Origin of the sequence: Pectobacterium carotovorum (assembly GCA_016415585.1) — a bacterium.
Classification (GTDB): Bacteria; Pseudomonadota; Gammaproteobacteria; order Enterobacterales; family Enterobacteriaceae; genus Pectobacterium; species Pectobacterium carotovorum_K.
In genome coordinates this window covers 692,058-749,728 of record CP066552.1, presented here as the reverse complement: position 1 = coordinate 749,728, position 57,671 = coordinate 692,058, and the positions used below count along the sequence as shown (strand labels likewise).

General features: G+C 47.9%; 50 protein-coding genes and 1 pseudogene (2 of these 51 cut by a window edge). 13 read left to right on the top strand and 38 right to left on the bottom strand.

The genetic code is table 11. From position 1 onward, the window contains the following. From fbaA to tkt, 4 genes are all read right to left on the bottom strand, one after another. Window positions 1–746: the 5' portion of a class II fructose-bisphosphate aldolase gene (fbaA, locus tag JFY74_03325; protein ID QQG29109.1), read on the bottom strand. Its footprint begins 331 nt before the window's first position; only the first 746 of its 1,077 coding nucleotides appear in the window; it begins with the start codon at window positions 744–746; the stop codon falls past the left edge of the window. A gap of 137 nt (window positions 747–883) precedes the next feature. Then, window positions 884–2,047 carry a phosphoglycerate kinase gene (gene pgk, locus JFY74_03320; protein QQG29108.1) on the bottom strand — a complete coding sequence of 388 codons (1,164 nt, stop codon included), beginning with the start codon at window positions 2,045–2,047 and terminating at the stop codon, window positions 884–886. A 72-nt stretch (window positions 2,048–2,119) separates the two neighbouring features. Next, entirely contained in the window at window positions 2,120–3,136 is a 1,017-nt protein-coding gene (gene epd / locus JFY74_03315) for an erythrose-4-phosphate dehydrogenase (GenBank protein ID QQG29107.1), read from the bottom strand. Window positions 3,137–3,450: 314 nt separating this feature from the next. After that, window positions 3,451–5,445 carry a transketolase gene (tkt, locus tag JFY74_03310; GenBank protein ID QQG29106.1) on the bottom strand — a complete coding sequence of 665 codons (1,995 nt, stop codon included), beginning with the start codon at window positions 5,443–5,445 and terminating at the stop codon, window positions 3,451–3,453. A 412-nt stretch (window positions 5,446–5,857) separates the two neighbouring features. Here tkt and JFY74_03305 point away from each other — a divergent pair, with 412 nt between their 5' ends. Both JFY74_03305 and JFY74_03300 read left to right on the top strand, forming a co-directional pair. Further along, the gene (locus JFY74_03305; GenBank protein ID QQG29105.1) at window positions 5,858–6,610 is read left to right on the top strand and encodes a M48 family metallopeptidase; all 753 of its coding nucleotides are present in this window, start codon (window positions 5,858–5,860) and stop codon (window positions 6,608–6,610) included. A gap of 679 nt (window positions 6,611–7,289) precedes the next feature. Continuing rightward, window positions 7,290–7,835 carry a LuxR family transcriptional regulator gene (locus tag JFY74_03300; protein QQG30435.1) on the top strand — a complete coding sequence of 182 codons (546 nt, stop codon included), beginning with the start codon at window positions 7,290–7,292 and terminating at the stop codon, window positions 7,833–7,835. Window positions 7,836–7,893: 58 nt separating this feature from the next. On the opposite strand, the gene speA is transcribed toward JFY74_03300, so the two are convergent. Then, entirely contained in the window at window positions 7,894–9,876 is a 1,983-nt protein-coding gene (gene speA, locus JFY74_03295; GenBank protein QQG29104.1) for a biosynthetic arginine decarboxylase, read from the bottom strand. Window positions 9,877–10,585: 709 nt separating this feature from the next. On the opposite strand from speA, the gene metK reads away from it, so the two are divergent. The 7 genes from metK to ruvX all read left to right on the top strand — a co-directional run bounded on the left by metK (window position 10,586) and on the right by ruvX (window position 16,056). Further along, entirely contained in the window at window positions 10,586–11,737 is a 1,152-nt protein-coding gene (gene metK / locus JFY74_03290; GenBank protein QQG29103.1) for a methionine adenosyltransferase, read from the top strand. Between the two features lie 122 nt (window positions 11,738–11,859). Then, window positions 11,860–12,372, top strand: a complete 513-nt coding sequence (locus tag JFY74_03285) for a SprT family zinc-dependent metalloprotease (GenBank protein QQG29102.1) — start codon at window positions 11,860–11,862, stop codon at window positions 12,370–12,372. 96 nt (window positions 12,373–12,468) lie between these two features. Then, window positions 12,469–13,167, top strand: coding sequence for a deoxyribonuclease I (endA, locus tag JFY74_03280; GenBank protein ID QQG29101.1), 699 nt, complete (start codon window positions 12,469–12,471; stop codon window positions 13,165–13,167). Window positions 13,168–13,284: 117 nt separating this feature from the next. Next, window positions 13,285–14,019 (top strand): 16S rRNA (uracil(1498)-N(3))-methyltransferase, encoded by a 735-nt coding sequence (gene rsmE, locus JFY74_03275; GenBank protein ID QQG29100.1) that lies wholly within the window; start codon window positions 13,285–13,287, stop codon window positions 14,017–14,019. Between the two features lie 11 nt (window positions 14,020–14,030). Further along, window positions 14,031–14,990: a glutathione synthase gene (gene gshB / locus JFY74_03270; GenBank protein QQG29099.1), complete on the top strand. Its 960-nt coding sequence runs from the start codon at window positions 14,031–14,033 to the stop codon at window positions 14,988–14,990. Between the two features lie 83 nt (window positions 14,991–15,073). Further along, window positions 15,074–15,637, top strand: coding sequence for a YqgE/AlgH family protein (locus tag JFY74_03265; GenBank protein ID QQG29098.1), 564 nt, complete (start codon window positions 15,074–15,076; stop codon window positions 15,635–15,637). Next, window positions 15,637–16,056 (top strand): Holliday junction resolvase RuvX, encoded by a 420-nt coding sequence (ruvX, locus tag JFY74_03260; protein ID QQG29097.1) that lies wholly within the window; start codon window positions 15,637–15,639, stop codon window positions 16,054–16,056. The genes JFY74_03265 and ruvX overlap by 1 nt, the downstream gene beginning before the upstream one ends. A 322-nt stretch (window positions 16,057–16,378) precedes the next feature. Here ruvX and fbp read toward each other — a convergent pair whose 3' ends face one another. Then, a complete protein-coding gene (fbp, locus tag JFY74_03255) occupies window positions 16,379–17,383 on the bottom strand; it encodes a class 1 fructose-bisphosphatase (GenBank protein QQG29096.1) in 1,005 nt (334 codons plus the stop codon). 169 nt (window positions 17,384–17,552) lie between these two features. Between fbp and mpl the strand changes: the two genes are divergently transcribed. Continuing rightward, window positions 17,553–18,938, top strand: a complete 1,386-nt coding sequence (gene mpl / locus JFY74_03250) for a UDP-N-acetylmuramate:L-alanyl-gamma-D-glutamyl-meso-diaminopimelate ligase (protein ID QQG29095.1) — start codon at window positions 17,553–17,555, stop codon at window positions 18,936–18,938. 110 nt (window positions 18,939–19,048) lie between these two features. On the opposite strand, the gene JFY74_03245 is transcribed toward mpl, so the two are convergent. The 11 genes and pseudogenes from JFY74_03245 to JFY74_03195 form a co-directional block, all read right to left on the bottom strand. Continuing rightward, on the bottom strand, window positions 19,049–20,347 hold the full coding sequence (locus tag JFY74_03245) for an adenylosuccinate synthase (GenBank protein ID QQG29094.1): 1,299 nt from the start codon (window positions 20,345–20,347) through the stop codon (window positions 19,049–19,051). Window positions 20,348–20,446: 99 nt separating this feature from the next. Beyond that, window positions 20,447–20,647 (bottom strand): DUF2065 domain-containing protein, encoded by a 201-nt coding sequence (locus JFY74_03240; protein ID QQG29093.1) that lies wholly within the window; start codon window positions 20,645–20,647, stop codon window positions 20,447–20,449. Between the two features lie 123 nt (window positions 20,648–20,770). Beyond that, entirely contained in the window at window positions 20,771–21,766 is a 996-nt protein-coding gene (gene hflC, locus JFY74_03235) for a protease modulator HflC (GenBank protein ID QQG29092.1), read from the bottom strand. 3 nt (window positions 21,767–21,769) lie between these two features. Next, window positions 21,770–23,029: an FtsH protease activity modulator HflK gene (gene hflK, locus JFY74_03230; GenBank protein ID QQG29091.1), complete on the bottom strand. Its 1,260-nt coding sequence runs from the start codon at window positions 23,027–23,029 to the stop codon at window positions 21,770–21,772. A 97-nt stretch (window positions 23,030–23,126) separates the two neighbouring features. Then, complete coding sequence (hflX, locus tag JFY74_03225; protein ID QQG29090.1) at window positions 23,127–24,407, bottom strand: GTPase HflX; 1,281 nt, start codon at window positions 24,405–24,407, stop codon at window positions 23,127–23,129. 94 nt (window positions 24,408–24,501) lie between these two features. Beyond that, window positions 24,502–24,801, bottom strand: a complete 300-nt coding sequence (gene hfq / locus JFY74_03220) for an RNA chaperone Hfq (GenBank protein ID QQG29089.1) — start codon at window positions 24,799–24,801, stop codon at window positions 24,502–24,504. 120 nt (window positions 24,802–24,921) lie between these two features. After that, on the bottom strand, window positions 24,922–25,872 hold the full coding sequence (gene miaA / locus JFY74_03215; GenBank protein QQG29088.1) for a tRNA (adenosine(37)-N6)-dimethylallyltransferase MiaA: 951 nt from the start codon (window positions 25,870–25,872) through the stop codon (window positions 24,922–24,924). Beyond that, complete coding sequence (mutL, locus tag JFY74_03210; protein QQG29087.1) at window positions 25,865–27,850, bottom strand: DNA mismatch repair endonuclease MutL; 1,986 nt, start codon at window positions 27,848–27,850, stop codon at window positions 25,865–25,867. The genes miaA and mutL overlap by 8 nt, the downstream gene beginning before the upstream one ends. A gap of 51 nt (window positions 27,851–27,901) precedes the next feature. Next, window positions 27,902–29,590 (bottom strand): N-acetylmuramoyl-L-alanine amidase AmiB, encoded by a 1,689-nt coding sequence (gene amiB / locus JFY74_03205; GenBank protein ID QQG29086.1) that lies wholly within the window; start codon window positions 29,588–29,590, stop codon window positions 27,902–27,904. Next, the gene (tsaE, locus tag JFY74_03200; protein ID QQG29085.1) at window positions 29,587–30,069 is read right to left on the bottom strand and encodes a tRNA (adenosine(37)-N6)-threonylcarbamoyltransferase complex ATPase subunit type 1 TsaE; all 483 of its coding nucleotides are present in this window, start codon (window positions 30,067–30,069) and stop codon (window positions 29,587–29,589) included. Before tsaE ends, amiB begins: the two co-directional genes overlap by 4 nt. A 5-nt stretch (window positions 30,070–30,074) precedes the next feature. Beyond that, window positions 30,075–30,551, bottom strand: a pseudogene (locus JFY74_03195) (hypothetical protein). Window positions 30,552–30,788: 237 nt separating this feature from the next. Between JFY74_03195 and ahpC the strand changes: the two are divergent. Then, window positions 30,789–31,352, top strand: coding sequence for an alkyl hydroperoxide reductase subunit C (gene ahpC, locus JFY74_03190; GenBank protein ID QQG29084.1), 564 nt, complete (start codon window positions 30,789–30,791; stop codon window positions 31,350–31,352). 143 nt (window positions 31,353–31,495) lie between these two features. Continuing rightward, a complete protein-coding gene (gene ahpF, locus JFY74_03185) occupies window positions 31,496–33,058 on the top strand; it encodes an alkyl hydroperoxide reductase subunit F (GenBank protein ID QQG29083.1) in 1,563 nt (520 codons plus the stop codon). A gap of 527 nt (window positions 33,059–33,585) precedes the next feature. On the opposite strand, the gene queG is transcribed toward ahpF, so the two are convergent. The 21 genes from queG to JFY74_03080 all read right to left on the bottom strand — a co-directional run bounded on the left by queG (window position 33,586) and on the right by JFY74_03080 (window position 55,978). Next, window positions 33,586–34,725 (bottom strand): tRNA epoxyqueuosine(34) reductase QueG, encoded by a 1,140-nt coding sequence (gene queG, locus JFY74_03180; GenBank protein ID QQG29082.1) that lies wholly within the window; start codon window positions 34,723–34,725, stop codon window positions 33,586–33,588. 125 nt (window positions 34,726–34,850) lie between these two features. Continuing rightward, complete coding sequence (locus tag JFY74_03175) at window positions 34,851–35,105, bottom strand: acyl carrier protein (protein ID QQG30607.1); 255 nt, start codon at window positions 35,103–35,105, stop codon at window positions 34,851–34,853. 80 nt (window positions 35,106–35,185) lie between these two features. Next, entirely contained in the window at window positions 35,186–37,516 is a 2,331-nt protein-coding gene (locus JFY74_03170; protein QQG29081.1) for a hypothetical protein, read from the bottom strand. A 10-nt stretch (window positions 37,517–37,526) separates the two neighbouring features. After that, a complete protein-coding gene (locus JFY74_03165; protein ID QQG29080.1) occupies window positions 37,527–38,051 on the bottom strand; it encodes a hypothetical protein in 525 nt (174 codons plus the stop codon). A gap of 31 nt (window positions 38,052–38,082) precedes the next feature. After that, window positions 38,083–39,063 (bottom strand): IpaD/SipD/SspD family type III secretion system needle tip protein, encoded by a 981-nt coding sequence (locus tag JFY74_03160; protein QQG30434.1) that lies wholly within the window; start codon window positions 39,061–39,063, stop codon window positions 38,083–38,085. 320 nt (window positions 39,064–39,383) lie between these two features. Next, window positions 39,384–40,661, bottom strand: a complete 1,278-nt coding sequence (locus JFY74_03155; protein QQG29079.1) for a hypothetical protein — start codon at window positions 40,659–40,661, stop codon at window positions 39,384–39,386. A 48-nt stretch (window positions 40,662–40,709) separates the two neighbouring features. Then, the gene (gene sctE, locus JFY74_03150) at window positions 40,710–42,611 is read right to left on the bottom strand and encodes a type III secretion system translocon subunit SctE (protein ID QQG29078.1); all 1,902 of its coding nucleotides are present in this window, start codon (window positions 42,609–42,611) and stop codon (window positions 40,710–40,712) included. Window positions 42,612–42,631: 20 nt separating this feature from the next. Then, a complete protein-coding gene (sicA, locus tag JFY74_03145) occupies window positions 42,632–43,150 on the bottom strand; it encodes a type III secretion system translocator chaperone SicA (GenBank protein QQG29077.1) in 519 nt (172 codons plus the stop codon). A 107-nt stretch (window positions 43,151–43,257) separates the two neighbouring features. Beyond that, complete coding sequence (locus JFY74_03140) at window positions 43,258–44,373, bottom strand: EscU/YscU/HrcU family type III secretion system export apparatus switch protein (GenBank protein ID QQG29076.1); 1,116 nt, start codon at window positions 44,371–44,373, stop codon at window positions 43,258–43,260. A gap of 15 nt (window positions 44,374–44,388) precedes the next feature. Then, the gene (sctT, locus tag JFY74_03135; GenBank protein QQG29075.1) at window positions 44,389–45,153 is read right to left on the bottom strand and encodes a type III secretion system export apparatus subunit SctT; all 765 of its coding nucleotides are present in this window, start codon (window positions 45,151–45,153) and stop codon (window positions 44,389–44,391) included. Window positions 45,154–45,165: 12 nt separating this feature from the next. Next, window positions 45,166–45,420, bottom strand: a complete 255-nt coding sequence (sctS, locus tag JFY74_03130; GenBank protein ID QQG29074.1) for a type III secretion system export apparatus subunit SctS — start codon at window positions 45,418–45,420, stop codon at window positions 45,166–45,168. After that, window positions 45,417–46,088 carry an EscR/YscR/HrcR family type III secretion system export apparatus protein gene (locus tag JFY74_03125; protein QQG29073.1) on the bottom strand — a complete coding sequence of 224 codons (672 nt, stop codon included), beginning with the start codon at window positions 46,086–46,088 and terminating at the stop codon, window positions 45,417–45,419. Before JFY74_03125 ends, sctS begins: the two co-directional genes overlap by 4 nt. Continuing rightward, complete coding sequence (locus tag JFY74_03120) at window positions 46,081–46,998, bottom strand: FliM/FliN family flagellar motor switch protein (protein QQG29072.1); 918 nt, start codon at window positions 46,996–46,998, stop codon at window positions 46,081–46,083. The genes JFY74_03125 and JFY74_03120 overlap by 8 nt, the downstream gene beginning before the upstream one ends. Next, a complete protein-coding gene (locus JFY74_03115; protein QQG29071.1) occupies window positions 46,995–47,954 on the bottom strand; it encodes a hypothetical protein in 960 nt (319 codons plus the stop codon). The genes JFY74_03120 and JFY74_03115 overlap by 4 nt, the downstream gene beginning before the upstream one ends. Continuing rightward, window positions 47,935–48,396, bottom strand: coding sequence for a type III secretion system protein (locus JFY74_03110; GenBank protein ID QQG29070.1), 462 nt, complete (start codon window positions 48,394–48,396; stop codon window positions 47,935–47,937). Before JFY74_03110 ends, JFY74_03115 begins: the two co-directional genes overlap by 20 nt. After that, window positions 48,380–49,675, bottom strand: coding sequence for a type III secretion system ATPase SctN (sctN, locus tag JFY74_03105; GenBank protein QQG29069.1), 1,296 nt, complete (start codon window positions 49,673–49,675; stop codon window positions 48,380–48,382). Before sctN ends, JFY74_03110 begins: the two co-directional genes overlap by 17 nt. A gap of 18 nt (window positions 49,676–49,693) precedes the next feature. Further along, window positions 49,694–50,101, bottom strand: a complete 408-nt coding sequence (locus JFY74_03100; protein QQG29068.1) for a hypothetical protein — start codon at window positions 50,099–50,101, stop codon at window positions 49,694–49,696. A 14-nt stretch (window positions 50,102–50,115) separates the two neighbouring features. Beyond that, window positions 50,116–52,167 (bottom strand): EscV/YscV/HrcV family type III secretion system export apparatus protein, encoded by a 2,052-nt coding sequence (locus JFY74_03095; protein ID QQG29067.1) that lies wholly within the window; start codon window positions 52,165–52,167, stop codon window positions 50,116–50,118. Window positions 52,168–52,214: 47 nt separating this feature from the next. Then, on the bottom strand, window positions 52,215–53,333 hold the full coding sequence (gene sctW, locus JFY74_03090; GenBank protein QQG29066.1) for a type III secretion system gatekeeper subunit SctW: 1,119 nt from the start codon (window positions 53,331–53,333) through the stop codon (window positions 52,215–52,217). Window positions 53,334–53,349: 16 nt separating this feature from the next. After that, a complete protein-coding gene (locus tag JFY74_03085; GenBank protein ID QQG30433.1) occupies window positions 53,350–55,077 on the bottom strand; it encodes an EscC/YscC/HrcC family type III secretion system outer membrane ring protein in 1,728 nt (575 codons plus the stop codon). Window positions 55,078–55,117: 40 nt separating this feature from the next. Next, window positions 55,118–55,978, bottom strand: a complete 861-nt coding sequence (locus JFY74_03080) for a helix-turn-helix domain-containing protein (protein ID QQG29065.1) — start codon at window positions 55,976–55,978, stop codon at window positions 55,118–55,120. 431 nt (window positions 55,979–56,409) lie between these two features. On the opposite strand from JFY74_03080, the gene JFY74_03075 reads away from it, so the two are divergent. Further along, window positions 56,410–57,671: the 5' portion of a PrgH/EprH family type III secretion apparatus protein gene (locus JFY74_03075; protein ID QQG29064.1), read on the top strand. 31 nt of this gene lie beyond the right edge of the window; the window shows 1,262 of its 1,293 coding nt (coding positions 1–1,262); the start codon lies at window positions 56,410–56,412; its stop codon lies off the right edge, out of view.

Below are 57,671 nucleotides of genomic sequence, written 5' to 3'. Positions count from 1 at the left end.
GAAACATATTCCTGAGAATCACGCAGGATAGTCGGGGTCAGCTTCACGTTACCTGGCTTGTAGACGCCATGCACGTTACCGAAAGAAGCAGCGATAGTGAAACGTGGGCTGATCGCGTTCAGTTTGGTGTACGCGTAGTCAACATCTTCTGGCTGGGTGTACAGCGCAGAAGCATCCATGTGGCTGTTATCCACACCGTCTTCTTCACCACCAGTACAACCCAGTTCGATTTCCAGGGTCATGTCGATTTTGGCCATACGCGCCAAATACTTAGAGCAGATCTCGATGTTCTCTTCCAGAGACTCTTCAGACAGGTCGATCATGTGAGAAGAGAACAGCGGTTTGCCGGTAGCAGCAAAGTGTTTTTCACCCGCATCCAGCAGGCCATCGATCCACGGCAGCAATTTCTTCGCGCAGTGGTCTGTATGCAGAATCACCGGCACGCCATAGTGTTCAGCCATTTGATGCACATGATGAGCGCCAGAAATCGCACCCAAAATTGCCGCCTGCTGACCTTCTGCTTTCAGGCCTTTACCGGCGATGAATGCTGCACCGCCGTTAGAGAACTGAACGATGACCGGCGCACGCACTTTGGCTGCGGCTTCCAGCACAGCATTGATTGAGTCGCTACCGACACAGTTCACTGCTGGCAAAGCGAATTTGTTTTCTTTTGCTACTGCGAAAACTTTCTGAACGTCATCACCAGTGATGACACCGGGTTTTACGAAATCAAAAATTTTAGACATGTTACGTGTCCCGTTTCGTTGGCCGTGGAGGGGTTAGAGAAATCGATGTTAAATCGACAGGTTGTCTCGACACGATATTGCGAACATCACATATCGAGACAACCACAGGAAAGAGGAAAAGCGCCCCTTACCTTAAATTATTGCTTGGCACGTTCTTCCAGCATAACCACTGCTGGCAGTTTTTTCCCTTCGACAAATTCGAGGAATGCGCCACCACCGGTAGAAATGTAGGAGATTTTATCTGCAATACCAAACAGATCGATCGCAGCCAGCGTATCGCCGCCACCTGCAATAGAGAACGCGTCGCTATCTGCGATAGCACGAGCGATGGTCTCGGTTCCTTTACGGAAATTAGGGAATTCAAAGACGCCAACCGGGCCATTCCACAGGATGGTCTTGGCATTCTTCAGAATTTCAGCCAGACGCTCGGCGGATACATCACCCAGATCCAGAATCTGCTCTTCGTCTTTGATTGCTGTAACAGACTTCAGCGTTGCAGCTGCAGTTTCAGAGAATTCTGACGCAACACGCACATCGCTCGGTACTGGAATATCACAGGTTTCCAGCAGCTTTTTCGCTTCAGGAATCAGGTCAGCTTCGTACAGGGATTTACCCACGTTGTGGCCTTGTGCGGCAACGAAGGTGTTGGCGATACCGCCACCGACGATCAGTTGATCGGCGATTTTAGACAGGGAATCCAGTACGGTCAGCTTGGTAGAAACTTTAGAACCACCAACGATAGCGACCATCGGACGGGCTGGTTCGCTCAAGGCTTTACCCAGCGCTTCCAGCTCACCAGACAGCAGCGGGCCCGCACAGGCGATAGTGGCAAATTTACCCACGCCGTGAGTTGAAGCCTGCGCACGGTGTGCCGTACCGAATGCGTCCATTACGAACACATCACACAGCGCCGCGTATTTTTTGGACAGGACTTCGTCGTCTTTTTTCTCGCCTTTGTTAAAGCGGACGTTTTCCAGTACAACCAGCTCGCCTTCGGCGACATCAACACCATCCAGGTAATCTTTCGCCAGACGTACAGGAGAAGACAGTTTCTCTTTCAGGTAGTCAACGACAGGCAGCAGAGAAAACTCTTCGTTGTACTCGCCTTCGGTCGGGCGTCCCAGATGGGAAGTGACCATAACGCGAGCGCCTTGTTTCAGCGCGATTTCGATGGTCGGCAGAGAGGCACGGATGCGCGCATCAGACGTCACTTTCCCTTCTTTTACTGGTACGTTCAGATCCGCACGAATAAGAACACGTTTACCAGCCAGATCCAGATCGGTCATCTTAATTACAGACATGGTGAATCCTCTTGTTGATTCTCTTTTAAAGTTGCTTGAGCGAGATAGCGACCCCAGATCGCCACCGTCGTACTAGAAACCGCTGGCCGCCATCGCCCGTGTTGTATCCAACATCCGGTTGGCAAAGCCCCATTCGTTATCGCACCAGACCAATGTTTTAATCAGATGCTGACCACTGACCCGTGTCTGCGTGCCGTCGACAATGGCACTGTGCGGATCGTGGTTAAAATCAGCCGACACTAACGGCAATTCAGTGTAATCAACTATACCACGAAACGACTCATGCGCTGATTTTTGCAATAGTGCGTTAATTTCATTCACATTTACGGCTTTCCTGACGCTAACGCTCAGGTCAATTGCCGTGACGTTAATCGTCGGTACTCGCACCGATATCGCCTCAAAGCGATCGACAAACTGCGGAAAAATACGAGTGATCCCCGCAGACAGTTTAGTATCTACCGGAATGATCGACTGGCTAGCGGCTCGTGTACGCCGCAGATCGTGATGATAAGCATCGATCACCGGTTGATCGTTCATCGACGAGTGAATCGTCGTCACCGTCCCATTCTCGATACCAAAGGCATCATCCAACAGTTTGATTACCGGGATAATGCAGTTGGTCGTGCAGGACGCATTGGAAACAATGCGATGCCCGCTTTCCAACTGATGGTGATTAACGCCAAACACCACCGTGGCATCCAAATCCGTCGTTCCCGGGTGAGAAAACAGCACCTTCTTCGCGCCTGCCGCCAGATGGGCTTCCCCATCTTCCCGGCTACCGTAGACGCCGCTGCAATCCAGCACAATGTCTACACCGAGTTCTCGCCAGGGCAATTGCTGAATCTCTACCTGATGCAACAGACGAATACAGTCATCACCGACATAAAGCTGGTCGCACTCTTGACGCACATCCCACGAAAAACGGCCGTGACTGGAGTCGTACTTGAGCAAATGCGCCATGCCTTCCGCGCTCGCCAGCTCGTTAATAGCCACAACGGTAATCTCGGCTCGGCGACCTGATTCATACAACGCACGTAAAACACTGCGGCCTATGCGGCCAAAACCGTTTATCGCAATACGGATCGTCATGGCGTTCCTTGTGATTCCTTATGTCATAGCAGGGTTACCCAGCACATAGGATATACCCTTCTTAGACACCAGAGAACCCCTAGAGAAACGCCGTCAGCACAACAACTGAAACGCTTCAGCTAGCATAAACGAATTAACGCATAAAAGAAATATTCTCGTCTGGCACACGTAAGAAGAGTGACCTGCGTCATAAAAATGAAAAAGCCGCGATCGAGGGGCAGACAAAACGCATTGAGAGGTGGGTTAAATTAAAGGTGAAAAAAAACCGCCAGCGCTCGCTGACGGCTTTTCATATCGAGATTAACGCGGCGTGATTACTTCAGCAGCGCCTGCGCTTTTTCGACGACGTTATCGACCGTGAAGCCGAATGCTTCGAACAACAGCTCAGCCGGTGCAGATTCGCCGAAGCTTGTCATGCCGACAATCGCGCCGTTCAGGCCGACGTACTTGAACCAGTAGTCTGCGATACCCGCTTCAATCGCTACGCGCGCCGCTACCGCTTTCGGCAGAACCGCTTCACGGTAGGCTGCATCCTGCTTGTCGAATGCATCCGTTGACGGCATGGACACCACGCGTACCTTGCGGCCTGCGGCGGTCAGTTTGTCATACGCGCCGACAGCCAGTTCAACTTCAGAACCGGTGGCAATCAGGATCAGCTCAGGTTGGCCATCGCTGTCTTTCAGCACGTAACCGCCTTTCGCCACGTTCGCCAGCTGTTCAGCGGTACGGGGCTGCTGTGCCAGGTTCTGACGAGACAGGATCAGCGACGTCGGGCCGTCCTGACGCTCAATGGCATATTTCCACGCCACCGCCGTTTCCACCTGATCCGCCGGACGCCAGTTGCTCATATTCGGCGTCACACGCAGGCTTGCCAGTTGTTCAACCGGCTGGTGTGTCGGGCCGTCTTCGCCCAGACCGATGGAGTCGTGGGTGTAAACGTAGATGCTGCGGATTTTCATCAGCGCGGCCATACGCACGGCATTACGCGCATATTCCACAAACATCAGGAAGGTTGCGGTGTACGGTACAAAGCCCCCGTGCAGCGCAATCCCGTTGGCAATTGCCGTCATGCCGAATTCACGCACGCCGTAGTGGAGGTAGTTACCCGCGTGGTCTTTATCCAGTGAAACCGAGCCGGACCAGATGGTCAGGTTGCTCGGTGCCAGGTCAGCAGAGCCGCCCAGGAATTCCGGCAGCAGTTTGCCGTAGGCTTCCAGCGCGTTCTGTGAGGCTTTACGACTGGCGATTTTCGCCGGATTCGCCTGCAAATCGTCGATAAATTTCTGTGCGTCTGCCTGCCAGTTGGTCGGCAATTCACCGCCGGTGCGGCGTGTGAATTCGGCAGCCAGCTCAGGGTACGCGCTGGCGTAGGCGGCAAACGCCTCATCCCAGGCCGCTTCCTTACGCTGACCGGCCGGTTTCGCGTCCCAGGCCGCATAAATGTCAGCTGGGATATCAAATGGCACGTGCGTCCAGCCCAGCTGTTCGCGGGAAGCAGCCACTTCCGCCTCACCCAGCGGTGCACCGTGGGAATCGTGCGTACCGGCCTTGTTCGGAGAACCGAAACCAATCACGGTTTTGCACATCAGCAGCGATGGCTTGTCAGTGACAAGCTGGGCTTCGCCGATGGCGCGTTTGATGGCGTCCGCATCGTGACCGTCTACGCCACGCACCACGTGCCAGCCGTAGGCTTCAAAACGGGCAGCGGTATCGTCGGTAAACCAGCCTTCAACGTGACCGTCGATAGAGATGCCGTTGTCATCATAAAACGCAGTCAGTTTGCCGAGCTTCATGGTGCCTGCCAGCGAGCAGACTTCGTGAGAAATCCCTTCCATCATGCAGCCGTCACCGAGGAAGGTATAGGTGTGATGGTTAACAATCTCGTGGCCCGGACGGTTGAACTGCGCCGCCAGCGTGCGCTCGGCAATCGCCATACCCACGGCGTTGGCAACACCCTGACCCAGCGGGCCGGTGGTGGTTTCAACGCCGGCGGTGTAGCCGTATTCAGGGTGACCCGGAGTTTTGGAATGCAGCTGACGGAAGTTTTTCAGTTCTTCAATCGGCAGGTCGTAGCCGGAGAGATGCAGCAGGCTGTAAATCAGCATGGACGCGTGGCCGTTGGACAGCACGAAGCGGTCACGGTTGGCCCAGTTAGGGTTGGCCGGATTATGGTTAAGATAATCGCGCCACAGCACTTCGGCGATATCGGCCATGCCCATCGGTGCGCCCGGGTGACCGGATTTGGCTTTCTGCACCCCATCCATGCTCAGCGCGCGGATAGCATTGGCAAGTTCTTTACGAGAGGACATGCTTGACTCCAGATCGGATTGAACGACTGCCTTCCTCATATAACTGATTAAAATCAATAAGTTAAACAAGAATGACAAAGTAAATATGATTACAAATGTACATGAAAAGCAGCGGGAATGCACATGGAACCGTGAGCAAAAAACAGGGATTTATCGGCTGACGAATCAATGGCGGTTCTTTTGCCAATTATGCAGTTGATTACAGCGCCATAAGCACTGTTTTTCAGTGGGTTCACCTTTATCCATCGTGCCTTTTTGGAGCGCACTAAAAATAAAATTCACCGCCTGTAGGCTATCGGGAAAAGAGCAAGTCAGATTTTTCGATCTATTTCTCAATGCCGTTTTCGGATATTTTATAGCCGATTTTCTTTCATATTAAAAAAACAAACACAATTTTAGGGAGATGATTTTTATGGCAATTCGTTCTTCTGTGCTGGCACTGTGTGTCGCAACCTTGCTGACTGGCTGCCAGAACTTAAACACCAATACCTTAATGCAATCTGGCGCACAGGCGTTTCAGGCGGCGACGCTCAGCGATGCCCAGGTGAAAGCCCTTAGCGATCAGTCCTGTGAGCAAATGGACAAAGAGGCAAAAATTGCCCCTGCTGACAGTAAATACACGCAGCGTCTGAATAAAATTGCGGATGCGCTGGGTCACGATATCAACGGTACTCCTGCGAACTATAAGGTGTACCTGGCAAAAGATGTTAACGCCTGGGCCATGGCTAACGGCTGCATCCGGGTATACAGCGGCCTGATGGACATGATGAACGACAACGAAGTAGAAGGCGTTCTCGGCCACGAAATGGGTCACGTTGCACTAGGACACACCCGTAAAGCCATACAGGTTGCCTATGCGACGACAGCCGCACGTACCGCAATCACCTCTGTTGGCGGCGTGGCGGCGTCTCTTTCACAATCTCAGCTAGCCGAGCTGGGAGAAAAACTGGTGAATTCCCAGTTCTCTCAAACTCAGGAAACGCAGGCGGACGACTACTCCTTTGATTTGTTGAAAAAACGCGATATCAGTCGGGAAGGTCTGGCAAGCAGCTTTGAGAAACTCGCCAAACTTGATGCAGGCTATGAGAGTAGCATATTTGATTCCCATCCTTCATCGGAAGGGCGCGCCAAACACATTCGTGGACGCATTGCTGCCGAGAAGTAATCCCTCACATTGATTACTCGCAAAGCATGCACGCTGTGGGGGCAATTGAAAAAATCTCAATTGCCCCCTAGTCATCCGACCACTATCATCCCCGCCATATTCGCTGTAAGCTGGTATGTAACCGCTATCTTTTAATCGCGCCATCATCATGATGATAGGATTTAAGAATTAATAAATAATAAATAGATAGCTATTTTCAATCATATTACTTCTTCGTTCTCTTTTTAAGAAACGATACTTAGCAGATTTCCAGATGCAGGAAAGCAGCAGTGAACGAATACTGCAACATAGGGGAAAACAGGTAGCCACGATTAACGCAGGCACATACCGCAATAAGTATAAAGAATGGGTAACCCCATGTATTTAAAGATAGAAATAAACCAATAAATCAAGCATACTATGTTAAACTAATAAAAATTTTTTCCAGTTTTATCATATAGATATATGATAAAGCCTATTGTCGCCTCCACTGGTTTCTCTAGAGATTCCACCTTTTAGCGATTTAAAGGCATTTCAGGATCTCGGTTTCTTAATAACTGGATAACATCAGCAGCAATTATTGGTTTGTGGCCACTTTCAGACAATAAACTCATATGTGTTAAAAATCATGGATGTGAGAATTTTCAGTAAATGCAATTTTACCACGGTGGGATTACGGGAAATCCTATCTAGTATCCCTATGCTCTCGATAAAGCCCGTCAACAGGTTTACGCTGCAACAAGGGAAGAAAAAATGTATTTTCATCATTGACGGTAGCAGCGAGGGCTTTGAGGAATACTATGAGTCGATAAGAACTCACTTTTATAATATGGCGTCATCGTTCGTTATCATCAATAATTCCCCCAATCACCCTCCCGTGTGCATTGACGAAAAAACGATTCTTATTTCCAAATCAGCAGCCATCGATTCTTTTTATAAATTACTCGATTTCGTTCATCTCCACGATCGCCGTTTATTCAGTCCCGTCAGGCTGTCAAAATCTGAATATGCTGTATTCCAGTATTGGTGTGCGGGCTACACAGCGGAATCGATTGCCGATCTCATCGGATTAAATAAGAAATCCGTACTGAACAGTAAATCACGATTACTGAATAAATATGGTGTTCAGGATAAAAATTCTTTACTGCTTATTGCTAAAATTATCTTCAAAGACAGCGTCATTGAAGAATTTGATTCCCTTCCCAAACCAGCAACCGATATCAATATGAGTCATTCGCTTATCTGAGCGATAGACGAAAAAAAGGGATGCTCACTCGCATCCCTTTTTACTCAGTCAGCAACGCTTACTCTTCATCTTCCAAATAAGTATAGCCGTACAGCCCTGTTTCAAACTCTTCCAAGAATTGTGCCTGAAGTTCAGCATCCAGATCGGTTTCTTTTACCTGATCGCGGAAACGGGTCATCAGCACTTTGGGGTCAAGCTGCACATACTCCAGCATGTCGGCAACCGTATTCCCTTCGTCAGATTCTTCAATCTCAACGGTGCCATCCTGGAAGACAAACACGTCAACGGTCGACGTATCGCCAAACAGGTTATGCATATTCCCCAGAATTTCCTGATAGGCGCCGACCATAAAAAAGCCCAACAAGGGCGGATTTTCTGGATCGTAAGGCGGCATTGGCATCGTCGTCGCGATCCCGTCACCGTCAACATAATGATCGATCGTACCATCAGAATCACAGGTGATGTCGAGCACGACAGCACGGCGCTCAGGCGGTTTGTTCAGCCCTTCCAACGGCATTACAGGGAACAGTTGATCGATCCCCCATGCGTCCGGCATGGACTGGAACAACGAGAAGTTGACATACAGTTTGTCAGCCATCCGCTCCTGTAACTCATCAATCACCGGTCGGTGCGCACGATTGCTCGGATCCAACTGCTCCTGAATCATCTGGCAAATGCTCAGATAAAGCTGCTCTGCTTTCGCCCGTTGTGTCAGATCCAACATACCGTGCGTGTACTGGGTATGCACATCGTGCAAGTCCATCTGGCTGTCGTGCAGCCATTCGCGCAGCGAACGGCGTTTTCCCGGCTGTTTAATTTCTTTCCAGGTTGACCACAGGCTCTCCAGCGCACGCGGAGCGTCTTCTTCTGGCTCTGTAGGTTCACTGAACTCGTTGCGTTCAACCCCGATAATATTGGAAACCAACACGGTATGGTGCGCGGTTACCGCTCGGCCAGATTCGGTGATAACCGTCGGATGTGGCAACCCGTTCTCGTTACAGGCATCACCGATGCCCCAAATCACGTTGTTGGCGTATTCGTTCAGGCCATAGTTCACTGAACAATCGGACTGAGAGCGCGTGCCTTCATAATCCACGCCCAACCCACCACCGACGTCGAAGCACTGGATATTTACGCCCAACTTATGCAGTTCGACATAGAAGCGCGCAGATTCACGCACGCCCGTCGCGATATCACGGATATTCGCCAGTTGCGATCCCAGATGGAAATGCAGCAGTTGCAGGCTATCCAACCGCCCCGCTTCACGCAGTATCTCAACCAGTTGCAGCACCTGGACCGCCGCCAGACCAAACTTGGATTTTTCGCCGCCGCTGGATTGCCACTTGCCCGATCCCTGAGAAGCCAGACGCGCACGGACACCAAGGCGTGGCACTACATTCAAGCGCTCAGCTTCTTCCAGCACCAGACGGATTTCGGACATCTTCTCGATGACCAGATAAACTTTGTGGCCCAGCTTTTCGCCGATGAGTGCCAGACGGATGTATTCACGGTCTTTGTAGCCGTTACACACAATTACCGTGCGGGTCATGCCAGCGTGGCCCAGTACTGCCATCAGCTCCGCTTTTGAACCGGCTTCCAGGCCCAACGGCTCACCGGAATTAGCCAGTGACTCAATGACGCGGCGATGCTGGTTAACCTTGATCGGATAAACCAGAAAATACCCGCCTTCATAGCCAAACGATTCGCGAGCCTGTTTAAACGCAGCGTTAATAGAACGCAGGCGATGCTGAAGGATTTGCGGAAAGCAGAACAGCGCAGGAAGGCGCTGATGGTTCTCTTTCTGCATATCTTTGACCAATCTGGCCAGATCGACGCGAGCTTCTGGTACGTCAGGATCCGGACACACGCTAATGTGGCCGAGTTCATTGACGTCATAGTAATTATTGCCCCACCAGGCAATATTGTAAGTACGAAGCATTTCGCTGGCATTACGGTCATTCATGGCAACCTCCTGCATAGAGCGCAAATTTTCATGTTTACCCGTCGCTGACGAGCCGTGATGAATCATGTCGTCAGACATAACGAACCTCTTCTTTTTCTGGACTGCGGATCACATCAGTACCTGAATAAACAGCCCACATGAGCATACCTGCAACATGCGGCATCGACAGTGAAAAAACTGGCGTAGTGAAGTATGCCGTCACTTTATTACTCTTATTAGTGTAAAACACGTTGTCAGGCTCCGTGTTACGGGTCGATAAAACTCGTTGTGAAAATCACCGGGCGAACGTGACCAGAAAAGCGTTAAACGCTTCTGGCGGAAAGAATAACAGGCAGGTTAACCAGCCCTGGAGTCCTGTGTCGAATTTAAAGACAGGCTACGTCGAGAAACGGAAAAGAAGGGTTGAGTCGCGGACGCGGTAGCGTCAAAAGGGACATATTGCGAACGCAATATACTCAGTAAACAACGGATCATTAATCCTACCACCTCCACGTGCGCCGCAGGCTATGCGGTCAGCTATCAATAAAAAATTCAAGATGTCGCGGGTTGCATCACCGCTCGCCGTTTATACCTACATGCTGCTGGAAAAGCAAAATGAAAATTACCGCTAGTCATCTCTTGTAAAAGAAAAAACGGCCGATGATAAAAGGACGATGGTTCGCTAATGCGAAAAACTACTGGCACTGAGACCAAAAGGTGACCTAGAATAGCCATCCAGATGTTAATCCGTCTATACCGATTAACTGATACACTGCTTAACGGCTTTGATTTGAAGGTAAAGAAACTCATGGCTAAACACCTTTTTACGTCCGAGTCAGTCTCTGAAGGACATCCTGATAAAATTGCTGACCAGATTTCTGATGCGGTTCTCGACGCCATTCTGGAGCAAGACCCAAAAGCGCGTGTCGCTTGTGAGACTTATGTAAAGACCGGCATGGTGTTAGTCGGTGGTGAAATTACCACCAGCGCCTGGGTCGACATCGAAGAAATTACCCGCCGTACCGTGCGTGATATCGGTTATGTCAATTCCGAAATGGGCTTTGATGCCAACTCTTGCGCCGTACTGAGCGCGATTGGTAAACAGTCTCCTGACATCAATCAGGGCGTTGACCGCCGCGATCCGCTGGAACAAGGTGCGGGCGATCAGGGTTTGATGTTCGGTTACGCGACCAACGAAACCGACGTCCTGATGCCTGCTCCCGTGACTTATGCACACCGTCTGGTTCAGCGCCAGTCAGAAGTCCGCAAAAGCGGTTCTCTGCCGTGGCTGCGCCCGGATGCAAAAAGCCAGGTTACGTTCCTGTACGACGATGGCAAGATTGCCGGCATTGATGCCGTGGTACTGTCTACCCAGCATTCAGAAGACATCAGCCAGAAAGATCTGCATGAAGCGGTGATGGAAGAGATCATCAAACCGGTTCTGCCTGCAGAATGGCTGTCTGCCAATACCAAATATTTCATCAACCCAACCGGACGCTTTGTTATCGGCGGCCCAATGGGTGACTGCGGTCTGACCGGTCGTAAAATCATCGTTGATACCTACGGCGGCGCGGCGCGTCACGGTGGCGGGGCGTTCTCCGGTAAGGATCCGTCTAAAGTAGACCGTTCTGCTGCCTATGCTGCACGCTATGTTGCCAAGAATATCGTCGCGGCTGGCCTGGCCGATCGCTGCGAAATTCAGGTGTCCTACGCCATCGGCGTGGCGGAACCAACCTCTATCATGATCGAAACCTTCGGTACAGAGAAAGTGTCAACCGAGCAGTTGACGCTGCTGGTGCGTGAATTCTTCGATCTGCGCCCTTACGGCTTAATCCAGATGCTGGATCTGCTGCACCCGATTTATCAGGAAACGGCAGCCTACGGTCACTTTGGCCGCGAGCATTTCCCGTGGGAAAAAACCGACAAAGCCGTACAGCTGCGCGAAGCTGCGGGTCTGTAATCTGGCGACTCAATAAATACCAAACGGCGAATGAAAATTCGCCGTTTTTCATTCTAGCTCCCTGAATATTTCGCTTCAGGTTCCCTATTGCGTCTGTCTGCCACTCACTTTATTCTCACAAAATGAACACACCCCGAATCCCGATTGCCAGCCACCAGGCTGTGATGTGCTGCCTGCGTGATAAATTGCAGCAGGCCAACTTCACTTTGAAAACGAGCTACACTGAACCAACGGTGAATTACCAGCAGCGCGGCGCTACAGCAGGAACGGCCTGGCTGCAACACTGGGAAATTCGGCTAAATCCCGTCTTGTTGCAGGAAAACCAGCAGACTTTTATCGATGAAGTGGTTCCCCATGAACTGGCTCATCTGCTGGTCTATGCGCGTTTTGGCCGTGTCGCACCGCATGGCAAGGAATGGCGCTGGATGATGGAAAACGTGCTGTGCGTCCCGGCAAAACGCACGCATCGGTTTGCGGTACAATCCGTACAGGGGAAAACTTTCACTTACCTGTGTGATTGCCAACGGCATGAGTTGACGATCCGTCGGCACAATCGGGTGCTGCGCGGCGAAACAGAATATCGCTGTCGTCGTTGCGGGAAAATCTTACGTCATGATGTAAAAAATTCTATTTAAAAGGGAATTTCCAGTTTTAAAAACTGCTTTTGCATTTGCCTGCCGACGAGACATCCGGTAGTCTGCCAACTTTACAGCCTGTGGATTATTTGGAATATGCTACGCAAAATTCTCGCTATCGCCGCCGTGGGCGCGGGTCTGTTTTCGGCTACCGCGCTGGGTCAAAACATCAATAATTTTTCGCAGGCAAAAGCCGCCGCTGTCGACATTAATCGCGATGCGCCGGGCTCGTTCTACTGCGGCTGTAAGATTACGTGGCAGGGCAAGAAAGGTACGCCCGATCTTGAATCCTGCGGTTATCAGGTCAGGAAAAATGAACAGCGTGCCAGCCGCATCGAGTGGGAGCATGTTGTGCCCGCCTGGCAGTTCGGCCACCAGCGCCAGTGCTGGCAAGACGGCGGCAGAAAGAACTGTAACAGCGACCCTGTCTACCGTGAGATGGAAACCGATTTGCATAACCTGCAACCCGCTATCGGCGAGGTCAACGGCGATCGCGGCAATGCCATGTATGGACAATGGAACGGTGGTGCATCCCAATATGGTCAATGCGAGATGAAGGTCGACTTCAAAAATAATCTGGCAGAACCGCCCACTCGCGCTCGCGGCCAGATCGCTCGCACCTATTTCTACATGCGTGACCGCTATCAGTTACGCCTTTCCAGCCAGCAAACCCAGCTGTTCGAAGCCTGGGATAAGCAATACCCGGTCACCCAGTGGGAATGTACCCGCAATCAGCGCATCGCCGCAAAACAGGGAAACCCGAATCCCTACGTTCAACAGGCTTGCCAGCGCTAGTTCCTCTACCTACTATAGCGAATCGGTTTCCAGCGTAACCGCCGTCAGATGACGGTGGTTTTGCCTATTTCTGGCGTTTCTGCGCCGCTCTATTTTATTCAAAGGTCTTAATTCAGCATGCGAGTACCACGCATTTTTCATCCCGAAACACTCTCCCTTAACGGCGGTGAAGCCGAACTGAGTGACGATGCCGCCAATCACGTGGGTCGCGTGTTACGCATGACGACGGGTCAGTCATTGCAGCTGTTTGATGGCAGCAATCATGTCTTTGATGCAGAAATCATCGCGGCTGGCAAAAAGAGTGTGCGCGTTCGCTTCACAGCAGGTAAGTTGGAAGATAAAGAATCGCCCCTACATTTACATCTGGGACAGGTGATGTCTCGCGGCGAGAAGATGGAATTTACCATTCAGAAATCCATCGAGCTGGGCGTCAATGTGATTACCCCACTGCTTTCTGAACGCTGTGGCGTCAAACTGGATGCCGAGCGTATGGAGAAAAAAATTAGCCAGTGGCAGAAAATTGCGGTCGCCGCCTGTGAACAGTCCGGCCGCAATTGTGTGCCGCTGGTACGACCAGCGATGACGCTGGAAGCCTGGTGTGCGGAACAAGACGACGCGTTGAAATTGAATCTGCACCCACGCGCCACACAGAGTATCAATACGTTACCACTGCCGGTCGCTCGGGTCAGGCTACTGATTGGCCCGGAAGGCGGACTCACCGCCGGTGAAATTACCATGACCTCAGAACACGGATTCACTGATATCCTGTTGGGGCCACGCGTTTTGCGCACAGAAACCACTGCACTCACCGCCATGACCGCCTTACAGGTACGTTTCGGCGATTTGGGGTAAAGGAGAAAAGAATGATCAAACTCGGTATCGTGATGGACCCGATTGACACCATCAATATCAAGAAAGACACCAGCTTTGCCATGCTGCTGGAAGCACAGCGCCGTGGTTGGGAACTGCATTATATGGAGATGAACGATCTCTATATGCATGCGGGCGTCGCGCGTGCAACAACGCGTCGCCTGAGCGTCCAGTACGATTACGACGGCTGGTACGATTTCTCCGGTGAACAGGATATTGCGCTGGAAGAGTTGGATGTGGTGCTAATGCGTAAAGATCCACCGTTCGATACGGAATTCATCTACGCCACCTATATCCTTGAACGTGCGGAAGAGAAAGGCACGCTCATCGTCAACAAGCCGCAGAGCCTGCGTGATTGCAATGAGAAGCTGTTCACCGCCTGGTTCCCGCATCTAACCCCTGATACGCTCGTTACGCGTCGTGCAGACAAACTGCGTCAGTTCCATGAAAAACACGGCGACGTCATTCTCAAACCACTCGACGGCATGGGCGGTGCGTCTATTTTCCGTTTGAAGCAGGATGATGCCAACGTCTCGGTCATTATCGAAACGCTGACCGAACACGCGACCCGCTACTGCATGGCGCAAAACTATCTGCCTGCAATTAAAGATGGCGACAAACGCGTACTGGTGGTTGATGGCGAACCCGTGCCTTACTGCCTAGCGCGTATCCCGAAAAGCGGTGAGACACGCGGCAATCTGGCAGCCGGTGGGCGCGGCGAAGCGCGTCCGCTGACCGAAAGCGACTGGAAAATCGCCCGTGACGTCGCACCAACGCTAAAAGCCAAAGGCCTGATTTTCGTCGGTCTGGATATTATCGGTGACCGCCTGACAGAAATTAACGTCACCAGCCCAACCTGCGTGCGTGAAATCGAAGCGGCTTACCCAGATGTTTCCATCACTGGCATGCTGATGGACGCCATTGAAAAACGTCTGGCTGCACGTACTCGCTAAGACCAGAGACACCTGACACGCCACCCGGCCCGCGCAATACGGGCCGTTTCTCCAACGCTGACGGATATCGATTAAAATACACAATGAATTTACAGCATCACTTCCTCATTGCTATGCCAGCACTACAGGACTCTGTATTTAAACGTTCGGTGGTCTATATCTGCGAACATAATGAAGACGGAGCCATGGGGCTGATCATCAACAAACCGATGGATCAGTTTTCCGTGGAAAATGTGCTGAAAAAGCTAAAAATAGACCCAACGCCGCGCGATCCCGCCATCCGATTGGATAAACCCGTCTTTGTGGGCGGCCCACTGGCGGACGACCGTGGCTTTATCCTGCATACGCCCTGCTCCGGTTTTGGTTCCAGCATCAGTATTTCTGAAGACACTATGATCACCACGTCAAAAGACGTGCTGGAAACGTTAGGCACACCCCAGCAGCCGAAAAATACGCTGGTCGCATTAGGCTATTCCGCCTGGGAGAACGGCCAGTTGGAAGAAGAACTGCTGGATAATGCCTGGCTGACGACGCCAGCCGATCAAGACATTCTGTTCCATACGCCAATTGCCGAACGCTGGCGAGCGGCGGCCAGGAAGTTGGGCATCGATATTCATAATATCTCCACCGAAGCAGGACATGCCTGATGAGTAGCAGAACCATTCTTGCCTTTGATTTTGGTACAAAAAGTATCGGTGTCGCTATCGGTCAGGAGATTACCGGTACGGCACGCGCACTGACATCATTCAAGGCGCAGGAAGGGATACCCGACTGGCAAAAAGTGGAGAAGCTGTTGTCAGAATGGCAGCCCGATCTGGTCGTCGTCGGCCTGCCGCTCAACATGGATGGCACCGAGCAACCGCTGACAGCACGGGCACGGAAGTTCGCTAACCGGCTGCATGGCCGTTTTGGCATCGCTATTGAGCTACACGATGAACGCTTGAGTACAGTGGAAGCGCGAGCCGATCTCTTCGAACGCGGTGGCTTTAAAGCGCTGGATAAAGGTAGCGTAGACGCGGCTTCTGCCGTGATTATTCTGGAAAGCTGGTTCGACGCACAGCTTTAAAAGACAATCCCGTGTAGCCGAGGATCCGACCACACGGGACTATACCTGTCATACTTCAAATTGCATGTGCGTTGGCTGCGCTCAAATACTCGGCCCGTCGTGGGCCTCGCCCTAAAGGGCCGCTGCAAGCAGCGTTCAAATCTACTCCAGGCAGATTTGTCACCCGAATCACTTACCTATGTAAGCTCATCGGGATGAAATGAGAGACATCCTGTCTCTCACCGGAGGCCAGCCTTTGGCTGGACAAATTCGTTCCCGACGAATTTGTCCTTCCCTTGCCGCCTGCCTGAAATTTGAATTATTTAGGGTATATAGATGTTAATTAGGCATCTGGGAATTCACGGATGAAACGTTCGACGTCATCAACCATGGATTCTGTTCCTACGAAGAACGGTGAACGCTGATGCAGTTTCTCTGGCGTGATATCCAGAATACGGTTTTTACCGTCGCTGGCCTTGCCGCCCGCCTGCTCCGCCAGAAACGCCATCGGGTTGCACTCGTATAGCAAACGCAGTTTGCCTTTCGGATAGCTCGCCGTGCTCGGGTACAGGTAAATCCCGCCTTTCAGGAGATTACGGTGGAAATCCGCAACCAGTGAACCGATGTAACGCGACGTATAAGGACGCTGCGTCTCTTCATCCTGCTCCTGACAGTATTTGATGTATTTCTTCACGCCGACAGGAAACTTGATGTAGTTCCCTTCGTTGATGGAATACATATTCCCTTTTTCCGGGAAGCAAACTTTTTCATGCGAGAGACAGAATACACCGAGCGACGGATCGTAGGTAAAGGCGTGAACGCCGTGACCCGTGGTGTACACCAGCATGGTAGAAGAACCGTAAACGATGTAGCCCGCAGCAACCTGCTGACTACCCGGCTGTAAGAAGTCAGCTTCCGTGACTGACGTTCCCAGCGGCGTAATACGGCGATAAATAGAGAAAATCGTACCGACGGAGACGTTCACATCAATATTCGATGAGCCGTCCAGCGGATCCATCAGAACCACATACTTGGCATTTTCCGCCTTATCACCTTCAAAGATAACAATTTCGTCTTCTTCTTCGGAGGCGATACCTGCCACTTCACCACGCGCTTTTAATGCCGCTTTCAGTTTCTCATTGGCATACAGATCGAGCTTCATCTGCACTTCGCCCTGAACATTAGAAATACCGCTGGCTCCCAGGATATCAACCAAACCCGCTTTGTTGATATCACGGTGAATAATCTTGGCACCCAGTTTAATAGCAGACAGCAGCGCGGTAAGCTCACCTGTGGCGTGAGAGAAATCGTGCTGTTTTTCGACGATAAATTCGCCTAACGTTTTCATAACACTATTCCAGAATCTACGGATGAAAAGCGGTTTCATTTCTGCACCGCCAACGTTTGCGCATGCAGTGTAGCCCAAAGAGAAAGTGAGTACCTAGTCAAATCCATTTCTTATGGCGGATTCATAGCGTTAGAATGTGGCGCAGACTCACTGTGAAGATGGAAAATGTATGCGTATTCATATTTTAGGTATCTGTGGCACCTTTATGGGTGGCCTTGCCCTGCTTGCTCGTTCACTGGGGCATGACGTCACAGGCTCAGATGCAAATGTTTATCCCCCCATGAGTACCTTACTTGAAAAGCAGGGAATCACGCTGATTCAGGGATACGATCCGGCACAGCTTAACCCCGCCCCTGATTTAGTCATCATCGGTAATGCGATGACACGTGGCAACCCGTGCGTCGAAGCCGTACTGGAGCAGGGATTACCTTATGTTTCCGGTCCACAGTGGCTGCATGATTATGTGCTACGCGATCGCTGGGTGATTGCCGTCGCGGGAACGCATGGTAAAACCACCACGGCGGGGATGGTCACCTGGATTCTGGAAGATTGCGGCTACCAGCCCGGTTTTGTCATCGGCGGCGTTCCCGGCAACTTCACCGTTTCCGCACGACTGGGCGACAGCCCGTTCATGGTGATCGAAGCCGACGAATACGACTGTGCATTCTTCGACAAGCGTTCCAAATTCGTACACTACTGCCCAAGAACGCTGGTGCTCAACAATCTTGAGTTCGATCACGCCGACATCTTTGACGATCTGAAAGCCATTCAGAAACAGTTCCATCATCTTGTACGACTGGTGCCGGGCAGTGGGAAGATCATCCTGCCAACCAATGACCTTAGCCTCAAACAGGTGATGGGAATGGGATGCTGGAGTGAACAAGAGTTGGTTGGCGAAGAAGGCGTGTGGCGTGCACAAAAGGTCGCGATCGATGCCAGCCAATATCAGGTTTACCTGAATAATGAACTCGTCGGTGAAGTCCACTGGAAACTGGTGGGCGAACACAACATGCACAACGGGCTGATGGCTATCGCTGCCGCACACCACGTCGGCGTGTTACCCGCTGATGCCTGCCGCGCGCTGGGCGGATTTATCAACGCACGCCGTCGCCTTGAATTACGCGGTACGGAGCATGGCGTCACGGTTTATGACGATTTTGCGCATCACCCAACTGCAATTCTGGCGACGCTATCGGCGCTACGTAGCAAGGTTGGCGGCACGGCTCGTATTCTGGCAGTACTTGAACCTCGTTCGAACACCATGAAATTGGGGATGTGCAAAAATGAACTGGCGCCGTCATTAGGTCGCGCCGATGAAGTTTTCCTATTCCAGCCCGCACATATTCCGTGGCAGGTCGTAGAAGTCGCGGAAGCCTGCGTCCAACCCGCTCACTGGAGCGCGGATATTGACACGCTGGTAGAAAATATCGTCAAGACCGCGCAGCCTGGCGACCATATTTTGGTGATGAGCAACGGCGGGTTCAGCAACATCCACAATAAGCTGTTGAATGGTCTGAAAAAGAAAGCGCAGAAGGCGAAAGACGCTCAAGAGTAACGTGTGGCAAACCGTCGCTGTTCACACCACGGCGGTTATACAATAAATAGCAAAAAGGACGGGAATCCCGTCCTTTTTCATATTCGCATCACCCATTAAGGGTGGCAAAATCAAGCGTCGAACGGATCGCGCAACACCATCGTTTCGCTACGATCTGGGCCGGTAGAAATAATATCAATCGGCACACCCGTGATTTCTTCGATACGTTTGATGTAGTTCAGCGCAGCCTGCGGCAGTTTGCTGTGATCTTTCACACCAAACGTGCTTTCAGACCAGCCCGGCATCGTTTCGTAAATCGGCTCAAGACCTTCCCAGCCTTCAGCAGCCAGCGGAGTGGTATCCACTTCACTGCCATTCGGCAAACGATAGCCTACGCAGATTTTAATTTCTTTCAGGCCGTCCAGAACATCCAGCTTAGTCAGGCAGAAACCAGACAGCGAGTTGATCTGTACTGCACGACGTACGGCAACCGCATCCAGCCAGCCAGTACGACGACGACGACCCGTTGTCGCGCCAAACTCGTTACCTTTTTGAGACAGATGCTCGCCCACGTCTTCAAACAGTTCAGTCGGGAATGGACCTGCACCTACACGGGTAGAGTAAGCTTTAACAATACCCAGTACGTAATCTACATAGCGTGGACCCAGACCAGAGCCGGTAGCAACGCCGCCCGCAGTGGTGTTTGAGGAGGTCACGTATGGATAAGTACCGTGGTCGATATCCAGTAGCGTACCCTGAGCGCCTTCAAACATGACGAAATCGCCACGCAGGTGCGCTTTGTACAGCAGATCGGAAACATCAACGACCATTGCGGTCAGAATATCGGCAATCGCCAGCACGTCATCCAACACTTTCTGGTAGTCGACTGCATCCGCTTTATAGTAGTTAACCAACTGGAAGTTGTGGTATTCAACGATCTCTTTCAGTTTGACAGCAAAAGTTTCTTTATCAAACAGATCGCCAACGCGCAGGCCACGGCGAGCCACTTTATCTTCATACGCAGGACCGATACCGCGGCCAGTCGTACCAATTGCTTTCGCACCACGCGCTTTTTCACGCGCGTTATCCAGCGCGACGTGATAAGGCAGGATTAACGGACAGGCTTCAGAAAGCAGCAGACGCTCGCGTACCGGGACGCCACGCGCTTCAAGCTCCGTCATTTCTTTCATCAATGCGTCAGGCGCCAGCACAACACCGTTACCGATGATGCTGACAACATTTTCACGCAGAATGCCAGAAGGAATTAAATGAAGGACGGTTTTTTCACCGTTGATAACCAGCGTGTGGCCAGCGTTGTGTCCGCCCTGATAGCGCACAACATATTTAGCCCGTTCAGTCAGCAGGTCAACGACCTTGCCTTTACCTTCGTCACCCCATTGGGTGCCCAGTACGACGACGTTCTTACCCATTTCAAGAATCACCAGGTTGCTTAAAAAAGGATTCTACCATCTCATTTGGATGCTTTCAGTACTTTTAGCACACGGTTGCGCACATTTTTCTGCTTAATTTTAGCCACCCATCCGGCTACGCAACATGTAGTAGATCACGCACCCTGCAACAACTATTCCGCCGCCAAAACGGCGCAAAATAGTATCCGGCAACTGCGCTATTCCCAAAATCATACGTCGCCAGAGTCGAGGAAACAGTAACGGCCCCAATCCTTCGAGTACCAAAACTAGCCCAAGCGCCAGCCAAATCGTTGAATTCATAACCCCCCCCTTTTCCCACTTCGAATACAAGCAGGAGCAAACCCTTAGACATATCTCTGCCAGAAAATGGCAAAAAAAAGCCCGGAGAAAGAACCCGGGCTTGATGAGACGAGTTAATGACTATCAGCGGCGTGGTGCCATGCTGCTGTCCGGTGACTTCATGTAGCGGAAGAAGTCACTATCCGGGCTGAGAACCATGACGTCCTGATTATTACTGAAGCTGCTTTCGTAAGCACGCAGGCTACGAACGAAAGAGTAGAAGTCAGGATCTTCACTGAATGCGTTAGCGAACAGTTTCGCCGCTTCGGCATCCCCTTCACCACGGGTAATACGCCCTTGACGCTCAGCTTCAGCCAGCGTACGGGTAACTTCATAGTCTGCCGTCGCTTTCAGCTTTTCAGCTTCTTCCTGACCTTGTGAACGGTGGCGACGCGCTACCGCTTCACGCTCTGCACGCATACGTTGGTAAATAGCGTCAGACACTTCAGTTGGCAGGTTGATTTGCTTAATTCGCACATCGATAACCTCAATACCCAGCGCAGCCATGCTGTTAGGGTTGATGTGAGGCTCGTTGCTCGCCGTCTCTTTCTCGACACGTGCAGCAGCAGAAGCAATCGCATTATCGGCCTCGGTCGTTTCACCGGTACCCGTATTCAGCGCTTCACGCACGTCGGACATCAGTTGACCACGTGAGTCGGTAACGATGCCTTTTACATCCAGACGACCAATCTCGGAACGCAGACGGTCACTGAATTTACGTTTCAGCAGTACTTCAGCCTGAGAGATGTCACCACCGCCCGTTGCCAGATAATAGCGGCTGAAATCGCTGATACGCCATTTGAGGTAAGAATCGACAATCAGGTCTTTCTGCTCTTTAGTGATAAAGCGGTCAGCCTGGTTTTCCATGGTCTGGATACGCGCATCCAGCATTTTCACTGAGTCGATAAACGGAATCTTGAACTGCAATCCCGGCGCATAAATCAGCGGTTTGTTGTCATCATCACGCAATACTTTGCCAAAACGCATCACGATGCCGCGCTGGCCTTCCTGCACCACAAACAGTGACGCATAGACCACCATCAGTACCAGGATCAGGATAAATAGTAAGGGCTTACGCATCGATTATTCTCTCCCTACTCGAGTGAAGTCATCACGCTGCGCATTTGCTCTGCGCTGATCCATGATATTTCCATTGTTACTGCTGCGCGTCTGGTTGCTATTCGTCGCACCGCTGCTGTTGCCAGGCAAACGCAGTGGGCTAGCGCTGCTGCTGTTATTGCTTTGCGTATTGTCACTGCCTTGTCCACGCAGCATCTGATCCAACGGCAGCACCATCAGGTTGCCCCCCTTGTCATTGACCAGAACTTTACGGGTATGACTCAGCACGCGTTCCATGGTTTCGATATACAAACGCTCGCGGGTGATTTCAGGGGCCGCTTTATATTCCGGTAAGACTCTGGCAAAACGGGCAACTTCACCCTGAGCTTCCAGAACAGTACGGGTTTTATAAGCGCGGGACTCTTCCAGAATACGCTGAGCCTGACCGTTGGCACGCGGTTGCACTTCGTTCGCGTACGCTTCCGCTTCACGAATATACTGCTGTTCGTTTTCACGCGCGGCAATCGCATCATCAAACGCGGCCTTCACTTCTTCCGGCGGACGCGCGGTCTGGAAGTTGACGTCCAGCAGCGTGATCCCCATGTTGTACGGACGAACGGTTTCTTCCAGTACACGCTGAGTATCCGTACGCACAATGGTACGGCCTTCCGTCAAAATTTTGTCCATCGTGTACTTACCAATAACACCGCGCAGCGCGCTGTCAGTTGCCTGACGCAGGCTGTCATCAGCATTGGTGACACTGAACAGATATTGTTCTGGTTGCGTGACACGATACTGCACGTTCATTTCAACGCGCACGACGTTTTCATCTGACGTCAACATCACGCCCGACGTCGCCAATTCACGCACCGATTCAACGTTCACCGCGCGAACTGAGTCGATGAAGGTCGGTTTCCAGTTAAGACCGGGTCCGACCAAGTGGCTGAATTTACCAAAGCGCGTGACGACACCGCGTTCCGCTTCTTTAATGGTGTAGAAACCAGTAGCAGCCCAGATGACAACCGCAGCGACGGCAGCGATACCGACGATCCGACCACCCAGTGCTGGGCCGCCAGAATTTCCGCTGTTGCTTGAGCCTGAACCTTTGCCGCCACCCAGATCGCTGAGCTTTTTGCTCAGCTTACGGAAGATGTCGTCCAGATCCGGTGGCGCCTGCTCTCGGCCACCTTTATTATTATTTCCGCCAGAGTTGCCGCCATTATTGCTGCTGCTCCCCCACGGGTCGCGGTCTTGTCCGTTATTACCGGGCTGATTCCACGCCATGTTTTAGCTCCATTCTTTATGATAGGTGTTCTTCAGGTTCAATATCCCAGAGTCCGTCAGACTATTTCGGCCATTCAGACTGTTTCTGCCAGTCAAATCAGACAATATAGTCCATCAGTTCCTGCTCTTTTTTGCAGAGGCGGCGCCAGTCAGCAATCGGCATACGAATAACCAGACCAATTTGCCCATCCTCTTCAATCCATTCTTTTTCTATTGCCTGAAGCTGGTAAAAACGACTACGCAAGCGTCCTGCCTGCGGGGGAAGGTGCAAGGTATATTGCGCGATTTCCCCGGAAAGCCGCTCAGTTAATGCCTGAAATAGCAACGGAATACCGTCGCCGGTCTGTGCTGAAAGCCAGACCCGTACCGGTAGGTTCTCTTCGTTGCGATCGATACGCGGAACGAAATCATCCAGCATATCAATCTTGTTCATTACCAAGAGCGCAGGTATTTCATCTGCCTCGATTTCCGCTAGTACGTCATCTACTGCCTCGATATTCTCGTCAAGACGAGGATCGGCAGCATCAACGACGTGCAGCAGCAGCGAGGCCTGACGTGTTTCCTGTAATGTAGCCTTAAACGCAGCCACCAAATCGTGGGGCAACTGCCGGATAAAACCTACGGTATCCGCCAGCACTGTATCACCGACATCATCCACTTGAATGCGGCGTAATGTTGGGTCCAGTGTGGCAAATAGCTGATCGGCGGCATAGACGCCCGCCGATGTAATCTTGTTAAACAACGTGGATTTACCCGCGTTGGTATAGCCCACCAGTGAAACGGTGGGGACATCGGCACGAACCCGTGACCGGCGCCCTTGTTCACGCTGTTTTTCTACCCGTTCAAGACGCGACAGTATCTGACTGATACGGTTACGCAATAAACGACGGTCGGTTTCAAGCTGGGTTTCACCCGGGCCACGCAAACCAATACCGCCTTTCTGACGTTCAAGGTGCGTCCAACCGCGAACCAGTCGGGTCGCAAGGTGGCGCAGTTGTGCCAGTTCTACCTGTAATTTCCCCTCATGCGTACGCGCGCGCTGGGCAAAAATATCTAAAATCAGTCCGGTACGATCGATCACTCGGCACTCGCACAAACGCTCCAGGTTACGTTCCTGAGCAGGCGTCAGCGCATGATCAAACAGCACGACAAACGCGCCCGTTTCTTTTACTACCTGAGCAATTTCTTCAGCTTTACCTTCCCCGACAAAATACTTGGGGTGAGGCGATTTACGGCTACCCGTAACAACCTGCAAGGATTCAATACCGGCAGAAGAAACCAGAGACTCAAACTCCAGTAGATCTTCCGTATCTCTATCTTGCGAAAAGAAAATATGAACTAATATAGCCCGTTCACCTGATTCATAACGGTCAAACAAGCGAATAACCTCTCAAACGAGCAAAAAACACCACAGCGAAGGAGCCGAGCGATGCGTCCAGCTCTCCCGCGCCGTGGTGAATTGACAATACGCCTTATTCGGCGTCATCAGCTTCCTGCGACTGCTGCTGAGCAGTCGTGTTACTACCGTGATAATTGTTGCTGCCGCCTGGATTGTTGCTATGGTGAGAAACTGGGCGGGAGGGAACAACTGTAGAGATGGCATGCTTATAAACCATCTGACTTACCGTGTTTTTCAACAAAATCACGAACTGATCGAAAGATTCGATCTGACCTTGCAACTTAATACCGTTCACCAAATAAATCGAAACCGGAACACGTTCACGACGCAAAGCGTTCAAGAACGGATCTTGCAAAGATTGCCCCTTAGCCATTCTATATTTTCCTTATTTGTATGTTGTTTGTAACAAAGAACCCTATGGCTCTAAAATAACGGTGTAAAAAAACTTGCACGCTGAGACTCACCGATTGTACACAATCACTCAACCTATGCACTAACAAACCTGTGCACGAACAACCTGTATAACATTGTCCAGTGCTTCAGTCGGTTTTTCGCTATCCAGCCAGCAGACATCATCCCAACCGCGCAGCCAGGTCATTTGACGCTTTGCTAACTGACGCGTCGCACAAACTCCCCGATAAACCATCTCATCGTAATCGATTTCACCGGATAAATATGACCACATCTGGCGATAACCAACACAACGAATAGAGGGCATATCCGTATGAAGGTCATGCCGGGCAAACAATGTCCGGGCTTCTGTCTCAAAACCTGCCGCCAACATCTGATGAAAACGCTGTTCAATCCGCTCATGCAACAATTCACGCGTCGCCGGGGCGATAGCAAACTGATGAACCTGATAAGGCAGTGCATCGCCAGACGTTTTTGTCAGTTCAGTTAAAGTGTTGCCTGAAACGAAAAAAACTTCCAGTGCTCGCGAGAGTCTCTGCGGATCATTTGGATGAATCCGAATGGCTGCTACCGGATCGATCTCACTGAGCTGCCGATGCATCGCTTCCCAGCCGATTTCTTTTGCCTGCTCTTCAATGCGCTGGCGCACTGCAACATCGGCTGGAGGCAGAGGAGAAAGCCCTTCCAGCAGCGCCTTGAAATACAGCATCGTCCCCCCGACTAACAGGGGAATGCGCCCGGCAGCGGTAATGTCTGCCATCTCACGTAGCGCATCGCGGCGAAAATCAGCCGCAGAATAGGATTCTGTCGGATCGAGAATATCGATTAACCGATGCGGGGCCAGTGCCAGCTCTTCCGCACTTGGTTTCGCCGTCCCAATATCCATGTCTTTATAGATGAGGGCGGAATCTACGCTAATCAACTCTACCGGCAAATATTCTCGTAACGCCATTGCCAATGCCGTTTTTCCTGACGCCGTCGGCCCCATGATAAAAATAGCGGGCGGCAACGGCGCGTTTTCTACATCATTCATGCTTTAAAGCCTTGATGGCATCCTGGATGTCCATCATCGATAAAAGTTCAGACGGCGGCGTTTTCGCCAACTGCGGACAAAGCCGCTCGACATCCGCCAGTAATTGTATGGCCTGAGAATGGTTCCAGCTTTCCTGCTCGCTCTGCAATCGCGTTGCCATCCACGACGCTAATTCGCCAGGTTCTACCTGCTGTGTCTCAACCGTCTGATAGTCGGCCAGATAGCCTATCAGTTCGGAGATCAAGTTTTGTAAATTTTGTTGGCGCAATGGTAAAGGTACGGCACGCAATGTGGCACGCTGTGACTCAACCACGACATCAATACCAAAACGCGCCAGCAAAGCGTGATGGGCAGACAAAACGTTCAGTTCAGATTTACTCAACGTCAGGCGCTGCGGAATCAGTAACGGCTGTGCCCGCAGCCCTTCTTCCGACGGCGTCAACTGCACCGCTTTCAGATAACGTTCAGCAACGGAAAGCGACAGCATCGCCAATCCCTTATGGTACTCCAGCAGCGCATAACACGGCGGATAAACCGTCAACACTCGCCCAAAACCGTTCGATTGGCTTTCCAGAGGCGACTCAGCCGGTGAGCATTGCTGATGACTCTTCGTCGTTGTCGTGCCATGCAATACCGTCGATGGCACAACGACATCCGACGACATCACGTGATTCGACGGTACAGAAATACGCTCGCCAGACGGCGGCGGTACACTTGCTACGTTATCCGTCGGTTGCAGCAGTGTTTTATACAGCTCACCCTGCTTTTTCTGGTACGGATTCTCTGGCTGATAGCCGGAATAGGCCGATTCTCGCGCCGAACCGGAATGACCCGCGCGCGGCGTTTTCCCACCATACGGCGGAGAACTATCGGTACGTGACGGCTGGGCAAAATGGTTTTCGCCAGCGGCAGGGCGATTTTCCTGCTGCCATTGCACGGGTTTCCCGGTCTCCGGCTCTGTCATGCCAAGCGCCGGTGAAGATGCCTGTTGCAGAACGGACATCACGGCCTGATAGATAAAGTCATGCACCAACCTAGCCTGATGGAACCGTACCTCATGCTTGGCTGGATGCACATTGACATCAACCTGATGCGGGTCGATCTCCAGATACAACACATAGGCGGGCTGCTGATCGTCACTCAGTTGATCCTGATAGGCCTGCCGGATGGCATGGTTGATGAGCCGATCGCGCATCATGCGCTGGTTCACATAGCAATACTGCATATCAGGCAGTTGCTTGGCACCAACCGGATCGGCAACCCAGCCATGAATGGTGAGATCGCCGTGTTGCCATGACACGGCGAGCGCATGCTGTAAGAATGTCGCACCGCAAATGCCACCCAACCGGCGCTCATACTGGCTTTTATCCGACGCAGCACGATACTGCCGAATCAGCTTACCGTTATGATGCAGCGTAATGGCGACATCAAAACGCGCCAGCGCGATGCGCCGTACCACCTCATCAATGTGGGTGAATTCGGTTTTTTCCGTGCGCATAAATTTACGGCGTGCGGGCGTGTTATAAAACAGATCCAGCACTTCCAGCGTGGTGCCTACAGGATGGGCGGCTGGCTTGACTGTCACCGCCATGTCACGCCCTTCGGCGTAGGCCTGCCAGGCCTCAGATTGTTCGGCGGTGCGCGATGTCAGCGTTAAACGGGAGACGGAACTGATACTTGCCAACGCTTCGCCGCGGAACCCCATACTGACGATCGCTTCCAGATCGTCGAGCGTAGCAATTTTACTGGTCGCATGACGCGCCAACGCCAGCGTTAATTCATCCTTTCCGATGCCTGAACCGTTGTCACGAATGCGAATCAGCTTCGCACCGCCGCGTTCTATGTCGATATCAATCCGGGTCGCACCTGCATCCAGACTGTTTTCCACCAGTTCCTTCACGACCGAAGCCGGACGCTCAACCACTTCTCCGGCAGCGATCTGGTTAGCCAGTTGCGGTGGCAACACCTGAATCGGCATAGCGTATCCCTCTTACTATCCTCAATCTATCGACATCGTCAGCATGAAGAATCAGGCAGACGGAATAACCAGCGTTTGCCCCAACTGTACCGTACCGGAGCGCATATTATTCGCCTGTTGGATCTCTTTCATGCTGACACCGTAACGGGCAGCAATCGCACTCAGGCTATCACCCTTTACGACCTTATGCTTCACCGGCGCGGCCTTTTTGGGCGCGGGCGTTGATGCCGTCTGCTTCGTCCCTGTCGCCGGAATCTTCAAACGCTGCCCAACCCAGACGATGTCCTTGTTCAGCTTATTCACATCACGCATGGCTGCGAGGCTGACGCCATAACTCCGAGCAATCGAAGAGAGCGTTTCGCCACGCGCAACGGTATGACGCGTGCTACCCGCACTCGCTTTTGCCGCCGTTACGCTACCAACCGACGCTTCTGTATCACTTGCCGCCGACTGTAGTGGGCGGCTTTCCTGCTTTGGGAGCGTGTTTTTGGGAACGGATTGCATCGGGTGTGTTTGGAAATAACTTCTCAGCCCCTGATAAATCGCATTGGCGAGTTTTTCCTGATAGTCGTTACTCCCCAGGAGCCGCTCTTCCGAGACATTAGTGATAAACCCGGTTTCCACCAACAGAGAAGGAATATCTGGCGAGCGCAACACCCCCAGACTGGCGTGCTCAGGGCGTCGTTTATGCAGCCCTCCAACACGCTGGAGCTCACGCAGCACCTTGGTCGCGACGTCATACCCAACGCGCTGGGAGTGACCAAATTGCAGATCCAGCACCGCCTGGCTGAGGTAAGGGTCCGCGCTGCTGTTCGCCAGCAGATCGCCCGCGCCGCCCAACAGTTCAGACTGTTTCTCATGCTGTTCCAGCCAGTTTGCCATTTCGCTGTTTGCGCGGCGGTTGGACAGCACCCAGACAGAGGCACCTTTAGCATTGCGGTTCGGCGCAGCATCCGCGTGAATCGACACTAACAGGTTTGCGCCCTGCTTACGCGCCACGTCCGAACGCCCCATGACGGAGATAAAGTAGTCGCCATCGCGCGTCAGCACGCCTTTAAAGGCCGGATCGCTATTCAGTAAGGCTTGTAACTTACGCGCGATAGAAATGGTGACATTTTTCTCCCGCAGCCCGTTCGTCCCAATCGCACCAGGATCTTGTCCACCGTGACCGGCATCAATCGCCACAACAATCCGTTCATTATCCTGTCGGGCCGGCAATCGCGTAGTAGACGACGCATTGCTATTCACGACAACAGTAGGCTTGTTGGTAAACGGATTTTTGGCGGGTTCTGCCGGCGCACTATTTTGCTGTCGTGAAGCCGGAGGCGCTGAGGCTTGTACCGTTTTCGCTTTATCACCGGTGATAGTGAAGACAACAACGTAACCCGAGCCTTCTTTTTGCGTCACCGCCCGCGTTTTCGCCGCCTGGGTTAAATCCAGCACCAAGCGCAGGCTTTGTGCGTCCTGCGCGTTACTGGTTCGCACACGCTTAATCAGATTTTGCCCGCTGAAATCCAACGGCAAGCCCTGAATGACGCCAGTCTGACGAATATCGATGACCACTCTGGCGGGGTTACTGAGCGGGAAAAAAGCATAAATAGGCTGACCGCTAAAGCTCAGGCGTACCGTGGCCTGGCCTGACGCATTGTCCACCTTGATATCCGACAGATTGGCTGCCCACGCCGTTCCTGCCAGCAACAGCCATACGCCGATGAACAGCTTAACCATACGACTCATCATGATTCTGTTGTTCCTGGCTGAAGAGAAAAACGTTGTAACATCGCATCTCCCGTCGCAGAGACAGCGGACAATTCAGCCTGTCGGCCCTGATCCTGATAGCGCAAACGCAGTTCGATATCCGCCTCGGGCAGCACACCAGCCCCCTGCTGCGGCCATTCAATCAGGCAAATGGCATCCTGTGTCAGATAATCGCGGATCCCCATAAACTCCAACTCTTCCGGGTCGGCCAGTCGATAGAGATCAAAGTGGTAGACCGCCAGCGGCAATAACGCATAAGGCTCGACCAGCGTATAAGTGGGGCTTTTGACATTGCCCTGATGACCGCGCGCCTGTAGGAACCCGCGACTAAACGTCGTTTTCCCCGCACCGAGGTCGCCATAAAGGTGGATAACACAAGCACCGCCACAGGCTTTCGCCAGCGCCGTGCCTAAAGAGATCGTTGCTGCCTCATCCGGCAGAAGTAAGACTATTTTTTTCATTCTATCTATTGTTCTAAAAACATCGGTTCTAAAAACATCGGCTCGGGATTTCCCACATCAGAAATGGCAACCTCTTCTCGATCATCGCGGGTAGTCACCGTTCCCGTACCTTTTAATACGACAACGCCGCCATCGCGTTTAACCAACGTTGTGACCGCAAGTAATCGATCACTTTCGATATCAGCAACGCGGCAACTTAGTAAACGTGCCGCCTCTCCGGGGTGAGGTGTCAGCACGCGATTCTGCCGCTTATGCGGATTGATTGCCAGCAGGTTAAGCATATCCGCATCCCACAACATGGGTTTGTTACAATTTTCTACCAGACGCAGCGCGCTTTTATCCCAGTCATCCTGCCCTAAATCGGGTTCAATCACCACGACATCCGCCTATTCCAGCCTTTGTCGTCAACTCTTGCACCATTAACGTAGGTCAACCGCCAGAGACGCCAACGGATACTGGTTGTAAGTAAGTACTCGCACTATTCCTAAATCGCAGAGTGAAAGAGAATTCGCGGCTACGAGACAAAGGCTGGTTCAATTCCCTCGCTACCCACTATTGCTATGTATGCTAGTTAAAGCGATTTTTAATATACCGAGTGCGCCTGACGTAGCAGATCGCAAGTTAGGTATTGCTTATTGATTCGATAAAGACAACGGATTGGTGATAGCGATCACGTTTCTGTACTTTAGCCACATGCGAAAACACATGAGGATAAAGTGATGTCAGTAATTAATACCCAAGTTAAACCATTCAAAAACATGGCTTTCAAAGACGGTCAATTCATTGAAGTGACTGAGAAGAACATCGAAGGCAAATGGAGCGTGTTCTTCTTCTATCCGGCTGACTTTACGTTTGTCTGCCCGACCGAACTGGGTGATGTCGCTGACTATTACGACGAATTCCAAGAGCGTGGCGTGGAAATCTACTCTGTTTCCACCGACACCCATTTCACGCACAAAGCGTGGCACAGCAGCTCTGAAACCATTGGCAAAATCAAATACACCATGATCGGTGACCCAACGGGCCAACTGACGCGTAACTTTGAAAACATGCGCGAAGCAGAAGGTCTGGCCGATCGCGGTACCTTCATCGTTGACCCACAGGGCATCATTCAGGCGGTAGAAATCACGGCAGAAGGTATTGGCCGTGATGCATCTGACCTGCTGCGCAAAGTGAAAGCGGCCCAGTACGTTGCTTCTCACCCAGGCGAAGTGTGCCCAGCCAAGTGGAAAGAAGGCGAGGCTACGCTGGCTCCGTCTCTGGATCTGGTTGGCAAAATCTAAGCTAACACCTCGGAAAACATAACTGTAGAAAACATGGCCTTTTTTGTCGGGTGCGTTGCACCCGATTTTTCTGGCCCGGCTTTTGGGGCCAGCACCCTGCACGATTTTGCCTTTGTACCTATTTGCCTAATTAAGGACGACCGATGCTCGACAATACGATGAAAGTCCAGTTGAAAGCCTATCTGGAAAAATTAACCAAACCTGTTGAGTTGATTGCGACTCTGGATGACTCCGCCAAATCTGCTGAAGTCAAAACTCTGCTGGCTGAGATTGCTGAGCTGTCCGATCGGGTAAGTTTTATTGAAAAGAATGATCTGGCAGTACGTAAGCCTTCATTCCTGATTACCAATCCTGGCTCTCAAAGCGGCCCGCGTTTTGCTGGTGCGCCGATGGGACACGAATTTACTTCTTTGATTCTGGCGTTATTGCAGGTGGGCGGCCATCCGTCGAAAGAAGCGAAAGAATTGCTCGATCAGATCCGTCATCTTGACGGCTCGTTCCACTTTGAAACCTATTACTCGCTGTCCTGCCACAACTGCCCGGACGTGGTGCAGGCGCTGAATTTAATGGCGGTGTTGAATCCGAATATCACCCATACCGCGATTGACGGTGGCGTGTTTCAGGATGAGATTCAAAGCCGTAATGTGATGGGCGTTCCTACCGTTTTCCTGAACGGTGAACACTTCAGTCAAGGGCGGACGAGCCTGGCTGAGATTGTGACTAAAATCGATACCGGCGCCGGCGCTAAACAGGTTGAGAAGCTGAACCAGCGTGACGTCTATGATGTGTTAATCATCGGTAGCGGTCCGGCGGGGGCAGCAGCGGCGGTCTATTCGGCGCGTAAAGGCATCCGTACCGGTTTGGTCGGTGAGCGTTTTGGCGGTCAGGTACTGGATACCGTCGATATCGAAAACTATATTTCCGTGCCGAAAACGGAAGGTGCCAAACTGGCGACCGCGCTGAAGAGCCATGTTGATGACTACGATGTCGACGTGATTGACGCGCAGAGTGCAGAGGCCCTCATTCCTGGCGGTGAACCGGGTAAACCGCATCAGGTGATCACCGTATCCGGCGCGACGCTGAAAGCGCGCAGTGTGATCATTGCGACTGGCGCACGCTGGAGAAACATGAATGTACCCGGCGAAGATCAGTACCGTACACGTGGCGTAACGTACTGCCCGCACTGTGATGGCCCGCTGTTTAAAGGCAAACACGTTGCAGTGATTGGCGGCGGAAACTCTGGGGTAGAAGCGGCTATCGATCTGGCTGGCGTGGTGAAACATGTCACGTTGCTTGAGTTTGCTCCAGAACTGAAAGCAGATTCTGTATTACAGGAAAAAGTGCGTAGCCTGCCGAACGTTGACATCATCCTGAATGCGCAAACCACTGAAGTGAAAGGCGATGGGCAGAAAGTGACGGGGCTGAGCTATAAAGATCGTATTACCGATACGGTACACGATTTAGCGCTGGAAGGGATCTTCGTGCAGATTGGCCTGCTGCCTAACACCCACTGGCTGGAAGGTACGGTAGCCAGAAACCGCATCGGTGAAATTGAGATCGATGCCAAGTGTGAAACCAGCGTGAAAGGGGTCTTTGCTGCCGGCGACTGTACGACGGTGCCGTACAAGCAGATTATCATCGCGACGGGTGAAGGCGCAAAAGCGTCCTTGAGCGCCTTTGATTATTTGATCAGAACCCGTGCATAACATCGGCCTGTTGAGGACGAAGGTGGATATATTTGCCATTCTTCTGTTTCTCCGACGACGATCTTAACGTTCCGCGCGGCGATGCCTCATCAAGAGGTGTCGCCGCGTTTTTGCTTTTGATCGTAGAATTTTTCTTTCGATCGTAAAAATTAGATCTCAGCCCTTGCCAAAGGACGATAAGAAATTCATAATGCACGCCGCTTTGTGCTGTTGCCCGTTTTTTACTGTCTACACAGCATCATATTTCGAGCACAAGCGTTACCTCAATCCACATCATTTTTTATCAGTTAATACAAAAAATCATATTCTTCTTAACAGACTTATCCACAGGCTGTCTGTTGGTTATTTATTAATCACGCTATGTTGTTGATAAAATACTGTAGAGTATCTTATTGATATCTATTCATAAATTTTACTTATAAAACGTTATAACGATCGCTTGTACTTTTTGTGACAGTTGATTGGCAACGGTTTTTTTTATTTATTCACAGCGCGTGCGACAAACTGATGACAAGAGTTTGAGCGGCTCACGCATCACGCGGTAATCCTTTCTCTACTGCACGAATAAGTCGCTTTTTCTGTGTGGATTGGACGTCAATTTCCAGTGACGCGCGACGTTCCAACTGCTGATGAACTGCCCAGTGGATATGTTCATCCAACAGTTCGCTTTCACCCAAACGGGCTTGCAGCGCCAGTACGATACTATCCTGATAGGGGGCATTCCCCAGTGCGACGGCAATATTGCGTAGCCAGCGGAGATGGCCGATGCGCCGGATCGGAGACCCTTCCGTAATTCGCAGAAATTTCTCTTCATTCCAGCCGAATAGCGCCAGCAGCTCTGGCGTATGCAGCGCGGCTCGCGGGCTGAAATCCGCCTCGTCGGTAAGCTGTGAAAACCGATTCCACGGGCAAATCAGCTGACAGTCATCGCAGCCATAGATGCGATTGCCCATGAGCGGACGAAATTCTTCAGGAATCGGACCTTCCAATTCGATGGTCAGATAGGAAATGCAGCGACGGGCATCAACGGTGTAAGGGGCGACAATCGCGCCAGTTGGGCAGGTGGTCATGCAGGCGACGCATCGGCCGCACTGTTCTTCCTGTGGGCGATCGACGGGTAGGGGTAAATCGATCAGCAGTTCACCCAGAAAGAACCAGGAGCCGGCTTCTCTGTTCAGAATGAGTGAGTGTTTACCAACCCAGCCAAGTCCGGCTTTCGCAGCCAAAGGGCGTTCCATAATGGGAGCGGAATCGACAAAGGGACGAAAATTCAATTCACCGCAGTATGCCTGAATCTGGTCGCCGAGCTTTTTCAGACGCTGGCGCAACAGCTTGTGGTAATCGCGACCCAGTGCATAGCGGCTAACGTAGCCGAGTTCTGGGTTTTTTAAGGTACTGGCGAATGCGGCTTTGGCGGGAAGATAATTCATACGTACGCTGATGACACGCAGTGTGCCGGGCAGCAGCTCATGCGGACGCGCCCGCAGCATGCCGTGGCGCACCATCCAGTCCATTTCCCCGTGGTATTGCTTATCCAGCCAATCCTGAAGTCGAGGCTCTTCTGCGGACAAATCGGTGTCGCAGATACCGACCTGCTGGAAACCCAATGCCTGTCCCCATTGTTTGATGTGTTGCGCTAATTCATTGAGATCGTAGGGATATGGCATGGAGAACCGTAAAAATATACTGTATTGTCCCGATTTTATCACAAAACAAGGATATTCTGAGGTTCATGGTTAACAGCGTCGGCTATTGTCCCAGTTTCCCGAGACAATAGCCAACAGACGGAGCCTTACTGCCTCAACGCCACCATCATAAGTTCAACAACCTGCTCGACCGTTAGCTTACTCGTGATTTGTGAACGCTCCAACACCAAGCCAAGATCTTCCAGTTTTATCAGAAAATCAACTAACTCCACGGAATCCATTGCAATATCCTTGATCAAGCTATCCTGTGCTTTAATCTCAGCAGGAGCCGTGCCATTAACCTGATAAATAACATCACATATCAACTCAAACACATTGTCTTTTATTAGCAATGAATCCAACCTTCACCTCCGCTGGTTTTTTAAATTGTCCCAGCTTTTCTGAAGCGCTTATCGACGGCTTATTCGCGCCTCTGTTCATATCAAGAGTTCATCGTTGATTTTTTAAGCTTATCTTCCTGTTCCTGTTGGAGCTTGTCGCTCAGGGAAGACCAGCTTAAAGAACGTCTTAAACCCCCTTTGACTTCGATCCGATTAAAATGCTGCGGCTCTTTGCTTTGACGACGGTTAAACATGTCAGGAGTACGACTAGTGGTGTAGATAGAAGCAGATGGTGACGGCGAACTTAGATCCTGTAAGGATGGTGATGTCCTTAAGGGCTGATTGCTTCGATCATCAATCTCTGGTGATGCTGAGCCATTTGTTGGCGGCATCCACTTCGTTTCATTGCGATTTAAAAAAATGTCCTGCGACTTAGCGTTTTCAGCCTTACGTTGAAGGTTCACTTTAGTCCTACTGGACTTTGTCTTGACGTTATGAGGCGACGTGTACAGAGGCTTCTGCTTCACCTTTGAAGCCGAATCGGTAACATCCTTCTCGTTAGTATTCGTAGCCCCATTAGGTGACATTGAAGAAGCGGGATTCGGGAACGGAGGCGGCGTCGGAATCCTTGGAGGGGTAGGCTCCTGCTGATAGTACACGATTGCATCTGCCTCCGAATCTACCTCCGAATTTTCCCCCAAGTCTTCAATCTTTACTTTGCCTGGTTGTTCAATATGATCTTTCGGTTCATTCCCTGCCCCATTAGGTGACATTAAAGAAGCGGGATTCGGGAACGGAGGCGGCGTCGGAATCCTTGGAGGGGTAGGCTCCTGCTGATAGTACACGATGTCATCTGCCTCCGGACCTAGCCCCAAGTCTTCAATCGTTAGTTCAATATGACCTTTCTGTTCGTTCCTGGACTCATTAGTTGATGATGCGGTAGTTCCAGCTATCGGTTTTAGCGGTACCCCTTTCCTTATTGCCTCAAGATGCTCATCGAGTGGCGTTTGGACGGTAGACTTCTGCTGACGGTGTTCGGCTATAAACTTCTCTATATCTTCAGGGCTTTTTGTCTGCCCTGCTGCGTTACGAGCGGCAAGCGTCTCTTTCAGTTCATTTAGAAACGCAGGAGATTGCGCTACTGTGGATGGGGTTCTGGTTCCATTAAAGTGGTGACGCCTCAGCTCCACTGTCTCTGCTGACTCCTGCTGCGTCTGGGTAGCTGTCTCTGCTGACTCCTGCTGCGTCTGGGTAGTTTTCTCTGCTGACTCCTGCTGCGTCTGGGTAGTTTTCTTTGTTGGATCCGACTGTGCTGAAGTTAACACGCAGTGTGGCTGCGGGGGGTTATCCGGCGTGTACGCACTGACACGCTGCAAATTAGGGAGTACACCGCCGTTCATAAAAGCGGATGGAGAAGCCGCTTTTATTATATCACTCAATAAATTAGCCTTGGTCTCCTCGGTCAAATCACCTGTTGCCAGAACAGAATCAAAAGCAGCATTCCAATTCATCCCCGTATTATTCACTAACCCTGGGTGATCATCATTCCCTGAGCTTGAAGACTTACCTCCATAGTTCAGCATGATGGGACTCACGGTGGGATTAAAGGTGGGATTAAAGGTGAATGGCTGCGCCCCCCCCTCCGGCATCCGCACTCCCAGACCAGCATCGGGTGATTTAGCAGCAGGATGTTCAGGGTTAAGTGCTCGATCTGTCTGGGATGTTGATTCGGATAGGTGATGACGCAATGTCTTAGCCAAAGAGACATTAAGGTCCTTGAATTGGGCGGCATAATACTTCAACGCCAAAAAGGTATTTCCCTCCTGTGTTTTAATTAAATCGTCTTTCATCGAACCGACTAACGCAGCATAACGCCGCTCTTGTTCAGTGAAAATCTCATCACAATTCGTTTCAAGACCAGGATGGTATTCTTTCCAGGCATCAACGCAGATATCACGATATTCTTCGACAAATTGTCTAAGCGCCTCGCTACCATAACGAATCATTAACTCAGAAATTGCTTTACCAAGCTTATTCTCTTGTGTCCATTCCTTCCATGAATATTCCTTATCCTTACTCAGCGTATGAATAATATTGTCGAATGTTTTTTTATCTTTTTCATCAGATATATAAGGGCAAATTATGCCTAATATATTTTTCACGTCCTCCCTTTGACGATTGAATAATTGAGTATCACGAAATTCAAGATGAGAATTATTGCCAGAAAATCCCTTACGAGCAAGCTCATCGAATGCCTTTCTTGCACATTCTGATTCATTTGGTTTCTTTTTAAAATCATCAATCGCTGAACTATCAACATGTTTAATAGCATTTAGCAGCGTTGAACTATCACCTGATTTTTTTATTCCAGGCTCAGCGTGAACATCAGCGTAAACCACCGTCGAGGTGGGAACTGTATTAATAGTCGGCATTTAACACACCTTAATCGTCGGTTTTAAAACATGAGAGGCAAGATGAAAAAAAAGTCATCTCTTCAGGTGGTTCTGGTCTCGATGCAGTCTCAAAACCTACTTTCCAGCCACTGCAATAGGCGGCATACTGCTCAAGCTCATTATTGTCAAGGTATTCACTTGGCGTTTTGTATTTACCATGATAAATGCTAAGCAGCTCATTTATAGTATTTCGTTGCTCCGGAGTATCAACTGCTGCTATAACGCTATTCCCAGGTAAACGACGTGGTTGAGTGGTGACTTCCTGTGGTCTATCGTTATAAGCGCTAACGGATTTCATATTTTGAGGGAAATCACTAGCAGGACGAGCAGATGAACTAACAGGTTTGGCAAAACCCTGAGAATGACAATTGGAATATTGAGCACTTGCCAAATATTCACTAGCAGTTCTCTCCTGCTGTATCTCCAGCTCCTTAATTTTTTCCTCGTAATTATTATTTATATAGTTCCAGTTTATATCACTCGATACACTATTACCTGAAAAAACACCTAGCATAATACTCACCTTAATGTGAAAATTTATATGATTACAACGCTTTGAAAACGTCTTTGGCGCTTTCACCTAGTGCACTAATTGCACCGCTTAATACTTTATTTAAATTATCAAATGTATTGTTCGCTTGACTATAGCGCTGGGCGAATGACTGCATATTACTTTGCAATGCACTACTGGTGGAATTAAAGGTCGCGAGCCAGGCCTGATAGCTAGAAGTAGAGGGCTCATATACTCCCGTTTGATTTTTTGCTGCCGGATAAGAATTTTTCACGGTCTTATCATACTGATCGAGATTAAATTCAATAGAGCCGTGACAGTTACCATCCTCATCCTCAACCTCAACAATCTTATAGGCAGGCTCAAGCGTGACTCTCATGTCATTTTTTTCTTCCGGCGTCATATCGGCCCAATTTTTTACTTCTCCAGCCGGTGAATTCGCCGCCACATACGCATCAAAAGCAGTATATCCGTCCTCCATTTTCTTCTGATCGAATGCGACGGTGTTGCCATCTTTCCCTGCGGACACCGCCTCCGAGGAAGCCTTTTGTACATGTTCATTATAGGCTTCATACATATCAGTATACTGCTTCATTAAATCAGCATAGAAATCTACATAATCTTCTTTTATCGTTTGAATCGCATTGGCAATTACCGCCCATAGCTCCGCATAGCTAGTGCTCGTAGTGATTTCTCCATTACGTTTGCCATTTTCATTAGCATGGCTAATTTCATCTCCCGCTGTTTTTTCAATATTTATTCTCGCTAAATACAGTTGGCTATTAGCATACTTGGCCATTAAGTTGTCATTATTAATTTTTTGCTTTATATTTTCAGCCGTGCTGATATATTCTTTATCATGGCTCAGTACTTTACTTTCTAAAACATCAGAACGCACCATGCCTATACGATTAAACACATTGTTTTTCTGTCCCGCGCCCTCCCCAACATTACCGTGTTCGAGATTCGGGCTGTCAATATCCACACCATTTTCTGATAGAGATTTCCCTATCATTTCCAGCGTTTTTTTCGCCTCAAGCGTAGGAATATCCTTGCTTGCCGAGGTAGCCAACTGACATAGTAATATTTTCAATAACGTAATATTAACTACAGGTTCTGAAACAGTATAACTTTCAGCGTGGTTTTTATTTACCCCCCCCTGAGTATAAATGAGAGAATGTAACTGACCTGGTAATATAGCAGTATTCATAATAGGTTCCTATGATCGTAATATTCTACATGGCGTATTTGTCTAAAAACCATAAAGCGATCAACTAAAGAGATAATGCAGAAAAGCGGAAATAATCTCTCCGCTTAATAACGCTGACTAAAAAATTAGCCCATCCGCCCTGAAATAGACGATGCGGCATCATTATTATTGCGCAATACACTTTCTTGCATCTGGCGCATTGCAGCCTCTGTTTCAGCCGCTTTCTTCGCTGACTGCTGGTGCGCGTTTGAGACTTCGCTATTAACTGACTGGTTGGCACGCGCCAGCTCCGCCTCTTTAGACTCTCTGGAAGCAGCAACGTTGAAGCCACTTTCAATCGCTTTTTGAGTCGACTGAAACACCTGATTGCCATACTCTGTGCCTACGCGAGTTTTCTGCGTACTATTAACGACTCGACTATGCTTCTGCCGTCGAGTAGCAGCTTGTTGCACAAAATCCGGTTGCGACTTGCTAATCTCTCCCGTCATTACGGCATCTGGTGCTATTCCTTTACTTACCATCGCGTCAGAGCCGCTAGTGACTGCTGTTTTGTGAAGACCAGTGAGGTTTTCAATATCAGCGGCATCACCCAAATTAGCCTTGATTGACATAGATTCTGCTCTCAGCGATTTCATTGAGGCCAGTGTCATTCCCCCTTGCCCTGCAAGGCCTACAGAACTAGCGGAAATCACCCCTGTCATCCGCTGCTTTTCTGCATCAATATGTTTATTTCCAACGTGATTTGCCGATGTCACCACATTTTGCATAGACCGAGCTGATGCCTGGCTATGTGAAGTATTCTGTTGATTGGCCGTGACGATAATATTATTAAGGGTACTCAGCATCACCGTATCAAACATTTTTGTTCTAGTGGTTGGTGTTTTCTCAGCAGCATTTGCGGCAGTAATATCCGTTCCTCCTGCAACGGGAGCCATTGCACGAGTATTCCCACTCGAGGAAACCGAATTCGTCGTCAACGGCTCCATCGCAAATTTACTGTTCTCGCCTGTTTTATTATTTAACAGGGCGATACTAGCCTGCGAAGGAATTAAGCTTGAAGCGGCAGCTGCAAGACGATAAAGCGTATTAACATCCGCGCCTTTCTGCAGGCTCTCAGTTAATTTAACCAACGTCATCTTCTGCTCTGCTCCCATTTTTTCATCACTACGGATACTACGGGTAGTAGGTACAGACAAAACGGGCTGAGCATTAATATCCGTTAACACCAAACTCTGGTTATACTGATTATTAACGCCAAGCTGCGTCACCAATGCAATAATATCTTTTGGCCCCTCCCCTTTCGGAAGGGTAGCCGTATTGGCTGCATTCCCGGTGGAATCAATCAGAGATCGATACGACTGTTGAGCCGAAACAGTAGAGTTATTAATAGCAGGACTAATCATAGTGGATAACCTCTTTTATTTATGGAATATAGAGAGTGGGGGTCGTCACTACGCCCCCACCGCTCTCATTCGTTTGGTAATATATTTACCCGCCTGCATTTGATTATCAGCAACGGTAGAGATGTTTTTAATAATTTCATTCGCGCTTTCTACACGCCGTGTATAGCTATCCATTGCGCGATCCATCATTTCATTTAAAAGATCCTGTAGCGCAATATCATTTATCATATTGGCTTTTGTTTTTGCCGCCTTAACCATCATATCCGCAGTAATAATATTTCCTGTCGTTTGTATCGTGGTATTGGCAAACGAGGCGATGGTTGTTGCCATTCTCATGCGTACAGCTATCTGCCCCATTTTAACTGAGTCCATAGCAACCGCACGCCCAATCCCCCCACTCATCTTTTTAATCGTTTCACCGACCACGTTATCCATCATTTTGTGCATTGTGTTCTGAATAGCTTTTTTCGCAACGTCACCACCGAGCTTTTTCATGAAGACATCGCCCAGTTTACTTGCCGCGCTGCCAGCAACCATCATCGCAGCAATCAATATCACTGCCGCACTAATCGCCCCCAGAATTTGGCCTACAAACTCAGATGTACTTTTATCGAGACCAAATAATTCAAGAATCTGAGCATACATTTTGGCCATAAATTCCATCAGCGGCTTCATAACATGCTCCATCAAAGGCTTCAGCGCAGCCTGCATGAAAGAATACCCATCATTAACGGCTTGGCATATTTCATCACCAATTGCTAACGCTAGCCCTACAGCTGCGATGGCCAGAGAGGCCCCTCCCGTAAAGGCTGCCCCAACAACTCCCACTACGGTGATCGCCCACCCCAAGACTTTAGCAATGCACCCCATGGTTTTTTGCAGTTCTTCGGCTTTACGAACCTGTTCATCGTATTCTTTCGCTTTTTTTTCCGCATCTTTGGCGGCGGCCTCAGAGAGTTTCTGTTTCAATTCGGCCGAGGCACTCAGATCCTCATTCGCACTCTGATTAATCAGCTGCGATATCAGAGCCATTAAAAATGTGAGGCTTTTCGTATTCTCATCGCGCTGCTTACGTTGGCTTTCAACGGCGAACTGCTGCTGCGGCGAAAGGGAGTTCACCATAGTGTTAGACTTAGCTTGCGTCGTATTGAGTTCCGCACGAGACGCATTTTCCGCTTTAATTGCAGTTGCGAGTGGACCCGCAACGAAATTGTCGTGCGCAGATTTGGCACTAGTTAAATTAGCCTGAGCCATTACCACTGCGTTTCTGGCTTCATCAATTTGCTGTTCTAATTCCGGAGAAACTGGATCCTGCGCCGCGGCCTGACGCTCCAGATCGCTCAACGTACCCTGCGCTTTATTCAGTGAGGATTGCGCATTGTTAACATCCTGTTCTAGCTTATTCGCCTGTTTTTGTGCAGCGTTCAGAGCATCAGCATCGCCAGCCCACTGCGTTCCCTGTGTTTCAAGCGCCGCGGCCAGTTCAGAATACGCATTTTCCGTACCCGCCATCATGGCGTTATAGCTGTGAACTTGTGCATTCAATTTTCCAACTGAGCTGTCATTAGTAAGCTGAGCTATTTTTCCTAACAGCGCGTTCATTTCGGCAGAGGTGCTGAGGCGTTTATCTGCACGAGCATTTTTATCACTATTATCAGCCTCCCCACTTTCTTGCAGCAACGTCAATTGAGGAATATCCTGTTGAGCAAGATCGGCTCTCTCACCGTTGCCGCTCATTGCAAGATGGGTATTCTGCAACACCTTCATTAATTGCCCAGGCTGTAATACCTGAATAGCATCTTTGACTTGACCTAATTGGGAATGATTTTTTAACGCCGAATTTCCAAAACGCTTCGTCAGCTCGCCCTGTCGTTTTAACTCTTCCTGACTAGCCTCTGAGCTTCCTCTGATGTAATCGAGAGTTCCAAAACCATCAAGCGGTATATCCATCACTAATCCTCATTTTTTATTTATATCTCAGAGCTATCGACCTCTTCGTCATTACTCATCTCATTTAACGCTTGTAGGTAATTCTGAGATTTTTCATTCAGCACAGGGTCGCTGCATTTATCAATAACTATTTCAAAACACTTTTTAGCTTGTATAGAATGGCGCATCATCAGATTACACTGACCAGCATAAAACATCGGGCGGTAGTCATTTTCTGATAATGTATAAGACAAGGCATAGAAATCAATCGCTTTGGGGTAGTTTCCTTTCAGCTGATATACTGCGGCCAGCCCCATCGTATACTCAGGGTTATAGAAATCATAGATACACAAAAAGCGAAAAAGTGACTCAGCGTCGTTTAATTTTCCGTGGTAGTAAAAATCATAAGCCAATTTATAAATATCGCTCATTGTTTCATGAGAAACATTATGAACGTCTTTTAAAGTTGCCCCACTCTGGATGGCATCAATAATGCCAATTGAGTAATCATAGACTTCATCTTCATCACTGGGGGGGGCTGTCACGTTTTCATTAATCATTCTTTCCTCTACACCGTTAATTCAACGTCCCGAATCAAATACAAACAGTGAAATACAATCGTATTCTACTGTTAAGTACCGACATTTAATATCAAAAAACCGTACAGTCAGGGGGTTTTCGTTTCTGGCGATGGCTCAGTCTGTTCTGGCACATGAGCATTATCTTCTATCGTATCTTCTGGTAAAACAATCCCAGCGGCTTCTACCTGTCGCAACCAAACGAGTATATCCATGACGTCCATTAATGCATCATCATTCAATGAAATAAAACTGTACTTGCGATAAGAATGATAAATTCTTCTCGTCAGTAAAATATTGCGAACAACTGGCACACCTATTTTCTCCGCATAGGCAATGGCAGCCCTTGCCTTCATATTTGTACTACGAAGAGCAATAAATGGGAGCATAGCGACTTCTGGATTGAAATAAATAGCAATCGCAATATGGGTCGGGTTGGCAAGCACGACCTCAGAGTTTCTAATTGCCGCCATCTCCTCCCCTGAAAGAATTTCCTGATGAATCCGGCGTCTGGCACTCTTAATTTCAGGATTACCATCATTTTCTTTACGTTCTTGTTTAACCTCATGCTTATCCATTTTTATATCGCGAAAATGAATAAAATACTCAGCAATAAAGTCAGCGACTAAAATACACAAAGCCCAGGCAATAAAAACTAACACCGCTTTGAACGTCAGCGAACTCCAGACACTAACCAATTGAGGAATATTACCATTATAGGTAATTAAAGCCTGCTTGAGATCATTATGTACTAAACTGTAACAAGTACAGATAAATACGATAAGATAGCAGATAGATTTAACGAGTTCTTTGATTGTTCTAACATTAAAAATCTTCTTCATACCCTCGATGGGATTCAATGCTTTAAAATTCATTTTTATTGCTTTTGATGCAATAGAAAATCGAGTCTGTAATAAAGTCATCCCTGCCCCAACTAATGCACAAACAGCGATAAAGGGTAACGTAATCTGCAAAAAAACAAGCGAAAGTTCTATCAGGAAATCACTTATATTCATGTCAGCGTTGTGTAATAACGCCATATGATAAAGAGAGAAGAAACGACCAAAATCGATAGCATGGGAAAGGTAATAGACCCCGACCAACAAAATAGTTGTGGTGATAAGATCTTTACTTTTAAATGTTTGCCCTTTCTTTGCCGAGTCTTTACGCCGTTTATCCGTTGGTTTTTCCGTTTTTTCAGCCATCGTCTCAGCTCCCTGTCAGGGTAAAAAGTTCTGAAATATCGTCGTAGAAAACATCTTCAAGGGCTTTTCTGACAACGCTTGAAAGCCGTAGAGCAAAAAAACAAGAAAAGCGATGAAACTTTTGATGGTAAGTGACAGTGAAAATGAATTGAGCTGGGGGCAATAGCGCGCAAAAATACCGAGTAGAATTTCTGAGATCATTAATACAATCAGCACCGGTGCAGCCAGCATAATACTGCTCTGCACCAAGGTCGTCAGCAAATTCCCCGCTTCCATCCAGTTAAAGCCTTCGAGCTCACTGCCACGCGGAAAAGCACGATAACTTTGTGCCATCGCCTCCATCAGCAAACGCATGCCATTCTGAGCAAAGAAGATCGCGCCGAATGCAAAGTTCAGAAAGCCAGACAACACAGAGCTTTGCACACCATTAACGGGATCGATACTGTCGCTAATCGTTGCACCGCGCTGGTTATCTAGAATTTCCCCCAAACCAATCGCAACCCAAAAAGGTAAACATAAGGACATAGCTAAGATTAAGCCAACGACGCACTCTTTCACCAAGACAATTAGCCAGCCTTGTTCCGGTGAAACAAACGGCTCAAAGCAAGGCCATAAGCCAATAATGGCAAGAGAAACTATCACGTTCTTAACTATCAGATTTGACAATACACGCTCCCCTAATACCGGCAACATGTAGAAAACTATTGCCAGTCGCGCGTAGGCCATAGCAAAAATGAGCACGTTGTGCTGAAAATTAAGGTAAAACGCAACAAACAGCATAATTTTATCGTTTCATCGAAACGCCATATAAAAAACATTGGTTGTGAAATTAATCATTTCAGCAGAAAACCACTCAATTAACATAAAAATACTGGCAAACACAGCCAACATTTTCAGACCAAATGGCAAAGTTTGCTCCTGTATTTGCATTACCGTCTGGAAAAGGCCGACAACAATGCCAACGACCGTAGCAAAAGCGATAGGAACGGAAGTAAGCTTTAATACAAGAAGCATAGCCGAATTTCCGATAAATAAAATATTATTCATGACATCATCAAATCAGTATATTGTGAAATTAATCCCTTGGTTAGCAGGCTCCAGCCATTCATTGCAACAAAGAGAATCAGTTTTATGGGAATAGATATTGTTACTGGGCTCATCATCATCATTCCCAGAGCCAATAAGATACTAGACACCACCATGTCAATAACGACGAAAGGCACATAGAGATAAAAAGCAATTTTAAAAGCACTTTGTATTTCACTTAATGCATAGGCAGGCATTAGCGTCATGAGTGGCAAAGCGCTTAATTCGTGATCGTCAACCTCTGGTTCAAGAACAACGTCATTCTGCTGTTGTACTTTATTGAAAAAACGAATCAGATCGTGATCAGAATAACGCACCAAATACTCCCGATAGCCGCCTAACCCTTGGTCGACTAACTGCGTAACGGAGTGACTATCATTAAAATCAATGTTATTGGTTTCGATGTAATTGGAAATACGCTGACAAATCGGCATCATAATAAAAGCAGTTAGAATCAGAGCCACTCCATTTAAAGTTAACGTAGAGGGCACTTGTTGAATACCAAGCGCATTGCGTACCATAATCAATACAATGGAAAACTTAATGAAACAGGTTCCCCCTGCAATAAGAAAGGGTAGCAGTGTAAAAAAAGATAATAGTGCGATTAAAGAAATATCATTGTTAAGCATCTGAACAACTCGTTTCACCGCTTGAAAAATTACCAAGCTGATAAATCTCAACTGCTAGCGTACCATTTTCCAATGCAACTAATTCTCCATGAGCAAAATATTTTCTATTTAAATAAATTTTCACCTTTTTCTCAGCGTCAGCACTGAGTGGCAGAGAGCTGCCAACCCTTATATCTTCTAAATCAGCCAATACCATGCTATGGCTATCAAGAACAAATTCGATATTTACTGGAATATTTGACCAGTCAAACAACACTTCTTCTTCACCACAATAATCTTCCGAAAATTCATTTAATTGTTCTTCCACAATAACCTCCTGGCTCTGGTAACTAAAACGAAATGACCTCTCCCCCCCGATAGTCAATACTGGGGAGTAATTCTTAATCAGTAATAAATCCCCTGTGGCAACATCCATCAACACAGAGAGCGGCAACTGGCTATGACCCAACACGTATTGCAACGTAAAAGGAAGAGCTTTCAACCAGAACGATTCCATATCCCCTGTCGCATACCCACTCGGCCAAGTAAGACACAATAACGGACAGGGCTGTGTAGGTAGGGAAAGTAATTTCTCCGGCAACGAAGACGTCGGCAAGGTTAAATGGTGTACATACCAAACCGTTTCTTCTAGCATGAACGCTAGTTGCATGGTATCCAACCATCGCACCAGATAGTCAACCGGCACTTGTGCCCAAGGAACCCCCGGCAAACGTGCTTTCATCTCTCGTAACCACAGATCAACATCCAGGAAAGCTTCCGCTTCTACCCCCTGCTTATTGTGTAATAGCACATGCAGATAACGGCAGTCTGGCTGCGCGGTGATAACTTTACCCCCTGCAAACCGACTGCAATGCTGTTCTAATACCGTCTGGCCAAGACTTTTCACGCGTAAATGGCTGCGTAAACTCATTCTTGTTCCTCATCCTGAGCATCTTGCTGCTGGTGACGCTCATGCTCCTCGCCATCTTGCTCAGGTTTCAGTAACTCGGGCGTATGACCGGATAAATGTACCATCTGCCTGGATAGAACATCAGCGGCACGAGTATCTGAAGGTAACAGCGTAATATTTGCGTCGCGCCTTGCCTCGGTCGGAATAGAAACCTTGACTGAGTGATCGCCAGCCCAACGCTGGAACGGGTAATCGATATCGAATGAACGGCTCGCCACGTCATGCTTACCATTTGTAGCAGCGACAGCGTTTTGCATCGTTTTTTGCAGCATGGCGTTCATCGAAGAACGTTGAGCTTCAGGACCTTTCGCAAGATCTGTACGTTGTGTCTGTAATTCCGCAAAAGGCAAGTGTGTATTCGTCGTTATAGCCGCATTAGCTGCAGTGGTCTCAAATGCTGATTTTTTCTGCTCCACAGCCAATTTGCCATTCAAAACCTGTTGAGCGGACGGAATACCCTGCATCAATGGAATATGGGTATTGCTTGCATTATTTTTATTTATTCCGATGCTACTGTTATCGGGATTAAGCCTCTCACTATTCTTTCCTGGAGATAACGCGCCAGCCAGCTCGGAGCCATTGACTTTCACTGCAGCCAGAATAGACATACGACGTAAATGCTCATCACGGGTCTTGGTGGCTAACAATGTTGCCGCACCCAGCAAATCTTTTGCTGCATGCGGGAGTTTCTTCACATTACCTTCTACGGGGAAACAGCCTCCGCCATGAACCTGATGCTTACTATCCGGCAGTTGGAGATAACGTGCTACGCCAGTAGAAACTGCGGACACTTCATCCTCGTCTTCTTTTTTCTTTTTATAGACTTGCTCGAAAAAAGTATCTTTATCTAAAGGCATATCAGTGTAAATATTACCTTCACGTTTCACAGTTGGCGTTTCAAAAAGCTTTTCTACCATAGCCAGCGATCTCCTGAATGTCATTTTCGATGTTATTTTCACTACGGCGTAAATACTCACGACGGATTCGCTGTAAGTAGAAAGAAAGCTTGTAATGCCTTTTATCCAGCACAGCCATTGCAGCGCGATACTGATGAATTTTTCTCTCCTCAGTATCTTTTTTTCCTTCAAGCTGCTTTATTTCTTGAGTGATAAATTGTTGCCTATTTAATAAAGCACCTTGACGCCGTATCCCTGCATAAATATCATCCCGACTGACCAGGCCGGAAGGCGTGAGTTTTTTCATTTGTTGATCAATAGACATACACTCTTGCTGATGCTGAATAATAAGCAACTTTATTTGTGAAAGACAATTTTCAGCTGTAGCAATATTGCCGTGTAAAATGTCTTGCTTGTGCTCCAGCATTTGTACAAATCCACGCCCTCTACGCCACACATTCATGCAATTTCTCCATACAGATCTGTATTGCCGTTTTCTCTGTTAAGCATTGTTTTAGGAACATTTCCATTTCACCCTTCTTATCAAAGGCCGCATCGTTGTCTTTATTTTCTCCCCGACGATATTCGCCGAGATCGATGTACAGTTGCATATCACGTTGGCGCACCAGAAATTCGCGGAACTGCGTCGCCAATTGTTGGTGTCCACTCTCTGTCACCTGCGGGAATACACGGCTAATACTCTGCAATACATCAATAGCGGGGTAATGGCCTTTTGCTGCCAATTTCTGACTCAGATAGATATGACCATCCAGAATGGAGCGAACTTCGTCACCAATAACGTCCGACTCTTCTTCATTTTCTATCAGAACCGTATAAAAAGCGGTGATTGAGCCAGTCAGAAAGCGCCCAGGACGTTCCAGCAATTTTGGTAACGCTTCAAAAACCGAAGCCGGATAGCCACGCCGTGCTGGCAGTTCCCCCATACTCAGTGCCACATCTCGCAGGGCACGGGCATAACGGGTGATCGAATCAACAAACAGCAGTACATCTTTGCCCTGCTCGCTAAAAAATTCAGCGATAGTAGAGGCAACTTGCGCAGCATTACAGCGTTCGACACAGGAACGGTCAGAAGTGGCATACACCAAAATGATTTGTGACCGCCTGGCAGACTGGCTAAGCGTTTCAACAAATTCTGTCACCTCGCGACCACGCTCACCGATCAACCCGATGACATAGACATCAGCTTCAGAGTGCTCAATGAGCATGCTCATTAGGGATGTTTTGCCACATCCAGCTGCAGCAAAAATGCCAATACGTTGCCCCCGACCACAAGTGAGTAAACCATCAATCGCTCTGATACCTGTGGCCAAAGGTGCGTCTATTGGCCGTCTTTGAGTAAAATCACGCGGCATCCCACAGGCTTCAAGGCTCTTACCACCAATGATTGGTAGAACCGGACTCTCATCCAAACGCCCACGAATATTCCCTGTCGCATCAACGATCGCACCAGCCATACTTTCATGAACTTCAACGCGGAATGGCTTGCCAGTTGGCAACAACATATTGTTCCGAGAAAAACCCTGATTATCAGTAAGTAAACTTAATAAGGTATGTTCCTTATTAAAACCAATAACCTGAGCAAAACCCAGTACTTCAGGTTCAAGTATGGATTTTTGAATTTCACATATCTCGCCAATTCTCGTACTAGGGAGATGTGCTTCGATAATATTTCCCTGAATACGTAATGGATGAGCAAGACGAACAAGACATTGCGCGACCATGTTGCTAAACCTCAGTAATTAAGCTAATACTCTACGATAGTCCTGCATAATTGACAGGTAGTGATTCAGCATTTCCATAAATGCATCAGAAGATGCTAAGGATGGCTCTTTTACCTGCGCGCGTAGTTCTAAATTTCCGTCAATGGGATATAAACAAGGTTGACCAGCATGAAATATGCTTTCATTATAATCCAGCATTACAGGAAAGAGACTTGCGCTGCAATAAGACAATGAGGAAATATTGTAGTCACAAAGTTTGGCCCACACCCAAACGTCATCATCCTCACTTTTAATATGAATGGTAGGGATATCATCTTTCATATTAAGAGAAATAGTCGAATGATTATTTAACCCCTCATCCAGTATATCTGTAATACCAGCATTATTTAACATTTCTGAAATCAACGCTACAATATCATGTTTCATTTAACTACCTCTGCTTAGTTTTCAAGAGAACTAATAACATCAACATCCATGCCAGCAGAAACTTCACCAAAAGAAATCACTTCCATTTCTGGATGGCTCCCTTCGATAATTTTCTTTACAAACCGACGGATATCAAGTGAAACCATCAAAACAATATCTCTAGCATTGATGCCATTATTTTTGATGCACTCTTCAAGACTACTAATTATATTTTCCGTCTCTGGGGGGGATAAATTAATAAACGTCCCACCAGATGTCTGACGCACTCCGCCACGTACCGTACTTTCCATATCATGAGACATGACTAGTGTTCTGATACGACCATTAACGGCAAAGCGGTTTGAAATATAGCGTGATAACCCTCCTCGAACATGCTCAGCGAGCATAATAGGATCCTTTTCTTTAGGCGCCCACTGAACCAATGATTCAAGAATTAGCCGCATATTCCTGATAGAAATACGTTCCTGCAACAAGCGTTGAAAAACCTCTGTGATACGTTGAACAGTATTATTTCGATAACATTCCTTCAGCAGCTCAGGATATTTTAACTCCAGATCATCTAATAATGTTTTCGCTTCCTGGATACCAAAAAACTCAGAAATATTATGTACCAGCAACGTAGAAACACAGGTATAAAATTCATCGATTGCATTGCGGGTATAGTAGCCAAGTTGCTGAACTCTCTCACAACGTGAGTCTGGAATCCAATAAGCATATCCTTGGGATATCTCTATCCTTTTGACACTCTTATCAAGCATCATTAGCTCATCACCGCGCATTAAAACCTTGCTCATTCCTGGGAAAATATCATATACAGAAACGGTAATTTCATTAATAGCAACACTTAACTTACCGCGTTCAGTATTTTCCTCATAGTTCATCATAACATCAGGTAGGCGCACGCCATACTCAACAAAAAAATTCCGTTTCAGTAAAGAAGAAAAGTTATTATCCTGAAAATATTTCTCGTAACCTTTCCAGGCAGTAATAATCAGCGGTATTGTTTCTGGTATATACTCGCCATCAATCATCACGGGTTTACTCTTCAAATTACTTTTTTCTTCATTTTGTAAATTGTCCGTATTCGTCTTTTTCTTTTTCTTTTCGTCTAAACGATGTTTTAAATATATCCCCAGTAAAATAAGCGCCAGCAAAGTAAAAACGGGTAGCGGGAACCCCGGTAACAGACCAAGGGCGAACGCTAAAAATGCAGTAATAACCAGAACAAATTTGTTAGAGAACATATCCTGTATAATTTTTGCCCCTAGGTTATTGTTCTCATTGTTATTTACCCTAGTGACGATCAACCCACCACTAATAGAAACCAGTAGCGCAGGAATCTGAGCGACCAATGCATCACCAATCGTCAGCAGCGTATAAAGTGATAACGCTTGAGACATGCTCATACCATTCTGTATGACACCAACAGAAATGCCCCCAATGAGGTTAACAAAAATGATAATAATACTGGCGATTGCATCTCCCTTGATAAACTTCATTGCGCCATCCAACGCACCGTAGAGCTGGCTTTCCGCCTCTAAGTCGGAACGACGCCGTTTTACCTCCTTCTCATCAATCACACCAGCTTTAAGATCTGCATCAATGCTCATCTGTTTGCCTGGCATGGCATCAAGAGAAAAACGCGCAGCTACCTCAGCAATACGTTCAGAACCTTTAGTAATGACAATAAACTGTACAACAGTCACGATGAAGAAAATAACAAAACCAACTACCAGGTTATCCGCAATGACAAACTCACCAAAACTGGTAATAATCTCACCAGCATCGGCATCTGCCAGAACCAGTCGACTGGTACTTATAGAAATGGCCAACCGGAATATTGTACTAATTAATAATATAGAGGGGAATGTAGAGTAATCGAGGATCCTGCTAATATAAAAAGATCCTAAAAAAATGAGCAAAGACATGGTCAGATTAAGACCAATTAGAAAATCAACAAGATAGGTCGGTAATGGAACAATCAACATTACCACAACCATAATCATCATCACCAGAATAATGAGTTCTGGTCTGGTTCTAATTTGCGAAGCGAAATTTTGTAGCATTTTTACCAACACATTAACTAGCGAAAAAATTATTAGAAAATGGATATTTACTTGTAAAACTCATTCCATATTCCTGTGTTTTTTTCTTTTTCACTTAGAGACGTCATTAACGCGGAGATAAAATCCAACACAATATTTCGATATGCAGGGTCAGCGTAAAGAGAACCAGGCGTATTATTATAAATATTGCGTAACGTTTGGATAACCGTCGCACGCTGTTTAATTAATAGCAATGACATATAATCATGACTGAATGTTTTCAACATCGATTCAAAATTTTCAAAATCAATTAACCCCGTCATATAAAGCCTCACTATCTGTTCTTCACCGACTATCTCCTGCTGATTTCTCATCTGTTCACGGAATGGAAATGCAAAAAAATTTTCACTCAGTGAGTGATCCAATGTATGGAGGACACGCGCATCAGAAAGCTTAGCGCTTAACGGACCAAATTCGTCAAAATGAATGCCTGGCTCATTTGCCTTCATATCCGCTACTAAAGCGGATAGCGTAAAAGCTAATAGGCATTGACGATTGTGATAGCCATATTCATCAATCCAGTCTTGGTAGATAAATCCTGCGGGCAGATCCAACTCAAGAAAACGCAGATAGCTACTGCGTAAATCTTTTGCTGAAAGCGATTTATCCCCCTCTGCGTCACTAAAGCGCCTGGCAATACGGCCAACATTAATACCCGACTGCATTTTTTTACTATCGCCGAATTTTTCTAAATCTTTAATCGCTTCTTTAATTTTTTTCTTTTGTAGTTCCGATAATTGACGGCTAAGCAGCAACTCACGTAACGCCAGCATTAAATCGCTATCATTCGGGAAAAAACCGCGAGCAAGATTAAGAAAATGCCCCAAATTTCGTATGTTAGCAGCCTGCTTAATAAGCGAGCCGAGTTTTTCATCGGCCTTATCTTCAAGCATTGAAGAGACGAAATCATTGTCTGCTGAATCATTTTTCCGGCCGGATTTGCTAAAACGCCCAAATGCACTGAGCAGATCGGCCATTTCCTGTGCTGCATTGCTTATTTCTTCCTGTAAGCTAGCCAATGGAACCTGTTCCATAGCCTCATCAGACGCGCGATGAGGCGCGCGGTTAGCCGGGCTTTGAAAGTTAGAACGATGAAGTTCTACAGCCCCAACAGAACGAATAGACATTTATTTAGCCCAGCCTTTATTGTTTGTTCATATTTTCGCGAAGCATGGACACCGTTGATTTCAACGTGACCTCACTCCCTGCCAAAGTACGACCTAAAACCGAGTTATCCTCACCATCACGTCCCTGCCAAGTTTCTCCGTTCACCATTAATTTTGGTTGAATGAGGAATAAGCGCACCATTTTCTTATGGCTCACGTAGCTATAGTCAAATAACTTTCCCAAAAAAGGGATATCACGTAGCACTGGGATTCCCAGACTATGGTGCTCATCTTGATCGCGGCTATAACCTCCAACTAATAAGCTATAACCAACGGGAACCCGTGCTTCCGTACTAATCTGAGTATTATTGACCATAGGGATACTATCTACATTTTCAGTATTACCATTAATATCAACCGGAACGCCACCATCCTGAATATTAAGGATCATTTCAATTTCCTGCTGGCGCGGGGACAACCGAGGCAGCACACTAATCATGGTTCCGTAGGTGATTTTTTCCAATGAGGAGGTTCGCTCTCCTACTAACTTAGCGTAAAAGCTGCTGTTATTATCAAACAGCGCAGGAACATTTTCCTGAGTCAAAATTTCTGGGCGTGAAACAACCTGTGCATTGCCTTTTTGAGCAAGAGCGGAAACGTCTGCCAGAAAGTTGAAACTGTTCTCCGGTGTCAGCGAACTGGTATTAAAAGTAACACCGCCATTTGATATTTTTGCGGCAGCCTGCCAACGAACCCCCAGTTGATTAATATCGTCTTTTGAAACATCAATAATCCACAATGAAAGCTGAATTTGCTGCTTCGGTATATCAATTGCACTAACCAAATCTTCAACAAAACTAACTTGTCGTTCTGAGCCTTGTACTAACAGGCTATTGGTAGCCGAATACGCTACAATATTGATGCTATTCTCGTTTGTCGATTCACCGATGCTTCTACGAGAAACCGCGCTGGCAGCACCACCAAATGACGGTAAAGGAGGAAAATTTCCACGCTGGCTAGCGGAAACTGCGTCTAGTGCATGCTGAGTATCTGTATCAACGGTAATGCGGGCAGGCGCGGCGCGACTACCTCCATTATCATAAGAACTATTCAATAACTGATTGAGCACCGTAGCAATCCCAGGTACGGTTACTGGCGCATCTCGCTGCGTATAAGTACGATCATTAACAAAGGCATTCTTTAATTTAATGACGCGAATTACGCTTTCTCCTGTCCCAGGCTTGGCATAAGTCGCATCAATATACTTTGCAGCCGCCGTGATCAATTCCACGTAGACAGGTGGCCCAGAAACATAAAATGAGCCAGCCTGTCCATTAGACCGTAACGGGAAACGCTCATCATAAAGACCTGAAGACTTAAGATAAGCAACCAAACGATCGAAAGGTGCATAGGCTAACCTCACCACGCTACTCTGAATTTCGTTGGTATCATAAACGTAAATAGAGCTGCCATCATCGTACCATATGAGCCCCGTGCGTGAAGTGAGCGTGCTTAATAATTCCCTCGGTCGACTGAGATCAAAATTACCAGAAATCCGCTTCTTAGCTGCTTCGGTACTGACGATTACGGGCTTATGTATCACGCCACCTAAAACATAAAACAACTGTTGAACGCTATTATTATTGGCAACATAGATATTTTCATCTTCACGATTCACATCAAAACGCTCTACGGGATGTACCTGTGAATTTCCCTGTTCAATCAGCTTCGAATAAATTTCAGGGCAGAATAACATTCCTATCATCGCGATAAAAAAACCACATGCATTTTTATTAAAAAATTTGCTACTCATGAAGAAAACCTTCTAGTCTTTTAAATTCCCGTGGAGTAATGCCAAATAATGATTTTATTTCACTAGAAAAATGGGAAGAGGAGGCGTATCCATTATCTCCAGCAACCATTGATATAGATTTATTTTTTTCAATAAGTTGTAAAACGCTGGATGCCGCACGCCATAATCTTAGTTGCTTTTTTGGCCCACAGGAAAACGCATTGTTGCACAATTTTCTAAAATAGGATTCAGATACACCGTAAACTTTACAGACATTATAAAGTTTATTCATATCTCTACTTTTTTCATCATCCATTAATTGTGATAATAAAAAATAAGCTATCCAGTAGCTTTCCATGTTGCGTATAAATGTAAACATATCATCAATAGAATCTTCTCTCTGCCTCAATCTATAACTTATCAGCATATTAAAAAAATTATTATTTTTATCCTTAACCGACGAAAAGAAACTACGCCTAGATGCCATTGCAGCAAGGTTTTTGGTAACGTCGTTATCACTACCAGAAAGCCTGCCACATATTTTTTCTTGATAGTCTAAGAAAGAAAATAGTGTGGTTATCTGTGACATGGGGAAAATTTCAATAACCCACTCGCCTTGTAATTTTAAAACCATGCTATCTTGGGTCGCTAAGATAGCAGAGGAGGACATGCAATTTTGATGTTCATCATCCGAGTACATAACGAAGGACAGCGAGGAATATTTATTCATCGGTCTGGCAAACAGTAATGTATCATTCACTTCCAACACTTCATCCCGTAGGACGCTGCATGGAAAATGATTTATCCTGCTTTCACTAGGTCGCTGCACCCCTGAATGATGGCATGGTGCCAATCCCGCATTTGCCATAATCATAGTATTTACCTCTTATATTTCTCTTTCTAAAAATCAGAGCATAAACTAACATTTTAAATAAAATCGACACATTACTAAGATATAAAGAATATTCAAATTTCTAACTGCTAATTGCCAAAATAAATAATAGAAGATGATGACAACTTTAATCTCAATCTCTTTCCCGTTTAATCTAACAGAAAAAATAACAGGATCAATTGAATCGAAGCGTTTTTTGAAAAAATCATCTTTTTTTAAAAAAATAAAAATAAAATCAAAAAAAAATAATTTGCCCTACCCCCTCAATCTGGCTAGAGTGCAACGCGTGGGTCAAGTGCGATATCGCATTACTAAAACATCCAACACACATTGAGTAGCTCAATAAATTATAAAAATAATTGGGTTTAACAAAAGAACAGTGAAAGTGAACGGTTCATTTTATGAATAGCCAAATGAAAGAAAAAGTTGATGAAATACCATTAGATGAAACACCGACAAGTGATAATCCATTGAATAACTTCACGATAAAATTGCTATTTGGTCCTATGTTTGGTTGCGAACTGAATGTTACCGCTGGCGATTATTTCTTGATTATCAACCCAAGTTCTACGCTGCAGGATGAAACAGCTGGGATCTCATCAGTACAAGAACATGCCGTACACTATACATTAAATACACTGTACATTCCCTGTAATGTTCTTTCGCCAAATATAATACTACGCCTGTCACATCGGCTGGAAAATGAAGATAAAGCGGGATACGGTGTAGAGATTCTTGATGTTTCAGGAAATGAAAACGTACTCGTTGACGAGAACGAAATATTTACGCACGGGCACATCTGCTTTGCTTTTAAGCAAAGCGAAAAAATCTGGTCTGAAGACATACTGAACTACAATCTTCAATCAACTGAACAGAAAAGTGAGCGTGTTTTAGCTAATCATGACATCGCCAGATTTTTTAACAAAAGAAAAAATCGGGCGATTGCCTTTGGTTTATTCCTTCTTTTTTTATTGTTAATCTCAGCTTCGATTGTTTGGTACAAAAAAATAGAATCCGATCGACATGTACTAACATTAAATAGCGTGCTTTCTGGTTCACCATCACCTCTGGAAGTAGTGAAAAGTCGTGATGATAAAACTATCTTCGTTCTTGCACAGAAACTGCAGGAAATGGAATGGGCACAAGAAGCCCTATTCATCAAAATTAAAGATAACCAAAATGTTGTTCCTGTATGGTTAGCTCAGCATAAAGAAGAGACTATAGCGCTGTTGTACCAAGCAGGCTATCCGGTTCTACAACTTGATTACAGCACCCCCCAACATCCTGTTTTGGCAATTTACTTACCATTATCCAAAACAGAAGAAGAAAATCTAAAATCGATTCTCCTCCAAAAAATTCCTTTTGCCACAGACATAAAACTTATCGTTAAAGATAAAAATCAGTTACTAAAAGAAGCCAGGCAGGGGCTCGATCGGCTTCATATCGCTTATCGGAAAATCAATACAGAGGTGGGCTATTCGCTGATAATACGTGATGCACTCAGCGACAGCGTACTAACGTCTTTAAACCAATATATAAAAAAATTTAACAGCCAATGGGGTAGCAATATTATCAATTTCTCAATCAACCTTGATGAAAATTGGTTGCAGGATAAGTCCTATGTGGACTCATCTAACGGATATCTGTTTTTAAACCCTCGCCATTGGTACTTTCC

What these genes read in the sequence shown, in the direction of transcription:
- JFY74_03080 (QQG29065.1), bottom strand. Translation starts at nt 55,978, where the DNA reads ATGATTATGGCAAATGCGGGATTGGCACCATGCCATCATTCAGGGGTG.
- JFY74_03120 (QQG29072.1), bottom strand. Translation starts at nt 46,998, where the DNA reads ATGAGTTTACGCAGCCATTTACGCGTGAAAAGTCTTGGCCAGACGGTA.
- endA (QQG29101.1), top strand. Translation starts at nt 12,469, where the DNA reads ATGCTACGCAAAATTCTCGCTATCGCCGCCGTGGGCGCGGGTCTGTTT.
- JFY74_03140 (QQG29076.1), bottom strand. Translation starts at nt 44,373, where the DNA reads ATGGCTGAAAAAACGGAAAAACCAACGGATAAACGGCGTAAAGACTCG.
- JFY74_03115 (QQG29071.1), bottom strand. Translation starts at nt 47,954, where the DNA reads ATGGTAGAAAAGCTTTTTGAAACGCCAACTGTGAAACGTGAAGGTAAT.
- tsaE (QQG29085.1), bottom strand. Translation starts at nt 30,069, where the DNA reads ATGAAAAAAATAGTCTTACTTCTGCCGGATGAGGCAGCAACGATCTCT.
- sicA (QQG29077.1), bottom strand. Translation starts at nt 43,150, where the DNA reads ATGATTAATGAAAACGTGACAGCCCCCCCCAGTGATGAAGATGAAGTC.
- sctS (QQG29074.1), bottom strand. Translation starts at nt 45,420, where the DNA reads ATGAATAATATTTTATTTATCGGAAATTCGGCTATGCTTCTTGTATTA.
- JFY74_03170 (QQG29081.1), bottom strand. Translation starts at nt 37,516, where the DNA reads ATGCCGACTATTAATACAGTTCCCACCTCGACGGTGGTTTACGCTGAT.
- JFY74_03285 (QQG29102.1), top strand. Translation starts at nt 11,860, where the DNA reads ATGAACACACCCCGAATCCCGATTGCCAGCCACCAGGCTGTGATGTGC.
- mutL (QQG29087.1), bottom strand. Translation starts at nt 27,850, where the DNA reads ATGCCGATTCAGGTGTTGCCACCGCAACTGGCTAACCAGATCGCTGCC.
- ahpF (QQG29083.1), top strand. Translation starts at nt 31,496, where the DNA reads ATGCTCGACAATACGATGAAAGTCCAGTTGAAAGCCTATCTGGAAAAA.
- JFY74_03085 (QQG30433.1), bottom strand. Translation starts at nt 55,077, where the DNA reads ATGATAGGAATGTTATTCTGCCCTGAAATTTATTCGAAGCTGATTGAA.
- JFY74_03095 (QQG29067.1), bottom strand. Translation starts at nt 52,167, where the DNA reads ATGCTACAAAATTTCGCTTCGCAAATTAGAACCAGACCAGAACTCATT.
- rsmE (QQG29100.1), top strand. Translation starts at nt 13,285, where the DNA reads ATGCGAGTACCACGCATTTTTCATCCCGAAACACTCTCCCTTAACGGC.
- sctW (QQG29066.1), bottom strand. Translation starts at nt 53,333, where the DNA reads ATGTCTATTCGTTCTGTTGGGGCTGTAGAACTTCATCGTTCTAACTTT.
- JFY74_03110 (QQG29070.1), bottom strand. Translation starts at nt 48,396, where the DNA reads ATGAATGTGTGGCGTAGAGGGCGTGGATTTGTACAAATGCTGGAGCAC.
- sctN (QQG29069.1), bottom strand. Translation starts at nt 49,675, where the DNA reads ATGGTCGCGCAATGTCTTGTTCGTCTTGCTCATCCATTACGTATTCAG.
- hfq (QQG29089.1), bottom strand. Translation starts at nt 24,801, where the DNA reads ATGGCTAAGGGGCAATCTTTGCAAGATCCGTTCTTGAACGCTTTGCGT.
- amiB (QQG29086.1), bottom strand. Translation starts at nt 29,590, where the DNA reads ATGATGAGTCGTATGGTTAAGCTGTTCATCGGCGTATGGCTGTTGCTG.
- ahpC (QQG29084.1), top strand. Translation starts at nt 30,789, where the DNA reads ATGTCAGTAATTAATACCCAAGTTAAACCATTCAAAAACATGGCTTTC.
- JFY74_03125 (QQG29073.1), bottom strand. Translation starts at nt 46,088, where the DNA reads ATGCTTAACAATGATATTTCTTTAATCGCACTATTATCTTTTTTTACA.
- speA (QQG29104.1), bottom strand. Translation starts at nt 9,876, where the DNA reads ATGTCTGACGACATGATTCATCACGGCTCGTCAGCGACGGGTAAACAT.
- JFY74_03160 (QQG30434.1), bottom strand. Translation starts at nt 39,063, where the DNA reads ATGATAGGGAAATCTCTATCAGAAAATGGTGTGGATATTGACAGCCCG.
- miaA (QQG29088.1), bottom strand. Translation starts at nt 25,872, where the DNA reads ATGAATGATGTAGAAAACGCGCCGTTGCCGCCCGCTATTTTTATCATG.
- JFY74_03245 (QQG29094.1), bottom strand. Translation starts at nt 20,347, where the DNA reads ATGGGTAAGAACGTCGTCGTACTGGGCACCCAATGGGGTGACGAAGGT.
- JFY74_03240 (QQG29093.1), bottom strand. Translation starts at nt 20,647, where the DNA reads ATGAATTCAACGATTTGGCTGGCGCTTGGGCTAGTTTTGGTACTCGAA.
- fbp (QQG29096.1), bottom strand. Translation starts at nt 17,383, where the DNA reads ATGAAAACGTTAGGCGAATTTATCGTCGAAAAACAGCACGATTTCTCT.
- hflC (QQG29092.1), bottom strand. Translation starts at nt 21,766, where the DNA reads ATGCGTAAGCCCTTACTATTTATCCTGATCCTGGTACTGATGGTGGTC.
- JFY74_03100 (QQG29068.1), bottom strand. Translation starts at nt 50,101, where the DNA reads ATGAAACATGATATTGTAGCGTTGATTTCAGAAATGTTAAATAATGCT.
- pgk (QQG29108.1), bottom strand. Translation starts at nt 2,047, where the DNA reads ATGTCTGTAATTAAGATGACCGATCTGGATCTGGCTGGTAAACGTGTT.
- epd (QQG29107.1), bottom strand. Translation starts at nt 3,136, where the DNA reads ATGACGATCCGTATTGCGATAAACGGTTTTGGCCGCATAGGCCGCAGT.
- JFY74_03155 (QQG29079.1), bottom strand. Translation starts at nt 40,661, where the DNA reads ATGATTAGTCCTGCTATTAATAACTCTACTGTTTCGGCTCAACAGTCG.
- metK (QQG29103.1), top strand. Translation starts at nt 10,586, where the DNA reads ATGGCTAAACACCTTTTTACGTCCGAGTCAGTCTCTGAAGGACATCCT.
- hflK (QQG29091.1), bottom strand. Translation starts at nt 23,029, where the DNA reads ATGGCGTGGAATCAGCCCGGTAATAACGGACAAGACCGCGACCCGTGG.
- JFY74_03165 (QQG29080.1), bottom strand. Translation starts at nt 38,051, where the DNA reads ATGCTAGGTGTTTTTTCAGGTAATAGTGTATCGAGTGATATAAACTGG.
- mpl (QQG29095.1), top strand. Translation starts at nt 17,553, where the DNA reads ATGCGTATTCATATTTTAGGTATCTGTGGCACCTTTATGGGTGGCCTT.
- ruvX (QQG29097.1), top strand. Translation starts at nt 15,637, where the DNA reads ATGAGTAGCAGAACCATTCTTGCCTTTGATTTTGGTACAAAAAGTATC.
- JFY74_03305 (QQG29105.1), top strand. Translation starts at nt 5,858, where the DNA reads ATGGCAATTCGTTCTTCTGTGCTGGCACTGTGTGTCGCAACCTTGCTG.
- JFY74_03300 (QQG30435.1), top strand. Translation starts at nt 7,290, where the DNA reads ATGCTCTCGATAAAGCCCGTCAACAGGTTTACGCTGCAACAAGGGAAG.
- tkt (QQG29106.1), bottom strand. Translation starts at nt 5,445, where the DNA reads ATGTCCTCTCGTAAAGAACTTGCCAATGCTATCCGCGCGCTGAGCATG.
- sctE (QQG29078.1), bottom strand. Translation starts at nt 42,611, where the DNA reads ATGGATATACCGCTTGATGGTTTTGGAACTCTCGATTACATCAGAGGA.
- queG (QQG29082.1), bottom strand. Translation starts at nt 34,725, where the DNA reads ATGCCATATCCCTACGATCTCAATGAATTAGCGCAACACATCAAACAA.
- gshB (QQG29099.1), top strand. Translation starts at nt 14,031, where the DNA reads ATGATCAAACTCGGTATCGTGATGGACCCGATTGACACCATCAATATC.
- JFY74_03265 (QQG29098.1), top strand. Translation starts at nt 15,074, where the DNA reads ATGAATTTACAGCATCACTTCCTCATTGCTATGCCAGCACTACAGGAC.
- sctT (QQG29075.1), bottom strand. Translation starts at nt 45,153, where the DNA reads ATGCTGTTTGTTGCGTTTTACCTTAATTTTCAGCACAACGTGCTCATT.